Origin of the sequence: Sphingomonas jinjuensis (assembly GCF_014197105.1) — a bacterium.
Taxonomy (GTDB): Bacteria; Pseudomonadota; Alphaproteobacteria; order Sphingomonadales; family Sphingomonadaceae; genus Sphingomonas; species Sphingomonas jinjuensis.
Window position 1 is genome coordinate 111,892 of record NZ_JACIEV010000007.1, and the last position, 55,708, is coordinate 167,599.

The window sequence follows — 55,708 nt, forward strand, 5'->3', positions numbered from 1 at the left end:
ACGAGCCCGATCGGCATGCCCCACACGACGACGTCCCAACCTGCCGCCAGGCGACGCCCGCCGAGGCCACGCCGGCGGCGCTTACCCAGCCACAGCGTGGTCCCGGTCGCGGTGACGACGCACAGCGCGAGGCCGAGCAGCATATAGGCGATCTCGACCGGCAGTCCGGCGAAGTTGCCGAAGTGCAGGTTGTAGGTCGAGGCGGCGAGCTGCTTGCCCAGCGCGCCATCGGACAGGCCGACCGGGCCGAGCCAGCCGCCGTCGCCGCCGAAGACATAGGTCTCGCCATAGACGAGGCGGCGGGGATGCTCTGCGATGATCTGGATGTGCTGGCCGGCGGTGCCGGGATCATGGACGATGATATAGGTGGGCGTAGAATGCGGCACGCGCCGTGCCAGTGTCGTGAGTGCACGGGCGGCGTCGGCGAGCGGGGCGGGGGCCGGATCGGCGATGGGCTCGGCGCCGAAGATGGGGGCATAGGCCCGCTCCATGTCGCCGCCGGTATAGGCCTTTGCCAGCACCGAGAAGCCGACGCTGCCGAGACCGATGAAGCTGCCGGTCAGCGCGACCGCGACGACGAAGGGCAAGGTCCAGACGCCGAGCCGATTGTGCCAGTCGGCCTGCGCGATCTGGTCGTGGCTGCGCGCGCGCAGGGTGAAGGCGTCGCGCACGATGCGCGGATGCGCCAGCACGCCGGTGACGACGAGCGCGACCAGCACCACGCCCAGTGCGCCGACGACGATCATGCCGAAGGTTAGCGGCAGAGTGAGATATTCGTGCAGCGCGATGACGAATTCGGTCCAGGCATGCGCCTCGCGTCCGATCACGCGGCCGGCGGCATCGGTGTACCAGCCGCCGCGGTCGGTGGTGACGACCGGGCGCGGCAGGTCGGCGTTGGGCATGCGCAGGTAGAGGTGGGTGGTACGCGGCTTGCCGACGTCCTGCGTCATGCCGGCTGCGAGCGCGGCCTGCGCGGCGGCGGGACTGAGCGCCTGCGTCTCGGCGATGCCGGGCTGCTCCCAGCGCTGCCACCGGTCGTGGATGACGACCAGCGTGCCGGTGAGCGCGATCAGATAGAGGAGTGCGCTGGCGAGCAGGCCGAGCGCGGCATGGCCGCCGAGCGCGCGCTGGACGAGGCCGCGCTGGTCCGTGGCGGCATGGGGGCGGGCGCCGAGCGCGTTCATCCGAGGCTCCATAGGGCGGTGCCGAGAACCGCCGCGGCGAGCGGGGGCGCCACCATGCGGCGCGTGTCGGCGCGGGTCATCTGCCAGCCCATCAGCAGCGACCATAGCAGAGGCTGGAGGAAGAGCGTGAGCGCGGTGGTGTCGGCATCGCCCATGCCGTGGCGGCGGGCGAGCGCCTGCATGCCGAAGGTCAGCCATTGCGCGGCGGCGAAACCGACCGGGACGACGAGCAGGAAGACGGCAACGCGGCGAACGAGGTCGCCCCAGCGGCGGGGGACGGTGACCGCGGGCGGCTCGCGCGCGGGCTGGCGCTGGCGGGCGGGCGAGGTCCAGCCCGACCAGAGCACCGCGACGATCGCCGCCAGCATGGCGGTGACGGTGCCGATCGCGAGGCCCCAGGCCCCATCCTGGGCGGCCAGGATCGCGAGCGCGAGCGCCGCGACTGCCCAGCCCGCCCAGCCGAGCACGCGCCGCCCGCCCCAGCCTGCGCGGACCAGTCCGATCCCGGCGACGATGAGGAGGAGGGCGGGCGCGGTCACGGGCGTCAGTAGCGGAAGCTGATCGTGCCGAGCACGCTGCGCGGCTCGCCGTAGCGGCTCTGGTCGAAGGTCAGCGCGGTAAGATATTTGGCGTTGGTGACGTTGCGGACGTTGACGCTGACCGCGAGGGCGGGCGTCAGCTCGTAGCGGCCGAGCAGATCGACGAGCGCATAGTCGCCCTGATCGATGCGCACCGTATTGCTCGGCTCGAAATAGAAGCTGCTCTGATACTGGATCGAGGTGCCGAGCTTTACCTTCGGCATGGCCGGCGGCGAGTAGGTGATGTTGAGGCGTCCCAGGTTGCGGGGGACGAAGGTACGCTCCGGCTGGTCCTGCTGGTTGCGGATCTTCATCGTGGTGAAGCCGCCGGTCGCCTGAAGGCCGGGGAGCAGCTGGCCGCCGAATTCCAGCTCGATGCCCTGCGACTTGGCATCGACGGGCGTGTAGACGGTGCGACCGAGCGTCGCATCGAACTGGCCGAAGGCGGTGTTGTTCTGGCGCGCTTGGAAGATCGCGGCGCTGGCATAGAGCCGGCCGCCCAACCATTCGCCCTTCAGCCCCGCCTCCAGATTGTCGCCCTCGACCGGCGGCAGGATCTGGTTGGCGGCGTTGAGCTCGACCTGGGGGCGGAAGATCGTCGCGAAGCTGGCATAGGCGCTGATGCTAGGCGTCAGGTCGAAGGTCGCACCGACGAACGGCGAGAAGCGCGAGCGGCTGAAGTTCTGGGCGGCACCGTATGACGTGCCCTCGCTGGTGGCATGGGTGTAGTTGCCGCCGACCATCACCTTCAGCGGATCGGCGAGGTTGAGGCGGACGAGGCCGTATGCGGATTCGCGCACCGTGTGCGTATCGAGGCTGAGCGTATAGGGCGTCGGGAAGTTGGGCTTGGGGAATCGCCCGTCGAACAGCGTCGCGAGCGGCAACGAGACGTTGATCGTGGGATTGTCGTAGCTGGAATATTGCAGATAGCTCTCGGCGCCGCGCTGGACGCCGACCATTACGTCATGCTCGCGCCCGGCGACGGCGAGCTTGCCGCTGAGATAGGCGTCAAGCGACAGGTTGCGCGTCTCGCCCTTGAAGGCGCCGGGGTAGCTGAAGATGCCCAGCCCGGTGGCGCGATCGGGGTTGCCGTAGATGTAGAAGAGCGTGTCGTCCTCGCTGATCGCGCGGCGCAGCACACTGACCTTGCCGGTCCAGCCACCGCCGAAATCATGCGTGATGTCGCCGAAGATCTGGCGGTCGACGACGTTCCAGCTCGACCAGTCGGGGGCATAGTTGGCGCTGCGCTTGAATTCGATGCGGCTGCCGTCGGTGTAATAGAGCGGGATCGCCCCCCACATCGCGCCGGTGCTCTTGTGATCCTGATGGCCGTAGCCGGCGCTGACGACGGTGTTGGGGCCAAGGTCGGCCTCGACGATGCCGTACCCGGTCCAGCGCTTCAGCTGATAGCGGTCGAGATAGCTGTCGGTGTCGAGCGCCGCGCCGACCGCACGGGCTCGGATGCTGCCGCTCTTGGTCAGCGGCACGCTGACGTCGGCGTCGAGGCGGAGCGCTTCGAACGAGCCGTACTGGACGCTCGCCGAGGTACGGAAGTCCTTGAACGGGCGCTTGCGGACGAAGTTGATCAGCGCCGAGGGATTGCCGGTCGGCGAGAGCAGGCCGGGCGCACCGCGGACGACCTCGACCCGGTCGTAGATCGCGGTGTCGATCGAGCCGGTCTGGATGCCGAACGCGAAGGGCAGGCCGACGCCGTCGATCTGGAACGTCTGGATGTCGAAGCCGCGCGCCGAATAATAGACGCGGTCGGTTTCGCCGGCGAAGACGCTGACGCCGGGGACGGTGGCGAGCAGCTGGTTGACGTCGTTGAGCTGGAAATCCTGGATCTGCGCGCGGGTGACGACGCTGACCGACTGCGGCGTCTCGCGCTGGCTCAAGGGCAGGCGGGTCGCGGTGCGCTGGTCGCTGACGCCATAGTCGTCGGTCCCTTCGCTGCGCTGGCCGGTGACGATCACGTCGTCGCCGCGCTGGGGATCGTTGGCGGGGGTGGTGGCGGCGGTCGGGGTGGTCGAGGCGGCGGCTGCGGCGAGCAGCGCGAGGACGGCGGTCATGTAAGGCAACTCCCTTGTCGGGAGCGTCCTTAGCGGCCCAATCGCTTATTGCAAGTCATTAGCGTTTGCAGCGCCGTTCTCGGTCGAGCAACGCCGCCTTGCGGTCCAAGCCCCAGGCATAGCCGCCGGGGGAGCCGTCACTCCGCAGAGCGCGGTGGCAAGGCACGACGACGGCGACGGGATTGGCGCCGCAGGCCGATCCGACCGCGCGGACGGCGCCGGGATGGCCGGCACGGGCGGCAAGCTCGCCATAGCTGAGCGTGTCGCCGGGTGGGATCGTCGTCAGCGCCTGCCACACCGCTTCCTGAAAGGCGGTGCCGCGGACGTCGAGCGGCAGCGCGGCGTCGCGATCGGGCGATTCGACGGTGGCGACGACGGCCTCGGCCAGCCCAGCGAGCGACTCATCGCCCGGCTCGATCGTGGCGTGGGGAAAGCGGATCGCCAGCGCCGAGCCATCCTCGTCGAACGCGACGCGGCACAGGCCGCGCTGGGTCGCGGCGATCAGCAGCGGGCCGAGGCTGGTATCGGCGACCGTCCAGCGGATCGTCTCGCCGGTGCCGCCGCGCCTCCGGGTGCCGGGCGTCATGCCGAGGCGTGGCGCGGCATCGGCGTAGAAGCGGCTGGGGGCGGCATAGCCCGCCATATAGATCGCCTCGGTCACACTGGTGCCCACGGCGAGGGCGTCGGCGGCGCGCTCGGCGCGATGGGCGCGGGCATAGGCGGCGGGCGTCACCCCGGTCGCGCGCTTGAACAGCCGGTGGAAATGATGCGGGGCATAGCCGACCGCCGCAGCAAGCACATCGAGTGACGGTGCGTCCTCGGCGGCGAGGAGCCGGGTGGCGTGCGCCACCGCGGCGGTATCGCGCGCGACATCGTCGGGCAGGCAGCGGCGGCAAGCACGATAGCCCGCGGCGATCGCCTCGGCACCGTCCTTATAGAAGGTGACGTTCTCGCGTTTGGGGCGGCGGGCCGGGCAGCTGGGCTTGCAGTAGATGCCGGTGGTGTGGACCGCGACGACGAAGCGGCCGTCGGCGCTTCGGTCGCGGGTGGCGAAGGCGGTCCAGGCGTCGGTGGGGGTCATGGGTGTAACTCGCTCCACATTCCGTTCGCCCTGAGGAGAGGCTGAGCGCAAGCGAAGCCTCGTCTCGAAGGGCAAGCCAAGTCACCTGTGCTTCGAGACGGCGCTTCGACTTCGCTCAGCGCCTCCTCAGCACGAACGGATTGGGGGTAGGACGGTATGCCGATCACCGCATCCCGCGGCTTGCGGTCAAAGTCGCCGCCATGCGCCGCACGTCCTGTTCCCCTTCCGCGAGCGACACCGCGCGGGTCAGGCCCCTGGTCACGTCGCCGCCGAACTTCGCGCCGAACACGCGCGCGCGGGCATAGAGGTCGGCGGCTTCGCGATAGCGGCCGGCCTGTTCGGCGCAGAGCGCGCGGTTGAACAACGTCGGGCCGTGATCGGGGTCCGCCTCGCCGATGCTGTCGAAGGCGGCGCAGGCGGCGGGCTGGTCGTGCTTGGTGAGGCGCACCGCCGCACGGAAGCGGGCGGCGAGATCGGGCGAGAGGCCGTCGCGGTCCTCGCGGACGCGGATCGTGTAGTGCTCGCGATGCGGGGCGAGATCGAGCCGGACTTCCTGCGCGATCGATTCGGTCATCGAGTGGAGCATCGAGTCGACCGACTGAAGGATGCCGCCGTCCTCGCAGGCGCTGTCGTCGTCGCTCCGCGCCTTGGTCACGGCATAGACGATACGGCCGTCGTCGTGCCGTGCCATGCTGAGGTCGGCGCGCAAGCTGACCGAGCGGCGCAGGCAATCGACGCTGTAGGTCTGACGCTTCACGCATTTGCCGTCCTTGTCCTTCTCGACGCAGCGACTGCGGCCCTCGGTATAGGGCACGTCGCTGACGCCGACGTCGGTGCGACCGGTCAGCAGGCCATCGGGGCGAAGCGAAGGGGTGATGAGTTGGGCATGCGGCACGCCGTCGTCGCCGGCCTTTGCCAGCCGACGCTCGATCGCCATCGCCAGCTCGTCGCCCTGCGGCCCGCGGAAGGGATCGACGCCGATCGTCGGCAGCAGGCTGGCCTCGCGCGCACCCGCGGCAAAGACGCCCTCGAGCCGGAGCGTCTCGGCACGGGCAGGGGCTGCCGCCAGCATCATCGCCGCCACCATCGTCACCGCCAGCCGCCGCATGCCGTCCGCTCCCCTTGGCCTGTCTGCGCGATCGTTACGGCCGCGATGCTGAACCGATCATGATGGCTTTGTCATAATCAGGGCCCCCGTCGCTTGCATCGCCGCCGCCCCTTTGCTAACCGCGCGCCATCCCACCGGGCCACGCTTTGGCGTGCGCCCCGATCGTCTGTGGGGCCATCTAGTCGCTAACGGGGACGTCGATCGCGTGGATCTATCCGGCGGTATTCAAGCGAGCTTAGGCGGGCGCTATGCGCTCGCGCTGTTCGAATTGGCGAATGATGCCAAGACGATCGACCAGGTCGAGGCCAGCCTCGCCACGGTTCGTCAGGCGCTGTCCGATTCGGACGACTTCAAGGCGCTGACCGCGAGCCCGCTGGTGTCGCGCGGCGAAGCGGCGAAGGCCGTGCTGGCGACCGCCGATGTGCTGGGCGTCGATGCGACGACGAAGAATTTCCTCGGCGTGCTCGCCGAGAACCGCCGGCTGGGGCAGCTGCCCGCGATCATTCGCGCGTTCCGCCAGCTCGCCTCGCGCCATCGCGGCGAGACGACCGCCGAGGTGACGAGCGCGCATCCGCTGAGCGACGAGCAGGTTGACGCGCTGAAGCAGCAGCTGCGCACCCGCGTCGGTCGCGACGTTTCCGTCGACCTGTCGGTCGACCCGCAGATCCTGGGCGGCCTGGTCGTCCGTATCGGTTCCCAGATGATCGATTCGTCGATCCGCACCCGTTTGAATGCGCTCGCCAGCGCGATGAAGGGCTAATTCCATGGATATCCGCGCCGCAGAAATTTCGAAGGTCATCAAGGACCAGATCGCCAACTTCGGCACCGAGGCCCAGGTTTCGGAAACCGGTCAAGTGCTGTCGGTCGGCGACGGCATCGCGCGCATCTATGGCCTCGACAACGTCCAGGCGGGCGAGATGGTCGAGTTCGCTAACGGCGTGCAGGGCATGGCGCTGAACCTGGAGGCCGACAACGTCGGCGTCGTGATCTTCGGGTCGGACTCGGAGATCCGCGAGGGCGATACCGTCAAGCGCACCGGCACCATCGTCGACGTGCCGGTCGGCAAGGGCCTGCTCGGCCGCGTGGTCGACGGCCTCGGCAACCCGATCGACGGCAAGGGCCCGATCGCCAGCGACCAGCGCAGCCGCGTCGAGGTGAAGGCGCCCGGCATCATCCCGCGCCAGGGCGTGTCGGAGCCGATGCAGACTGGCCTGAAGGCGATCGACGCGCTGGTGCCGGTCGGCCGTGGCCAGCGCGAGCTGATCATCGGTGACCGCCAGACCGGCAAGTCGGCGGTCGCGATCGACACCTTCATCAACCAGAAGACGGTCAACGCCGGCAGCGACGAATCGAAGAAGCTGTACTGCGTCTACGTCGCGGTCGGCCAGAAGCGCTCGACGGTCGCACAGCTGGTCCGCACGCTCGAAGAGAATGGCGCGATGGACTATTCCATCGTCGTCGCCGCGACCGCGTCGGACCCCGCGCCGCTCCAGTTCCTGGCGCCCTACACCGGCACCGCGATGGGCGAGTATTTCCGCGACAACGGCATGCACGCGCTGATCGTGTTCGACGATCTGTCGAAGCAGGCGGTCGCCTATCGCCAGATGTCGCTGCTGCTGCGCCGCCCGCCGGGCCGCGAGGCGTATCCGGGCGACGTGTTCTATCTCCACTCGCGCCTGCTGGAGCGCGCCGCCAAGATGTCGGATGCGAACGGCGGCGGCTCGCTGACCGCGCTGCCGATCATCGAGACGCAGGCGGGCGACGTGTCGGCGTACATCCCGACCAACGTGATCTCGATCACCGACGGCCAGATCTTCCTCGAAACCGACCTGTTCTTCGCGGGCGTCCGTCCGGCGATCAACGTCGGCCTGTCGGTGAGCCGCGTCGGCTCGGCTGCGCAGACCAAGGCGATGAAGAAGGTGTCGGGCTCGATCAAGCTGGAGCTGGCGCAATATCGCGAGATGGCGGCGTTCGCGCAGTTCGGGTCTGACCTCGACGCGTCGACGCAGAAGCTGCTCAACCGCGGCGCTCGCCTGACCGAGCTGCTGAAGCAGGCGCAGTTCTCGCCGATGCCGTTCGAGGAGCAGACCGCGTCGATCTTCGCAGGCACCAACGGCTATCTCGACACCGTGCCGGTCGAGGCGGTGGTTCGCTACGAGGCGGCGATGCTCGCCGACCTGCGTGCCAATCACGCCGACGTGCTGACCAAGATCCGCGAGACGCGCGATCTGGGCGACGAGGCGAAGGCGGGGCTGAAGAGCGCGCTCGACCAGTTCGCGAAGACGTTTGCCTGATGCAATGAACGGGGCGGGGAAACCCTGTCCCGTTCGCGCCGAACGGAAGTTGGATTGAATGGCTAGCCTCAAGGCTCTCAAGGTTCGGATCAACTCGGTCAAATCGACCCAGAAGATCACCAAGGCGATGAAGATGGTCGCCGCGGCGAAGCTGCGGCGGGCGCAGGATGCCGCGCAAAACGGCCGCCCCTACGCCGATCGCTTGGAGAAGGTGGTCGCGAGCCTGGCGTCGAAGGTGACGGTGAGCGAAAGCTCGCCCAAGCTGCTCGGCGGGACCGGCAAGGACCAGGTCCACCTGCTGGTCGTCGCGACCAGCGAGCGTGGCCTCGCCGGCGCGTTCAACACCAACATCGTCCGCGCCGCCCGCCGCAAGGCCGAGGAGCTGGAGCGCGCCGGCAAGACCGTGCGCTTCTACATTGCGGGCAAGAAGGGCCGCGTGCTCAAGCGCTTCTACGGCAACGCCGTCGTCGCCGACCATGAGATGGGCGCGATCAAGTACGTATCGTTCGACGATGCCAAGGCGATCGCCGAGGACATCGTCGCGCGTTTCCACGCCGGCGAGTTCGACGTCGCCCACCTGTTCTACGCCAAGTTCGTCTCGGCGCTGGTCCAGGACCCCGTCGGTCAGCAGATTATCCCGGTCGCGGTGCCCGCCAATGCGGAAACCTTGCAGAAGACCGGCGCCGAAGCGGCGGTCGAATATGAGCCCGACGAGGAATCGATCCTCGCCGACCTGCTGCCGCGCAACGTCGCGGTGCAGATCTTCCGCGCGCTGCTCGAGAATGCGGCGTCGGAGCAGGGCAGCCGCATGAACGCGATGGACAATGCCACCCGCAACGCGGGCGACATGATCAACCGCCTGTCGATCCAGTACAACCGCACCCGCCAGGCCGCGATCACGACCGAGCTGGTCGAGATCATCTCGGGCGCCGAAGCGCTCTAAGTCATTCGAAGCAGGAAGAACCGTCATGGCAACCGCCGCTGAAGACATCCGCCCGACCCAGTCGACGGGCACCACCAACAATGTCGGCCGGATCTCGCAGGTCATCGGCGCGGTCGTCGACGTGCATTTCGACCAGCAGCTGCCCGCCATTCTGGCGGCGCTGGAAACCGACAACAACGGCACCCGTCTGGTGCTCGAGGTCGCGCAGCACCTGGGCGAGAGCACCGTCCGCACGATCGCGATGGATTCGACCGAGGGCCTGACCCGCGGCCAGACGGTTCGCGACACCGGCGCGCAGATCTCGGTCCCGGTCGGGCCGGCGACGCTCGGCCGCATCCTCAACGTCATCGGCGAGCCGATCGACGAGCGCGGCCCGGTCGCCACCGAGATGCGCGCGCCGATCCACGCGAAGGCGCCCGAGTTCGTCGATCAGTCGACCGAGAGTGCGATCCTGGTGACGGGCATCAAGGTCATCGACCTGCTCGCGCCCTACGCCAAGGGCGGCAAGATCGGCCTGTTCGGCGGCGCCGGCGTCGGCAAGACCGTGCTGATCCAGGAGCTGATCAACAACATCGCCAAGGGCCATGGCGGCACCTCGGTGTTCGCGGGCGTGGGCGAGCGTACCCGCGAGGGCAATGACCTCTATCACGAGTTCCTCGACGCGGGCGTCATCGCCAAGGACGCCGACGGCAACGCAATCAGCGAGGGTTCGAAGGTCGCGCTGGTCTATGGCCAGATGAACGAGCCGCCGGGGGCGCGTGCGCGCGTCGCGCTGTCGGGCCTGACGATCGCCGAATATTTCCGCGACCAGGAGGGCCAGGACGTGCTCTTCTTCGTCGACAACATTTTCCGCTTCACCCAGGCGGGCGCCGAGGTGTCGGCACTGCTCGGCCGCATTCCGTCGGCGGTGGGCTATCAGCCGACGCTGTCGACCGACATGGGCGCGCTGCAGGAGCGCATCACCTCGACCAACAAGGGCTCGATCACCTCGGTGCAGGCCGTGTACGTGCCTGCGGACGATCTGACCGACCCGGCACCGGCGACATCGTTCGCCCACTTGGACGCGACGACGGTGCTCAACCGCGCGATTTCGGAGCTGGGCATCTACCCGGCGGTCGATCCGCTCGACTCGACGAGCCGCGTGCTCGAGCCGCGCGTCGTCGGCCAGGAGCATTACGAGACCGCGCGTGCGGTCCAGTCGCTGCTCCAGCGCTACAAGTCGCTGCAGGACATCATCGCGATCCTGGGTATGGACGAGCTGTCCGAAGAGGATAAGCTGACCGTGCAGCGTGCGCGCAAGATCCAGCGCTTCCTGTCGCAGCCGTTCCACGTCGCCGAGGTCTTCACCGGCATTCCGGGCAAGTTCGTGGCGATCGAGGATACGGTGCGCTCGTTCAAGGCGGTGGTCGACGGCGAGTACGACCATCTGCCGGAAGCGGCCTTCTATATGGTCGGCGGCATCGACGAAGCGGTCGCCAAGGCCGAGAAGATGGCGCACGAGGCGTAAGCCACGACGAGCCCCTTCCCCTTCAGGGGAGGGGTAAGGGTGGGGGCGGCAGGCGGTGCTCTTGGTGAGACATCGCCCCACCCCCTACCCCTCCCCTGAAGGGGAGGGGCTTGAGGTATCATTATGCTGCACTTCGAACTCGTCACGCCCGAGAAGCTGGTCCGCTCCGAGGACGTGTTCATGGTCACCGTCCCCGGCACCGAGGGCGACTTCGGCGTGCTGGAGGGCCATGCGCCGATCATGTCGACCGTCCGCGACGGCGCGCTGGTGATCTATCGCACCCAAGGCGGCGCGCCCGAGACGCTGACCGTCCAGGGCGGCTTCGCCGAGGTCAACGAGCGCGGCCTGACCGTGCTTGCCGAGCACGCCGCCTGATCGATCAGGCGGGGGCGGGCTGCTGCACGCGCCGGCTCGCTTGCCTGTTCGCGGCGAGGAGTGGGCGTTCGACCCAGCGGTGGAATGCCAGCGCCAGTCCCACGGACGGCACGATGATGGCGGTCGCATAGGCGCCGGGCGCGAGCGTGAGCGTGCCGTGAAGTCGCTCGACCGCCAACACTACACAGGGGTGAATCAAGTATAGCGCATAGGAGGCATCGCCGAGCGCCGCGACGGCGTCGCTCGTTCGTCCGCTCGATCGCCGGCCGAGAAGCGCCGTTACGATCAATGCCCAGGGCAGGCCCCAGGACATCACGCGGCTCCAGCCGCTGATGCCGTTCACCGCATTTTCAAAGAACGCCAGACAATAGAGATCGGCACGCCCGGCCGCGAGCGCCAGGCCAGCGATGCCCGCCAAGACGAGCGGTAAGCCACAGGCCCGCAGCCAGCCCCGTTGCCAGACGTACCAGCCGATCACGCCCATCGCGAATTCCGCCTGTAGCGGGTTGAGCATCATGCGCAGCGGCGCCCATGCGGGATGGAGCAGGCTACCCGTCATCGCCGCGCCAAAAGCCAGCGCTGCGAGCCGGAGGGGCGATCGACCGGCGACGGCGATGACGAGCGCCACCAGGGCATAGAAGGAGAATTCGAATCCCAGCGTCCAGCCGACCGTGAGGACGGGGGCGTGATAGGCCTCGCCGTCGAGCACCGGCAGGATGGTGATTGTCGATACGAGCGCAGGCAGTACGGCAGGAGTTGGGCTGAGCGCCATGTAGACGGCGCTGACCATGACGAAGAGCGGGACGATTCGCCGCCAGCGGGCGACGAGGAAGGCGGTGGGCGTGATGTCGCGCGTGGCAAGCGTCTGCGCCATCACCATGCCGCTGATGACGAAGAACAGGTCGACGCCGCTGGCGCCCATCAGGGCGAGATGACGGACGTTCGGGTGAAGCGCTTCTGTGACCGGCGCGCCGCCGTCGCCGATTGACGCGGCGACGTGCTGGGCGAGGACGAGTAGAGCGGCGAGGGCCCGGAGCCATTGGATCGACACGATGCGCGTTGCCACGTCCCGATCCGTGGCACGACAGGCGTTAAGGCTGCGTTGGCGGGCCGAACCGGGGTTACAGGAAGCTGTAGGGGTCGACGTCGACGATGACGCGTACCTTTTGCGGCCACTCGAGCGCGCCCAGCCAGCCGCGGATCACGTCCTGCACGTCGAGTGCGCGGCGGGCATGAACGAGCAGGCGGAAGCGGTGACGGCCGCGGAGCATCGCGAGCGGCGCCGGCGCGGGGCCGTAAACCGACATGCCCTCCACCTCCGGCGCGGCGCGCCCGATCAGGCGGGCGACCTCGTGGGCGGCGGCCTGGTCCTCAGAACTGACGACGATCGCGGCATAGCGGCCGAAGGGCGGGGCGCCGGCGTCACGGCGTGCCTCGGTCTCCGCCTCGTAGAAGGCATCGGCGTCGCCGGTTATCAGCGCCTGCATCACCCGCGCCTTGGGGCTGTGCGTCTGAATGAAGACGTGGCCGGGCTTTTCGCCGCGACCCGCGCGACCCGATACTTGGCGGATCTGCTGGAAGGTGCGCTCGGCGGCGCGCAGGTCGCCGCCCTCGAGGCCCAGATCGGCATCGACCACGCCGACCAAGGTGAGATTGGGGAAGTGATAGCCCTTGGTCACCAGCTGGGTGCCGACGACGATGTCGATATCGCCCGCCTCCATCCGCGCGACGAACTCGGCGGCCTTGGCGGGGGACCAGATGGTGTCCGATGTCACCACCGCGGTCTTCGCATCGGGAAATAGCGCCGCGACCTCATCGGCGATGCGCTCGACGCCGGGGCCGCAGGCGACGAGGCTGTCCTCCTCCTTGCATTCCGGGCAGGCGCGCGGGATCGGCTCGATATGGCCGCAATGATGGCAGGCGAGGCGGCGGGTCAGGCGATGCTCGACCATCCACGCGGTGCAATTGGGGCATTGGAAGCGGTGGCCGCAGTGGCGGCACAGCGTCAGCGGCGCATAGCCGCGGCGGTTGAGGAACAGCAGCGACTGCTCGCCCTTCGCCAGCGTCTCCTCCAGCGCGGCGACCAGCTTGGGCGCGAGCCAGCGGCCGCGTTCGGGCGGTTCGGCGATGAGGTCGATGGGCTCGATCGTCGGCAGCTCGGCGGCACCGTAGCGGCCGGGCAGCTTGAGTTCGGCGTAGCGGCCGAGTTCGACCTGCTGGCGCGTCTCGATCGCGGGGGTCGCGGAGGCGAGGATGACCGGACACTGCTCGAACAGCCCGCGCATCACCGCGACGTCGCGGGCGTGATAGTGGACGCCCTCCTCTTGCTTGAAGCTGGTCTCGTGCGCCTCGTCGACGACGATCAGGCCGAGGTTTTTGTAGGGGAGGAACAGCGCGGAGCGAGCGCCGACAGTGACCATCGCGTCGCCGCAGGCGATCTGGCGCCAGGCGCGGCGGCGCTGCGACGAGCGCAGACCCGAGTGCCACGGCACCGGCTCGCAGCCGAAGCGGTCGTGGAAGCGCTTCAGGAACGGCTCGGTCAGCGCGATCTCGGGCAGCAGGACGACGCTCTGGCGACCGGCGCGGATCGCGGCGGCGATGGCCTCGAAATAGACCTCGGTCTTGCCCGAGCCGGTGACCCCGTCGAGCAATGTCGGCTGGAAGGCATGGGCGTCGACGCCGGCCACCAGCACATCGGCGGCCTCGCGCTGCTGCGCCGACAGGACGGGCGGTCCGAAGCCGGGATCGGGGACGGGGAAGGCGGTGTCGATATCGACCTCGACCGGCTCGATCGCGCCCGCCTTCACCAGCCCGCGAAGGACGGCATCGGAGACGTCGGCGATCGTCGCCAGCTCGCGGATCAGGCCCTGGCGGTCGGTGATGCGCTCGAGCGCCTGGGCGCGCTGCGGCGTCAGGCGAGGCGGCACCTCGCCGGTGGGGCGGTACTCGGTGATGGTGCGCGCGCCCTCCAGCGCCGAGGTGGAGGCGAGAGCCATGCGCACCACCGAAGCGGGCGGCGCGAGGTAATAGTCGGCGGTCCATTCGACCAGGCGGCGCAAGGGCGCACCCAAAGGCGGCACGTCGGCGACGGCGAGGATGTTGCGCAGCCGGTTGTCGCCGACCTCCGCGTCGGAGGGCAGGCGATCGGCCTCCCACGCGACGCCGATCAGCTGGCGCGGGCCGAGCGGCACGACGACGATAGAGCCGGGCTCGACGTGCATCCCGGCGGGGACGCGATAGTCGAGCGGGCCGAGCGCGGCATTGAGGACGAGGACGCGGACGCGTTGCATGCACGCGCCATATGGGGGTTTTGCGAGTCGGGGTGAAGCCGGTCACCCAATCTCACGTCGTCATTCCCGCGAAGGCGGGAATCCATACTGGCTGACCGCACCAGAATCACTGCCGTCCGCGACTATGGATCCCCGCCTTCGCGGGGATGACGAAGCTTCATGCCGCCCGACGCTGCCCGATCCGGCCGCGCTTGGCGTCGTAGAGACGCATGTCGGCGCGGCGAAGGAAGTCGCGGATCGCCTCGTCGCCGGCGAAATTGGCGACGCCGACGCTGCCGCCACATAGGACCGGCAGGCCTTCGACGATCAGCGTCACGCGCAGCCATGCCTGAAGCCGCTCGGCAAAGCCGCCGAGATCGGAGACCAGGCGCGGATCCTCGACGATCACCGCGAACTCGTCGCCGCCGAGGCGGCCAGCGGTACAGCCGTCGAGCCAATCGGCACTCAGTCGCTCGGCGATCGCGCGCAGGGCGTCGTCTCCGACATTATGGCCGAAGGTGTCGTTGATCTGCTTGAACCCGTCGAGATCGATGATCGCGAGCGCGAGTGGCGTACCCGTGTCGCGCGCGGTGATCATCGCGGTTTCGAGCGCGGCATCGAACGCGGCGCGGTTGTTGATGCCGGTGAGGAAGTCGGTGTCGGCGGAGCGGCGAAGCTGCTCCTTCAGCCGGTGGGCGGCGGTGATGTCCTGGAACACGCCGATCACCGCGTCCGGGCGGCCATCGGCATCGAACTCCACCTCGCCCTGCGATCGGACGCGGCGCAGCGAGCCGCGCGCGGTGATGAAGTCGGTTTCGAAGTCGAACGCCTCGCCGGTCGCGATGGTATGGGCGAGCTTGGCTGCCACCATCTCGCGCGCGGCGGGCGGATAGAAGTCGAGCGCGCCGTCGAGCGTCGGGAACTGGCCGATGGGCAGGCCGTGGATCTGGAACACCTGATCGGACCATGTGAGGTCGCTGTCGGCGAGGCGCAGGCGCCACGATCCGATCATCGCCAGCCGCTCGGCCTGTTCGAAGATCCGCGTCTGGCGTTCGAGCGCGATCGCCTGTCGCTCGCTTTCCGCCGCCATCTCGATGGCAGCGATGGCGGTGGCGCGGGCTGCCAGCAGCGCTTCGGCAAGGGTGCCGAGGTGATGAAGCGCGGCGCGGCCTTCGACCGACAGCGAGCGCGGCGCCGTATCGGTCACGCAGATCGCGCCGATGGCGTGGAGATCGCCATGCTCGTCACGGCTGCGGATCGGCGTGCCGGCGTAGAAGCGCAGGCCGCCGGCGACGAGGTGGCCATCGGCGAAGCGGGGGTCGGCGGCGGCATCCTCGATCACCATCGGGCCGGATTGGCGGATGGTATGATCGCAGAAGGCGCCGTCGCGCGGCAGCTGCGCGGGCAGATCGCCGGACGCCGCCTTGATCCACAGCCGTTCGCGATCGATCAGCGTGATGGCCGCCGGGCAATGCAGCATGTCCGCGGCGAGCGCCACCAGCGCGTCGAACTCGCGCTCGGGCGCGGTGTCGAGTAGGTCGAGGGCGTGCAGGGCGGCAAGGCGGCGCGCCTCGGCGGTAGCGGACAATGATTGTGGCTCCATATGAAACGGTTAGACCCATTTTGGTTAAGCCATGATTGACCAGCGCGATCGATTGCGACCAGCCGGTGCGGCACTGCCGCTGGCGGCGGAATGGGCCGCCCATCTGGCGCGCGACCGGCGCCGTTCGGAGCATACGGTGCGGGCCTATCGGGCCGGGGCGGAGCGGCTGATCGATTTTCTCGGACGTCACTGGGGCGGGGCGGTTGATCGGGCGGCGCTGCGGGCCATCGGCGTCGCGGATCTTCGCGCATTCCTGGCCGAGCGGCGGGGCGAGGGGTTGGGCAACGCGTCGGCCGCGCGCGAGCTGTCGGCGATCCGCGGATTTCTGGCATGGGCCAATCCCGGGCACGGCGGCCCCCGGATCGCCGGGCCGCGGGTGAAGAAGGGCGTGCCCCGGCCGGTATCGCCCGACGAGGCGGTGGCGCTGGCCGAGGAGGTCGTCGAGGACGCGCGTGAGGAATGGATCGGCAAGCGCGACTGGGCGGTGCTGATGCTGCTCTATGGCGCAGGACTGCGCGTCGGTGAGGCGCTGGCGTTGACGGGCGCGATCCTGCCGCTGGGCGAGACGCTGAGCGTGACGGGGAAGCGGGCGAAGACGCGAATCGTGCCGCTGCTGCCGCAGGTGCGCGACGCGATCGAGGATTATGCCGTCGCCGTGCCTTTCGGCGTGTCGCGCGATACGATCCTGTTTCGCGGTGCCAAGGGCGGGCCGTTGTCGCCGGCCGTGGTTCGGCGGTCGGTGCGGGGCGCGCGCGGCCGCCTGGGGCTGGGCGAGCGGACGACGCCGCATGCGCTTCGGCACAGCTTTGCGACGCACCTGCTGGGGCGGGGCGCCGACCTGCGTGCGCTGCAGGAGTTGCTCGGCCATGCCAGCCTGAGCTCGACGCAGGTCTATACCGCGGTGGATGCCGCCCATCTGATGGACGTGTACCGGCACGCGCATCCGCGGGCTTAGACGCTAGCGCTGGGCGCGGGGCTTCCAGGTGGCGACGCGGTAGAGGTAGAAGCCGACCCCGGCGGCCATCAGACCTAACGCGATCGGGCCGACATAGCGGTCGAGCTGTTCGAAGTTGCGATCGAGGACGACGCCGGCGCCGGCGAGGATGGTGTTCCAGATCGCGCTGCCCCCGGCGGTCGCGAGAATGAAGCGCCAGTGCGCCATTCGGCCCATGCCGGCGGGCAGCGACACCAGGGTGCGGAAGGTCGGCATGAAGCGGAAGACGAACACCACCCACCAGCCGCGATGATGGAAGAAGTGGGTGATCTTCTCGATATCTTCCCATTCGAGCGTCAGCCAGCGACCGTATCGATCCACGAACGGCTTCAGGCCGTGGTAGCCGAAGCGGCGGCCGAGCCAGTACCAGGGATAGTTGCCGACGACGGTCCCGATCGTGCCGGCGACGACCAGCCAGACGAAGCTCATCTGCCCCCGCCCGACGGCCATGCCGCCGAGGCCCATGATGACCTCCGACGGGATCGGCGGGAAGACGTTCTCGAGCGCCATCAGGAAGGCGATGCCGAGATAGCCGCCGCGGGTGATCAGATCGAGGATAAAGTCGGTCATGTGGGGGGAGAACACGGGGGAGTGGGGATGGTTCAGGCTGCCCTCACCCTTCTCTCTCCCAACGGGAGAGGGAAAATGTCGCCGGAGGCGACGAGGGGTGAGGACGGTCTGGCTAACCCCGTTCCGCCACGCGGCGTTCGATCGCGTCCCAGATCATGGCCGCGACGTCGGTGCCGTCGAAGCGCTCGATCGCGACGATGCCGGTCGGGCTGGTGACGTTGATTTCGGTCAGCCATTCGCCGCCGATGACGTCGATGCCGACGAACAGCAGGCCGCGGCGTTTCAGCTCAGGGCCGAGGACGGCGCAGATTTCCCGTTCGCGCGCCGTCAGCTGCGTCTTCTCCGCCGATCCGCCGACCGCGAGGTTGCTGCGGATTTCGCCCTCGCCGGGCAGGCGGTTGATCGCACCCGCGACCTCGCCATCGACCAGGACGATTCGTTTGTCGCCCTTCGCCACCGCGGGGAGGAACGCCTGGACCATGTGCGGCTCGCGCCACATCTGGTTGAAGACCTCGAACAGGGCCGACAGGTTCGCAGCATCCGATTCGACCTTAAAGATCGCCTTGCCGCCGTTGCCGTGGAGCGGCTTGACGACGATTGCGCCATGCTCGGCCAGGAAGCGGCGCGCCTCGTCGACGCTGCGGGTGACGAGCGTCGGCGGCATGAACTGCGGATAGTCGAGGACGAAGACCTTTTCCGGCGCGTTGCGGACGCTGGCGGGGTCGTTGACGACGAAGGTGCGGTCGGCGATCCGCTCGAGCACATGCGTCGCGGTGATGTAGCCGAGGTCGAAGGGCGGGTCCTGGCGCATCAGGACGACGTCGGCGTCGTCGCCGAGATCGAGGTCGACGGGATCGCCGAACGTGAAATGGTTGCCGACCTCGCGCCGCACGGTGACGGGATGCGCCTGCGCCCAGACGCGGCCCGCGGCATAGTTCAGCGCCTCCGGCCCGTAATGGTAGAGCCGGTGACCGCGTGTCTGCGCCGACAGCATCAGCGCGAAGCTGGAGTCGCCGGCGATGTTGATGGTCTCGATCGGGTCCATCTGGACGGCGACGGTGAGTGACATTGCGACCTACCTTCCGTTCGCCCTGAGACTGTCGACGGGCGTGTTCCGGGACGCGTGCTTCGACGAGCTCGGCACGAACGGGGGATTAGGGGCCGTGGATCGGAAAGTCACCCGGATCAGGGCATCCAGGCGTTTTCGATGTGGCGCGGGCGGGTGCCCGGCGCGAGCAGGATGACGTCGACGCGGATGTCGTCGCCGGGACCGGCATAGCGTTCCATCAGCACCTCCGCCGCGGCGGCGACGCGGGCGAGGCGGCGCTGGTCGATCGCGAAGTCGAGTTCGGCGGCGGTGGCGCGGGTCTTGACCTCGACGAAGGCGATGAGGTTGCCGCGCCGGGCGACGAGATCGACCTCTCCCGCAGGCGTGCGAACGCGGCGATCGAGGATGTGCCAGCCCTTGAGCCGAAGCCACCAGCCGGCGAGCCGCTCGCCGCGGCGACCGGCGGACTCCGCGGCGCGGCGGTCAATGGTGGTGGGACGGCGGGGAGAACGCATCAGTGCAGCTTGGGCGAGCACTGCCGGATCGGCAAGCTGGCGGCATCCGCTATTGTCGGTCCGACGATCGCTGATAGGCTGTTATCGGGGAGATGTTCACCATGGTAATCTGGCTGTCGCTTGCCGTCGTTGCCTTCTGCTGCGTAGCGGCGGTCAAGGCCGCGAAGAGAAGGCGCTAACGGTCACCCGTTGTCCTTCATTGCCAAGGCCCTGGCGTAGAGGGCCTTGCGGTCGAGGCCCAGTTTCTTGGCCACTTCGCCGGCGGCCTTGGCGGCGGGTAGGCGGGTGAGGGCTTCGGCGAGGGCGGCGTCGCCGTCTTCGAGGCTGGCAGGTGGCGCCTCGCCGGGCGGGGCGACGACGATGACGATCTCGCCCTTGGGCGGGGCGTCGGCATAGCGGGCGGCGAGGGCGGAGAGCGGCGCGGTGACCGCCTCTTCGAAGCGCTTGGTGATTTCGCGCGTCACCGCGGCATCGCGATCGCCGAGGCCCTGCGCCAGCGCCGTGAGGCAGGCGGCGAGGCGGGGGCCGCTCTCGTAGAGGACGAGCGTGGCGCGGATATTCGCGACCTCGGCGATGGCGTCGGCGCGCGCCTTTTCCTTGGACGGCAGGAAACCGCAGAACAGGAAGCGGTCGGTCGGCAGGCCCGCCAGCGTCAGCGCGGCGATCGCGGCGCAGGGGCCGGGAATCGTCACCACCAGATGGCCGGCGGCGCGCGCGTCGCGGACGAGCTTGTAGCCGGGGTCGGAAATCAGCGGCGTGCCCGCGTCGCTGACCAGCGCCACCGCCTCCGATCCCATGCGCGAGATCAAGGCAGGGCGCATGCCTTCGGCGTTATGGTCGTGATAGGGCAGCATCGGCCGCTTGGTGCCGATGTGACGCAGCAGGCCGGCGGTGACGCGGCTGTCCTCCACCGCGATCACGTCGGCACGCGACAGGATATCGGCGGCGCGGGGCGATAGGTCACGAAGATTGCCGATCGGCGTCGCGACGATGTAGAGGCCGGGTTCAAGAACAGTCACGGGGAACGTCATGGCAGAGGGTGTATGGAATTCGCAACGCCCACGGGCGCTTGGCCGTTGGGCGGCGCTGGTCGGCGCGGGGCTGTTGTCCGCCTGCTCGACCGTGGTGCCGCGCGGTAGCGAGCCGCCGCCGAGCGCGCCGCCGCCGCCCAAATCTCCGGTCGCGAACGACACGGTTCAGGCGGGGCTGCCCAACGACGTGCAGCGGCACCGCATCGCGCTGCTGGTGCCGCTGTCGGGTGCGAACGCCGGGGTCGGGCGGTCGATCGCCAATGCGACGCAGCTGGCGGTGCTCGATACCGGCACCGACAAGCTGCGCATCACCAACTACGACACCGCGACCGGCGCCGCGGCGGCGGCGAGCCGGGCGATCGCGGAGGGCGCCCAGCTGATCCTGGGACCGTTGCTGGCCGATGACGTGCGGGCGGTGACGCCGATCGCGCGGGCGGCGGGGGTGCCGGTGATCGGTTTCTCCAACGATGCTGGCGCTGCGGGGCAGGGCGCGTATCTGATGGGCTATGCGCCGGCGCAGTCGATCGAGCGCGTCGTCGCCTATGCCAAGAGCCGGGGCGTCAACAGCTTTGCCGGGCTGGTGCCCAATGGGCTGTACGGCGAGCGGTCGTCGACCGCCTTCCTGCGCGCGGTCGAGGGCGCGGGCGGACAGGTCGTCTCGCTGCAGACCTATCCGCGCCAGGCCGGCGGTATCGGCGCGGCGGTGACACGTTTGAATGCCAAGGCGCCGTTCGACGCGGTGCTGGTGGCCGATGGCGGCGCGGCGGCGGCGGCGGCGGCGCCGCTGGTCAAGCGCGCGAGCCCGCAGACGCATCTGCTGGGCACCGAGCTGTGGAATAGCGAGACGGGCATCGCCGCTCGGCCGCCGTTGCAGGGGGCCTGGTTCGCGAGCGTCGGCAACGGGCTGTATCGGCAATATGCCGCCAAATATCGCGCCCGCTTCGCCGCGGCGCCGTATCGCCTGTCGAGCATGGGCTATGACGCGGTGCTGCTGACGGTGCGGATCGCGCGCGACTGGCCGATGAACCAGCGCTTCCCCGAGAACCGGTTGCGCGATTCGGATGGCTTTGCGGGCATCGACGGGGCGTTCCGCTTCGGCCGCGACGGCGTCGCCGAGCGCGCGCTGGAAGTGCAGGAGATCCGCGGCGGCACGACGGTGACGGTGTCGCCGGCGCCGGCGAGCTTCGGGAAGTAGCTCAGGGGTCCCTGCCCTCACCCTTCCCACGCCGCTGCGCCGCGCGGGCCCCTTCCCTCGCCCGGCGGGAGAGGGAACAGCCGGCGGAGCCGGCAAGGGTGAGGGCAGCGTTAAGCGTCCGTCACGATGTCACGCAGGATGCCCTCCAACACCGGCGCGCCGGCTTCGGTGACGCGGAGCCGGTCGCCGTCGCGCACGATCAGGCCGTGGCGCGACAGGCGATCGACGGCGGCGTGATCAACCGGCGCCTCGCCACCCGCCAGCGCGGCGACACGGGGCAGGTCGATTCCCTCCGTCAGGCGAAGGCCCATCACCAGCGCTTCGGTCGCGCGTTCGTGGGGGGTGAGGGCGTCCTCGCTCTCGATGCCGTGGCCGCTGCGCGCCACCGCCGCTAGCCAATTCTCCGGTTTCTTGCGGCGGACGGTGGCGAGGCCGTCGCGGCGGCCGTGCGCGCCGGGGCCGATGCCGGCATAGTCGCCGTAGCGCCAATAGGTCAGGTTGTGGCGGCTCTCCGCGCCCGCCCTTGCGTGATTCGAGGTTTCGTAGGCCGGAAGGCCAGCCGCTGCGGTGATCGCCCGGGTCGTTTCGAACAGGTCGGCGGCGGTGTCGGCGTTGGGGATCGTCAGCCGGCCCTTCGCGGCTTCGGTGGCGAAGCGGGTGCCGGGCTCGATCGTGAGCTGATAGAGCGACAGATGCTCGGTGCCGAGCGCGATGGCGCGGGCGAGTTCGGATTCCCAATCGGACTGCGGCTGGCCCGGTCGGGCGTAGATCAGGTCGATGCTGGTGCGTTCGAACACGCTCTGCGCGACGCCAAGCGCGGCCAGCCCCTCGTCCACGTCATGCGCGCGGCCGAGGAAGCGGAGCGCGTCGTCGTCGAGCGCCTGAAGCCCGAGCGAGGCGCGGTTGACCCCGGCGGCGGCGAGATCGGCGAAGCGAGCCGCCTCGACCGACGAGGGGTTCGCCTCCAGCGTGATCTCGATATCGGGCGCGAACGACCAGTGGCAGGCGGCGGCGTCGAGGATCGCGGCGACGGTTGCCGGCGGCATCAGCGAGGGCGTGCCGCCGCCGAAGAAGATCGAGCCGAGCGTGCGGCCGGGCAGCATCGCCGCTTCGTGCGCCAGATCGGCGAGCAGCGCGTCGCGCCACGCGGCTTGGTCGACCTGCTCGCGGACGTGGCTGTTGAAATCGCAATAGGGGCATTTCGACACGCAAAACGGCCAGTGGACATAGAGCGCGAACGGCGTTTTTATAACATTCATCATCATTCCGTATCCGGACGATCGTGACGCATAGCCGATTCGCGCGCCGCTGGCTCGCCCTGCTCCTGTTGCCGCCGCTGCTGTCGTTTACCGACGCGCCCTTACGCGCCGGCGATTGGCGCTATGACACCGTCGCCGCACCGCGCAACGAACGCTTGTTCCGCCAGGTGATGCTGGGCGGCCAGAACGCGGCACGCGCGCTGGTCGGGCTGACGCCGTTGATCTGGGACGAGCGGCTGGCCGTGGCGGCGCGCAACTATGCAGCGGTGCTCGCGCGCAGCGGGCGTTTCCAGCACGCCCGCCAGCCGATGGACAACAGCCGGCAGGGCGAGAACCTGTGGATGGGAACGCGCGACGCGTATCGTTATGACGAGATGCTGGGGCATTGGCTCGAGGAGCGTCGTGTCTACGTCAACGGGGCGGTGCCGTCGGTCAGCCGCACGGGGCATTGGGAAGACGCCGGCCATTATTCGCAGATCGTGTGGCGGGGCACGCGCAGCGTCGGCTGCGCGATGGTGGCGGGGGCGAACGACGATTACTTGGTCTGCCGCTATTCGCCGGGCGGCAACGTCTATGGCCAGGTCGCTTACTGACGCGATGGCGCGGAGCGGCTAGGTTGGGGCGATGCGGATCGGAGCGCTGAAGGTAAAGCTGCAGTTCCTGTGCGGGGACACGCTGGCATTTGGCCCGGGCAAGGCGGACCTGCTCGACGCGATTGCGGCGCAGGGATCGATTTCGGCCGCCGGCCGAACGCTTGGCATCAGCTATCGGCGATGCTGGCTGCTGGTCGACGAAATGAACCGCTGCTTTGCCGAGCCCCTGGTCGAGACGGCACCGGGCGGCGGCAATCCGCGCGGCGCGTGGCTGACGGAGACGGGCAAGGAGGTGCTGGCGGCGTACCGGGCGCTGGAGGCGGCGAGCGCCGAATTGGGGGCGCATGAGGCGTATGGGGCGATCGCGGATGCGTTGCTGACGGCGCCGCGGCCGGGGAAAGAAACCCAGACGTAGCAGCCCGATCCTCCCCCCGGGGAGGAGGATCGCTTTGATGGTGGTACGCCAGCGAGCGGGAACTGCTTTTGCTGCCGGGTGCTATATACGGCCGGATATGGCGAGTCGGAATGCGGCTGTCGGAAAAAGGGGTTGTTGATGAAGTATCTGGCGATGGCCGCCGCCGCGGCATGCGGGCTGGCGACGCCGGTGGTGGCGCAGGACAGTGCGTCACCGCGGGCCGAGGCCGACGACCGGCTCCCCGACGTACTCGTCACCGCGCGGCGGCGGGCGGAGGATGTGCAGCGAGTGCCGGCGGCGATCGGCGTGGTCGGCGGCGTGTTGCTCGACCGCAGCTATACGGTGAACACGCAGGGGCTGACGGTGTTGATCCCGAGCCTCATTTATGCATCGGCCAACCCGCGCAACACCGCCCTCACGATCCGCGGTCTGGGATCGAGCGTGGTCGCGGTCAGCCAGGCGAACGACGGGCTGGAGCCGGGCGTCGGTTTCTACGTCGATCAGGTCTACCACGCGCGACCGGCGACCGCGGCGTTCGACTTTGCCGATGTCGAGCGGGTCGAAGAGCTGCGCGGGCCGCAGGGGACTTTGTTCGGCAAGAACACGACCGCGGGCGCGATCAACGTCACCAGCCGCCCGCCGAGCTTCACGCGCGAGGGCTTTGCCGAGCTGTCGTACGGCGACCTCGATTTCGTCCAGGCGAAGGGATGGGTGTCGGGGCCGCTTTCCGACGACATCGCCTATCGCGTGTCGGCGGTGTCGACGCGGCGCGACGGCGTGCTGGCCAATGTACGGACCGGGCGCGCGGCGAACACGCTGGGGACGCAGGCGGTCAAGGCGCAGCTGCTGGTCAAGCCCGACGACGCGATCGAGCTGAGGCTGATCGCGGATGTCACCAATTTCCAGGCCTATTGCTGCACGCAGGTGTATCTGCGCACCGGCACCAGCCTGCGCGCGGGCTCGCGGCAGTTCGGCGGGGCGCAGGGGCTGGCGGCTCAGTTCGGCTATGCGCCGCCGTCGACCGACCCCTATGCGCGAGTGACCGATATCGACGGGCCGTTGGGCGTCGATACCAACGAGGGCGGGGCCAACGCGATCGCCGACTGGAACCTCGGCTTCGCGACGCTGACGTCGGTGACGGCCTGGCGGTTCTGGAACTGGGATGCCGAGAACGACCGGGACTATACCGGGCTGCCGATCCAGCAATCGCAGCACATCCCGTCGCGACAGGACCAGTATAGCCAGGAGCTTCGGCTGGCGTCGAACGGCGACGGCGCACTGAGGTATGTCGTCGGGCTCTACGGTTTCCGCCAGAGGATCGTCGGGCGGCCGATCAGCATCTATGGCCCGGCGGCGGCGCGCTACCTGATCGGGACGGTGACGGGGACGACGCCGGTGCCGGCAAACCTGCTCGACGGCTATGGTCAGGACGGGCGCACCGACTTTCGCACGCGAAGCTATGCGGGGTTCGGCGAGGTCAACTGGCGGCTGCTGCCGCGGCTAACCGCGACCGGTGGCTTACGCTACACGCACGAAACCAAGCGTGGTGATTATGCGACCTACACGTTTGGTGGGCCGGCCCTGACCGGGTCGGCGGCACAGGTGACGGCGCTGCGCAACGCGCAACTGGGGGTGTTGCGCGGCCAGACGTACAGCGCGAGCGACCGCGACGGCAGCCTGTCGGGACGTGGCAATTTGGCGTGGCAGGTGAGCGATGCGGTGCTGGCCTATGCGAGCTTCGCGCGCGGGTTCAAATCGGGCGGGATCAACATGTCGGGCCTGCCGCTCGACGCCGCCAATCGTCCAGCGCTGGCGGCCGCGGTGGTGCGGCCCGAACGGAACACGACCTGGGAGACGGGGCTGAAGACCAGCCTGTTCGACCGCCGCCTAGTGGTCAACGTCGACGGCTATTGGACGAAGGTGCGCGATTTTCAGGCGACGGTCGTCGACACCGGGCCGACGCAGACGGCGGCGCTTCGCGGCTATCTGTCGAATATTCCGCGGGTCGAGGTGAGGGGCGTCGAGGCGGATGCGGCGGCGCTGGTGCTGCCGGGCCTGACGCTGCGCGCGGCGTTCGCCTATGCCGATGGGCGTTACGCCGATTATCCGGCGGGTCCATGCCCGATCGAGCTGCAGTCCGCGACGACGACGGCGTGCAACCTGAGCGGAAGGCGTCTGGCGTCGCTGCCGCGCCTGGCGGTGACGGCGGGGATCGATTACGCGCAGCCGATCGGAAGCGGGGCGGCGTTCGTCCATGTCGACACGGCATCGCGCAGCGGCGTCAACGGCGACCCCGGCCTGTCGCGCTTCACCTATATCCGCGGATATAATCTGACCAATGCCAACATCGGCTATCGCTTCGCCGATGGGATCGAAGTGGCGGTGTTCGCACGCAATCTGCTCGACGCGGACTATACCCAGAACGTCACGGTGCAGGCGGGCAATTCCGGGCTGGTGCTCGGCACGCCGAGCGATCCGCGAACTATTGGGATGACGTTGCGATTTGTGGGATGACGGAGGGGTAAGCTTGACCTGGGTCGCGCCACCAACGAGGAAGCGCCGTTCCTAGGAGAGAGGGCCCGATGACCGACGCGGTGTATCCAGCGCTTCCCGGCCCCGCCGGCAGTATCGACGCGGCGGAGTATGAACGGCAATATCGTGCGTCGATCGAGGACCCCGACGGGTATTGGCGCGGAGAGGCGAAGCGGCTCGACTGGATGACGCCGTTCGAGACGGTGAAGGACGTGTCGTTCGCCGCCGACGATTTCCGCATCCGCTGGTTCGACGGCGGCGCGATGAACGTGTCGGCCAACTGCCTCGACCGTCACCTGGCCGAGCGCGGCGACAGCATCGCGATCATCTGGGAAGGCGACGAGCCGGGCGACGGCGCGCGCATCACCTATCGCCAGCTTCACGAGCAGGTGTGCTGCCTGGCCAACGTGCTGAAGGCACGCGGGGTCGCGAAGGGCGACCGCGTCACGCTGTATCTGCCGATGGTGCCCGAGGCGGCGGCGGCGATGCTGGCGTGCACGCGGATCGGTGCGATCCATTCGATCGTGTTCGGCGGCTTCTCGCCCGACAGCCTGGCGGGACGGATCGAGGACTGCGGATCGAAGCTGGTCATCACCGCCGACGAGGGCTGTCGCGGTGGCAAGCGCGTGCCCCTGAAGGCCAATGTCGATGCGGCGCTGGAGAAATGCGGCGGGGTCGAGACGGTGCTGGTGCTGAAGCGTACCGGCGCCGACGTGCCGATGACCGAGGGCCGCGACCTGTGGCTGGATGCGGAGATGGCGAACGCCTCGCCCGAATGCGCGCCCGAGCCGATGGCGGCGGAGGATCCGCTGTTCATCCTCTACACCTCGGGCTCGACGGGGAAGCCCAAGGGCGTGCTGCACACCACGGCGGGCTATCTGCTGTGGGTGACCAAGACGTTCCGCGACGTGTTCGACTATCGCGAGGGCGAGATATTCTGGTGTACCGCCGATATCGGCTGGGTCACGGGGCACAGCTATGTCGTCTATGGCCCGCTGGCGAACGGCGCGACGACGGTGATGTTCGACGGCGTGCCCAACCATCCCGACCACGGGCGATTGTGGGAGACGGTCGATCGGCTGGGGGTGAACATCCTCTACACCGCGCCGACCGCGATCCGCTCGCTGATGCGCGAGGGCGATGCCCATGTCACCAAGTACAACCGCCGGTCGCTGCGGCTGCTGGGCACGGTGGGCGAGCCGATCAATCCCGAGGCGTGGGAATGGTATTACCGCGTCGTCGGCGATCGGCGCTGCCCGGTGGTCGACACCTGGTGGCAGACCGAGACGGGCGGTATCCTGATCGCGCCGCTGCCGCATGCGACCGACCTGAAGCCGGGATCGGCGACCAAGCCGCTGCCGGGCGTTTGCTGCGAGATCGTCGATGCGGAAGGCCAACCGCTCGACGGCGCGACCGAGGGCAATCTGTGCCTGACCGACAGCTGGCCCGGGCAGATGCGCACGGTGTGGGGCGATCACGAGCGCTTCATCCAGACCTATTTCACGACCTATCCGGGGAAGTATTTCACCGGCGATGGCTGCCGCCGCGATGGCGACGGCTATTACTGGATCACGGGCCGCGTCGACGACGTCATCAACGTGTCGGGGCACCGGATGGGCACCGCCGAGGTGGAAAGCGCGCTAGTCGCCCACGCCAAGGTCGCGGAAGCCGCGGTGGTCGGCATGCCGCACGAGGTGAAGGGGCAGGGCATCTACGCCTATGTCACGCTGAACGCGGGCGAGGAGCCGTCGGACGATCTGACCGCGGAGCTGCGGCAATGGGTACGGCGCGAGATCGGGCCGATCGCGTCGCCCGATGCTGTCCAGTTCGCGCCGGGACTGCCCAAGACGCGGTCGGGCAAGATCATGCGGCGGATTTTGCGCAAGATTGCCGAGGGCGACGTGTCGAACCTGGGGGATACGTCGACGCTGGCCGATCCGGGGGTGGTCGAGCAGCTGGTGGCGGGGCGGGTGGGGTAGAGGCTCGCTGTCCTCACCCTTCGCTGCCTTCGGCAGCATTTTCCCTCTCCCAACGGGAGAGGAAAGCGGCCCGCTCGGCACAGCCGAGTGGGAAGGGTGAGGTCAGGGTAGCCGGTCAGCGGTAGTTGAAACTCACGCTGATCCGCTCGCCCTTGGCGCCGTTGGGCACCACTTCGTGGCGCAGCCAGCTTTCCCACAGGAAGACGCTGCCCGGCTGCGGCTCGGCATAGACGAAGGTGCCGTCGCGGCGCGGGGCGGCCATCATCATCGGCAGGCGGGGGTCTTCCAGCTTGAGCGCGCCGGCGCCGGGCGGGATCGCGACATAGACGGTGCCCGACACTACCGAATGCGGGTGGATGTGACCGGAATGGGCACCGCCGGGCTTCAAGACGTTGACCCACAGGCTGTCGAGCTTGAGCTTCGCATCGAGCTCGAACCCCGCTTCCCTCGCAAACGCCGCGACGTGGCGATCGAGGCGGCGCTTCAGATCGGCGAAGACCGGATCGCGCTGCGGCAGGTCGTTGAGCGAGGCGTAGCTGGTGTAGCCGCGATAGCCGTGCGCCTTCGACCAGCGCTTGCCCGCCACGTCGTCCTCGGCCAGCGATAGAACGCTGTGCTCCAGCTCCCCGACGAAGCCTTCGTCGTCGAGCGTGCCCTCGTAGAACAGCGTCGGGAAGAGCTGGCGGACGGCCATCAGAGGACGGCGGCGACCAGCTGGCGGAAGGCGTCGGCGCGGTGGCTGATCGCGTGCTTGCGGGCCGGGTCCATCTCGCCGAACGTCTCGGTCTCGCCATCGGGCAGGAACATGGCGTCGTAGCCGAAGCCCTTGTCCCCGCGCGGCGGCCAGACAAGCGTGCCGTCGACCCGGCCCTCGAACCATTCGATATGGCCGTCGGGCCAGGCGAGCGCGAGCGCACATACGAAATGCGCAGTGCGGCCGGCGCCGGGCGTTTCCTGCAGCTTCGTTTCGACCAGCTGCATCGCGGCGGCGAAGTCCTTCGACGCGCCGGCCCAGCGCGCCGAGAAGATGCCGGGATCGCCGCCCAGCGCATCGACGCACATACCGCTGTCGTCGGCGAGCGAGGGTAGGCCCGACAGGTCGGCGGCCTGCATCGCCTTCAGCTCGGCATTGGCGACGAAGGTGGTGCCGGTCTCCTCGGGCTCGGGCAGGTCGAGCGCGCCCGCCGATACCGCCTCGATGCCATGGTCGCGCAGCAGTGCGTCGATCTCGCGCACCTTGCCCTGGTTGTGGCTGGCGATGACGAGCTTGCCGGGGGCGAGCTTGCGGATCGCCTGGGGCACGTCGCCCTCGCCGCTCATCGAAGCGCCTCGGCCTGGGCGCGGAAGATCTCGGTGCAGCCCATCCGCGCGAGACGGAGCAGGCGGAGCAGCGCCTCCTCGTCGTAGCAGGCACCCTCGGCGGTCGCCTGGACCTCGGCGAAGCGGCCGTCCTCGAGGATCACGAAGTTGCCGTCGGCATGGGCGGCCGAGTCTTCGGGATAGTCGAGGTCGAGCACCGGCGTGCCTTCATAGATGCCGCACGAGACGGCGGCGATCTTCTGCTGGATCGGATCGACGGTCAGCTTGCCGCTTTGCATCAGCCCGTCGACCGCCATGCGCAGCGCGACCCAGGCGCCCGAGATGGCGGCGGTGCGGGTGCCCCCGTCGGCCTGGAGCACGTCGCAGTCGAGCGTGATCTGTCGCTCGCCGAGCAGCTTCAGGTCGGTGACGGCGCGCAGGCTGCGGCCGATCAGGCGCTGGATTTCCTGGGTACGGCCCGACTGCTTGCCCTTGGCGGCCTCTCGGTTGCCACGCGTGTGGGTGGCGCGGGGAAGCATGCCATATTCGGCGGTGACCCAGCCTTCGCCCTTGCCGCGGAGGAACGGCGGCACGCGCTCCTCGACGCTGGCGGTGACGAGGACGCGGGTGTCGCCGAATGCGATCAGCACCGATCCTTCCGCATGGCGCGTGAAGTTGGGCGTGATCGAGATGGGGCGCATCTGGTCGGGGGCGCGGCCGCTGGGGCGCATTCAACTCTCCTCAAGGTGGGATGAGTCAAGTCACTAGCGGCGCGGGCAGAGTCGCGCCAGCCATGGAAGGAACGTGCGATGCAGCGATGGCATTGGGCAGCATTGGTGTCGATCGCGAGCGGGCTGCTGGTCGCCGAGGGCGAGGCACGGCCGACGCCGGAGACGATCAGCTATCGGACCGGCCCCTGCTACGGGACGTGCCCGGCGTATCGCGTCACCGTGTCGGCGGACGGCAAGGGCGTGTTCGAGGGCGAGCGCTTCACCAAGGTGACGGGCAGCCATACGTTCCGGGTGTCGAAGGCGGAGTGGCTGGAGTTCCGGCGACGGCTGCAGCCGTTGCGGGGGCAGGGGACGGTGCGGCTGGAGGATGGCGAGGGGTGCCGGATCATGGCGACCGACATGCCGACGGTGGAGGTGCGCTGGTCGAACGGGGCGCGGGCGTCGAACCTGCGGATCAATTATGGATGCGATCCGGCGCGATATGGCTGGATGTTCACGCATCTGCGCGAAGCGCCCAAGGCGTTGCCGATCGCGGCGTTGGTGGGGCGGTAGACGCTTAATCCTCCCCCGCCAGGGGGAGGTGGCACGCGCAGCGTGACGGAGGGGGCGGTAGGCGACACGCGACGTTTGGGCGTCCTCCCCCTCCGACCGCCTACGGCGGCCACCTCCCCCTGGCGGGGAAGGATCAGATGACGGAGGTGGGGTAGGGCTCGCCGTGCGACCCTTCACCCCAAGCCTCATCCATCCTACATCGCTGGCATGAGCGCACTCCCCGTCGTCGAATTGACCGATCGTGCGCGCGAGGTGTTTCGTGCGGTGGTCGACGGCTTTCTGGCGAACGGTGCGCCGGTGGGGTCGAAGACGATCGCGCTGGCTACGGGCATGAACCTGTCACCCGCCTCGATCCGCAGCGTGATGCAGGATCTGGAGGAGCAGGGGCTGCTCGCGAGCCCACACACCAGTGCCGGTCGGGTGCCGACCGATCGTGGGCTTCGCCTGTTCGTGGACGGCATGATGCAGGCGTTGGAGCCCAGCGCCGACGAGCGGGCGGCGATCGAGGCGCGGGCCGGCACGGGCGGGCCGGTCGAGGAAGCGCTGGCGGCGACGACGGCGGCCTTGTCCGGCCTGTCGGCGTGTGCGGGGCTGGTGATGGTGCCCAAGCGCGAGGTGGTGCTGCGCTCGATCGGGTTCGTGCCGCTGTCGGCGACGCAGGCGATGGCGGTGCTGGTCGGCGACGACGGATCGGTCGAGAACCGGGTGATCGAGCTGCCCGGCGGGATGCCCGCGTCGGCGCTGATCGAGGCGGGCAACTTCCTGACCGCGAATGCCGCCGGGCTGACGCTGGGCGAGGCGCGCGAGCGGATGATGCGCGAGCTGGCCGAGCAGCGGGCGGCGCTCGACGCGGCGGCGCGGGCGCTGGTCGAGCGGGGGCTGGCGGTATGGAGCGAGGACGGCGACCGGCGCCCGGTGCTGATCGTGCGCGGCCAGGGGCGATTGCTCGATGCGGCGGCGCTCGCCGACCTCGATCGGGTGCGGCATCTGTTCGACGACCTAGACGGCAAGCAGGAGATCGCGAGCCTGCTCGACAGCGCGCGCGCCGGCGATTCGACCCGGATATTCATCGGCGCGGAGAACAAGCTGTTCGCGCTGTCGGGATCTTCGGTCATCGCCCGGCCGTTTCGCGGGGCCGGCGGACGCGTGGTCGGCGTGGTCGGCGTGATCGGGCCGACGCGGTTGAACTATGCGCGCGTCGTGCCCATGGTGGATTTCACTGCGGCAACGCTCGCCCGCCTGATGGGCTGACAGTGACAGTACGGGATACATGATGATCGACAACGACACCGAGAACACGACCGAAGATCTGCGCCAGGAAACCGCCGCCGCGGCGCCCGAAGTCGCCGAGCACGATCGCGTCGCCGAGCTGGAGGCGAAGCTTGCCGAGGCGAAGCAGGCGACGATGTATGCGCAGGCCGAGATCCAGAACGTCCGCCGTCGTGCGGAGAAGGAAACCGCCGACGCCCGCACCTATGCGACGACGAACTTCGCGCGCGACATCCTGTCGGTGGCGGACAACCTGTCGCGCGGCCTGGCGGCGATCCCCGCCGAAGCGCGCGAGGATGCCAAGTTCAAGGGTTTGGTCGCCGGGCTGGAGGCCACCGGCCGCGAGCTGGACAATGTCTTCGCCCGCCACGGCATCACCAAGATCGAGGCGATGGGCGCGACGCTCGATCCCAACAAGCACCAGGCGATGGTCGAAATCCCCTCGGCCGACGCCGCGCCGGGGACGGTGGTGCAGGAAATGCAGGCCGGCTACATGATCAAGGACCGTCTGCTGCGGCCGGCGCTGGTGGGCGTGGCCAAGGCGGGGTAAGCGCCACGCGGTTCCAGTGTTGCAAGGGGGGCGGCGGTGGCCAGACTGACGATCGTTCAATATGCCGGTGATTATCGGGAGACGTTCGAACGGTTCGCCGCCGGGGGGCAATCGACCTATCAGGCGCAGCGCTATTCGGTGAATTTCGTCGGGGGGCTGGCGGTGAAGCATGAGCAGGTCGCCGTCATCTGCTCGCAGACCGCCGAGCCCTATGACGTCGTCCTCGGCAACGGGGTCCGCGCGATCGGCATGGGATTCCAGGGGCCGGTCGAGGAAAAGCGCTACGTCGGTTGCATCGCGTCGACCGCGCCGACCCATCTGGTCGCGACGACGCCCTATCGGCCGATGCTGGCCTGGGCGATCGCCAACGAGGTGCCGACGATCGCGGTACTGGCCGACTCCTTCGACGGGCGGCGGCTGCGCGATCGTTACCGCAACTGGCGGCTGATGCGGCAGCTGAACGATTCGCAGATCGAGTGGGTCGGCAATCATGGCCTCAACGCCTGCCTGTCGCTGCTGGACATCGGCGTGTCGCCAGACAAGGTCGTGCCGTGGGACTGGCCGCCGTCGTTCCGGCCCGAGGAGCGCGAGCCGCGGAAGCGTGAGGCGGGCCCGCTGCGCCTGACCTATGTCGGCGGCGTGATGGCGTCGAAGGGGGTCAGCGACCTGCTGGACGCGATCGCGCTGCTGCGCAGCCGCGGCATCGGCGTGACCGCCGTCATCAACGGCCCCGATACGGGCGGGGCGATGGCGGCGCATGCCGCCACGCTGTCGCTGGGCGATGCGGTGACCTTTGCCGGGCCGATCCCCAACGAAGCCGTGCCGGCGGCGATGCGGGATGCCGACGCGGTGGTTGTGCCGTCGCGGCACGAATATCCCGAAGGACTGCCGCTCACCATCTACGAAGCGCTGTCGGCCCGGACGCCGATCCTGGCGAGCGATCACCCGATGTTCAAAGGCGCGCTGGTCCATCGCGAGAGCGCGATCGTCTTTCGCGCGTCGGACCCTGCATCGATGGCGGCGGCGATCGAGGAACTGGGCAACGACAGCGCACGCTATGCGGCCCTGTCCGAGGCGACGGCGGCCGCATGGGAGCGGCTGCAGCTTCCCGTTGTCTGGGGTGAGCTGGTCGGGCGCTGGCTGGACGGCGGCGAGGCGGGGCGGCGCTGGATCGGCGAGCATGCCATCGCCTCCGGACGATACGACGAACGGCTGGCGGAACGCCGCCTCGCGCGAAAGGTATGAAGTGAGCTTTGTTACCCATCTCGAATGCTCCGCCACCGGCGAGCATTATGCCGCCGATACGCTCCACAACCTGTCGCGGGCGGGCAAGCCGCTGCTGGTGCGCTACGACCTGGAGGCTGCACGGGCGGCGGTGACGCGCGACGCTATGGACGCACGGCCGACGGGCCTGTGGCGGTGGCGCGAGCTGTTGCCGGTGCGGCGCGACGAGAATGTCGTCAGCCTGGGCGAGGTGGAAACGCCGCTGATCACGATCCCCAGGAGCAGCGGCGGCAACGTGCTGGTCAAGGACGAGGGGCGGTTGCCGACCGGCAGCTTCAAGGCGCGCGGGTTGGTGATGGCGGTGGCGATGGCCAAGGAACTTGGCGTGCGCACGATCGCGATGCCGACCAACGGCAATGCGGGCGCGGCGCTGGCGGCCTATGCTGCTCGCGTCGGCATCGAGACGATCGTCTTCTGTCCCGAGGATACGCCCGAGGTGAACGTGCGCGAGATCGCGGCGCAGGGCGCGCGGGTATGGCGGGTCAACGGCCTGATCGACCAGTGCGGCGCGATCGTCGCCGAGGGCGCGGCGGCGGGGCGCTGGTTCGATTTCTCGACGCTGAAGGAGCCCTATCGGATCGAGGGCAAGAAGACGATGGGACTCGAACTGGCGGCGCAGCTCGGCTGGCGGCTGCCCAAGGCGATCTTCTATCCGACCGGCGGCGGCACCGGGCTGATCGGAATGTGGAAGGGCTTTGCCGAGCTGGAGGCGCTGGGCTGGATCGGGCCGGAGCGGCCGCGGATGTATGCGGTGCAGGCGAGCGGCTGCGCGCCGATCGTGCGCGCGTTCGAGGAGGGCGTCGAGCACGCCGAGCGCTGGGAGGACGCGCATACCGTCGCGGCCGGCATCCGCGTTCCCAAGGCGGTCGGCGACTTCCTGATCCTGCGCGCGGTGCGCGAGAGCGGCGGCAAGGCGCTGGGCGTCGGCGATCCGGCGATCCTGAAGGCGGTCGACGATTGCGCGAAGAAGGACGGGCTGCTGCTGTGCCCCGAGGGCGGCGCGACGCTGGCGGCGTATCGCGAGGCGCTGCGCACCGGCGAGGTCGACGAGGACGAGGAGGTCGTGCTGTTCAATTGCGCGACCGGGCTGAAATATCCGATGCCGGAGGCGCCCTGGACGCTGGACCGGACGCAGCCGATCGATTGGGATCGGTTGTAGGGGCTACGAAAACTCCGTTCGTGCTGAGGAGGCGCTGAGCGGAGCGAAGCGCCGTCTCGAAGCACAGGCGGCTTGGCATGCCCTGCGAGACGAGGCTTCGCCTTCGCTCAGCCTCTCCTCAGGGCGAACGGGAAGGGGTGATGGATGTTGCGGACGCCCAAACTCTTCATCCCGTTCGTGGTGAGGAGGCGCTGAGCGAAGTCGAAGCGCCGTCTCGAACCACAGTTGGGTTAGCCCGCCCTTTATTGCGAGGGCGGGCGGATGGGATCGATCGTGAGGCCGATCCGCCTTCAGGCGACGGGGTGAATGCCCAGCGTCAGCGCGCGGCTGAGGGCGCGGGGGAGAGGCTTCGCGAAGCGGCAGCCGATCATGCCGTCCTCGGCCCAGATCGTGGTCGCGTCGAGCGGTGCGGCGGCGCCGATGGTGATCGTCAGTCGCTCGCCGATCTCGATCGTATCGGCCAGCGCAAGGCGACAGCCGTAGGTCGACACGTCGTGCATAGTGGCAAGAGCCAGCGACGCCTCGGGATGGTCGTGCCGCGACACGCCGACGCCGTAGCGAATCGCGCCGCGATGCTCGATGAGCGCAGGCGCTGCCTTGTTCCACTGCGACAACCGGGTCGCCATAGGACTCGTCCCCCGACGGTTACCCGGTCGTTGTAACGCATATTTGATGGGAAAAGGGTTAATGTCGCGAGGTCCACCGTACCGCGGGCTCTATTCATCGCAGCGATTGGCGGAAAAGTGCGCGATCAGCGGGTGTTGCCCGTGAAAGGCAGGATCGAATCATAGGTCGCGGCATCGGGCACGCCCGCGAGTCGCACGCCGCGACGGACGAGAAAGGCGTGGCGGACGATCTCCGCCTGCTGCTCCAGCCCGTAGCGTTTGAGCGGCCGGCCGGGATGGATGACATAGTCGTAGGTGCAGAAGGGATGGCGCTTCAGCGGCAGGAAGATGCCCTGCTGATGCTGCCAGATGTGGCACATCTCGTGGATGAAGAGGCCCTGGCGGTCGATTGGCGCGGCGGCGAAATCGTCGTGGTAGAGGTGGCCGCGGGGATGGAAGTGGATGTGGCCGCACGGCGCCATCACCGTGTCGCGCGGCTGGAAGAACGCCCATTTGCCGCGCACGACCGTCACCGGGGCATAGTCGATCGCGTCGCCGTACACGGAGCAGGCGAGCGCGATCTCGCCCGTGGTGAGCGGGCGTCGCTGCGCCATCAACCGGCCGGCGCGTCCGCCGCCGCGACCGAGGGCGCGTTGTGGGTGATGCGGCTGCCGTCGGCGAAGGTGAAGGTGAGGAGGAAGGTGACGTCCTTCTTCGCGCGCGGGTTGATGCCGAAGAGCATGACGTGGAGGCCGCCGGGGGCGAACTTCACCTCGCCCGCCGCGGGAATCTCGACCTTGGGCACCGGTCGCATCCCGGCCATACCGTTGCCGCTCATGCTTTCATGCATTTCGGACCGGATCGACAGGTCGGAGGTGACGCCGATCAGCGTCACGGGACGGGGGCCGCCGTGGATGGTGAAATAGGCGGCGCCCGGGCGACCCGGCACCGCGGGCATTCGCACCCAGGCGTCGTCGATCGTCACCTGCGTCGGTGCAGTGCAGCCGCCGATCGCGGTGGCGGCGGCCAGGGCGAGGCCGAGTGCGGCGGGTTTCGCCAGTCTGTTCCAGTGCGGGATCATCGTGAGGGAACCTCTACGAAAGTGCACTTCTTGCGGCAAGCCGACGGCCACCTATATCGCCGACAGCATGAAGAGGTTGCGCCGCCGTAACGGGACGCAACCTCGCTAGGTTTATCGTTTGTGAGGGGCTCGAGAAGCACACATGGCTAAAGTTATCGGTATCGACCTTGGCACCACCAACAGCTGCGTCGCAGTGATGGAGGGCGGCAAGCCCAAGGTGATCGAGAATGCGGAAGGCGCGCGCACCACGCCGTCGATCGTCGCGTTCGCCAAGGACGGCGAGCGACTGATCGGTCAGCCGGCGAAGCGCCAGGCGGTGACGAACGGCGACAACACCATCTTTGCGGTGAAGCGCCTGATCGGCCGCCGGTTCGACGATCCCGTGACCAAGAAGGACACCGAGCTGGTCCCCTATCACATCGTGAAGGGTCAGAACGGCGACGCCTGGGTCCAGGCGGGCGGCAAGGATTACTCGCCGTCGCAGATCAGCGCGTTCGTGCTGCAGAAGATGAAGGAAACCGCCGAGAGCTATCTCGGCGAGACGGTGACCCAGGCGGTCATCACCGTGCCGGCATACTTCAACGACGCGCAGCGCCAGGCGACCAAGGACGCGGGGCAAATCGCGGGCCTGGAAGTGCTGCGCATCATCAACGAGCCGACCGCGGCGGCGCTCGCCTATGGCCTGGAGAAGCAGGACGGCAAGACGATCGCGGTCTATGACCTTGGCGGCGGCACGTTCGACGTCTCGATCCTGGAGATCGGCGACGGCGTGTTCGAGGTGAAGGCGACCAACGGCGACACCTTCCTGGGCGGCGAGGACTTCGACAACAAGCTGGTCGAGTATCTGGCCGAGGGCTTCAAGAAGGACGAAGGCATCGACTTGTCGAAGGACAAGCTGGCGCTGCAGCGTTTGAAGGAAGCGGCAGAGAAGGCGAAGATCGAGCTGTCGTCGGCGGCATCGACCGAGGTCAACCTGCCCTTCATCACCGCCGACCAGAACGGCCCGAAGCACCTCGTCAAGACGATCAGCCGCGCCGACCTGGAGCGGCTGGTCGAGCCGCTGATCCAGCGCACGATCGATCCGATGAAGAAGGCGCTGGCCGATGCCGGGCTGAAGAGCGGCGACATCAGCGAGGTCGTCCTGGTCGGCGGCATGACGCGCATGCCCAAGGTCCGCGAGGCGGTGAAGAACTTCTTCGGCAAGGACCCGCATACCGGCGTGAACCCCGACGAGGTCGTGGCGATGGGCGCCGCGATCCAGGCGGGCGTGCTGCAGGGCGACGTCAAGGACGTGCTGCTGCTCGACGTGACGCCGCTGAGCCTCGGCATCGAGACGCTGGGCGGCGTGTTCACCCGGATGATCGACCGTAACACGACGATCCCGACCAAGAAGTCGCAGACCTATTCGACCGCCGACGACAACCAGGGCGCGGTGACGATCCGTGTGTTCCAGGGCGAGCGCGAGATGGCGGCGGACAACAAGATGCTCGGCCAGTTCGACCTGGTCGGCATCCCGCCGGCGCCGCGCGGCGTGCCGCAGATCGAGGTCACGTTCGACATCGACGCCAACGGCATCGTCAACGTCAGCGCCAAGGACAAGGGCACCGGCAAGGAGCAGCAGATCCGCATCCAGGCGTCGGGTGGTCTGTCGGACAACGACATCGACCAGATGGTCCGCGATGCCGAGAAGTTCGCCGAGGAGGACAAGAAGCGCAAGGCGGCGGCCGAGGCGAAGAACAACGCCGAAAGCCTGATTCACACCACCGAGCGCCAGCTTGCCGACAATGGCGACAAGGTCGACGAGAGCCTGAAGTCGGAAATCCAGTCGGCGATCGACGCCGCGAAGCAGGCGGTGGAGTCGGGCGATGCCGACCAGATGAACGAAAAGAGTCAGGCGCTTGCGCAGGTCGCGATGAAGCTGGGCCAAGCGATCTACGAGAGGCAGCAGCAGGCCGAGACGGCACCGGGGGGTGCGGGCGCAGCGGCCGGCAACGAGGCCGGCGGCGAGGACGTGGTCGATGCCGAGTTCTCGGAAGTCGACGACAAGTAAGGCGTAGGCGATGCGCACGGTCCTTCGAGACGGGCCTTCGCCTTCGCTCAGTCCCTCCTCAGGACGAACGGATGGTTTTGCCTTCGCCGTTCGCCCTGAGGAGCCGCTGAGCGCAGTCGAAGCGGCGTCTCGAAGGGCACGCGCATGGGGGCGGGCATGACCACGACCATCGATTATTACGAACTGCTCGAATGCGAGCGCACCGCCGATGCGGCCACGATCAAGTCGTCGTATCGCAAGCTTGCGATGAAGTATCACCCGGACAAGAACGGGGGGTGCAAGGATTACGAGGCCAAGTTCAAGGCGGTGAGCGAGGCGTACGACGTCCTCAAAGATCCGCAGAAGCGCGCCGCCTATGATCGGTTCGGCCATGCCGCCTTCCAGGGCGGCGGTGGTGGCGGCGGTGCGGGGCCGCAGGACTTCAGCGGCTTCAGCGACATCTTCGAAAGCGTCTTCGGCGAGTTCATGGGCGGCGCCGGGCGCGGCGGCGGGCGCCAGGCGCAGCGCCGCGGCGCCGACCTGCGCTATGACATGGAAATCTCGCTCGAGGAGGCGTTCCACGGCCGCTCGACCGAGGTAACGGTCGACGTGTCGGCGGCGTGCGACACCTGTCATGGATCGGGTGCACGGCCCGGCACCCAGGCCAAAACCTGCGCGCAGTGCGGCGGCCACGGCAAGGTGCGCGCGCAACAGGGCTTCTTCGTCGTCGAGCGGGCCTGCCCGGTATGCCACGGATCGGGCGAGGTGATCGCCGATCCATGCCCGGATTGCCGTGGCGAAGGCCGGGTCGAGAAGACCAAGACGTTGGCGGTCGAAATTCCGCCTGGTGTCGACGAGGGCACGCGCATCCGGCTGGCCGGCGAGGGCGAGGCGGGGGCGCGCGGCGCACCGCCGGGCGATCTGTACATCTTTCTCCACATCAAGCGGCATGCGATCTTCGAGCGCGAGGGCACGACGCTGTTCGCGCGCGCGCCGATCAGCTTCACAACCGCGGCACTGGGCGGCACGCTGTCGATCCCCGGCCTAGACGGGCGGACGCACGAGATGAAGATTCCGGCCGGCATCCAGTCCGGCAAGCAGTTGCGCCAGCGCGGCGCCGGCATGCCGGTGCTGCAGGGCCGCGGCGCGGGCGACCTGGTCGTTCAGATCGACGTCGAGACGCCGACCAAACTCTCGACGCGCCAGCGCGAATTGCTCGAGCTGTTCCGCGAAACCGAGACCGGCGACGAATGCCCGGCGAGCCAGGGCTTCTTCGCCAAGCTGAAGAGCGCGATCGCGGGATAGGTTTTCGCGGCGGCCGCCACCTCATGCGTCGTTCCGGTTCAAGACCGGGATGACGGGCGGTCGAGGCAGTTGCCCAGCCATGCTTCGCAACGTGCGGATTCTGCGCGGCGTACGGGACGGAAGGCGAGGCCATCTTGGCTTGCCTGCCCCCCGCTGCTAGTCGGCGACCGGTCTTTCCGGAGTTGTCATGCTGTCGACGATCAAGAAGTTCGTGCCGAAGTCGATCAAGCACGAAATCCGCAGCGCGTTGCTGCGGCGCAAGTCGACGCGTGATTACGAGACGCTATACGAGAACCACGCTCGCGAACTGGCGCCGGGCAGCTCAATCGGCGACGGCGATTTCGACCTGATCGGGCGGCTGGAACTTGCGCTGTTGAAGGAAGCGGGCATGACGGCGACGAGCACGCTCGTCGACTTTGGCTGCGGCACCGGGCGGCTGGCGGTTCATGCGGTGCCGGCGTTGAATCAGGGCAAGTATGTTGGTATCGACATCTCTCCGACGATGCTCGCGTATTGCCGCACCGCGATCGGCGCTGCCGAAGCGGAAGTCGTGCTGTGGCATCAGACCGACGAGAATTTTGCGCTCGCCGACGCTAGCGTCGATTATATCTGCGCCTTCTCGGTCTTCACGCATATGGAGCATGAGGACACGTTCCGGTATCTGCGCTCGGCGCGGCGGATTGTGCGCGAGGGCGGCGCCTTTGTGGCATCCTGCCTGCCGATGACGCTGTCCGAAGCGCGACGCATCTTTCTCGACGAGGCGAACCTCGATTCCGTCGCGCGCTGGGGCCACGTCCGCAACATTACCACCACCAGGGAGATGATGGAGGTAGTCGCGACGATGGCCGGGTGGCGTGTCGAGCGTTGGTATGACGGCGATCAGGACAACATCACCGATCCCATGACGGGTAAGCGCCACGGACTGGGCCAGTCGACGCTGGTGCTCCGCCCCGCCTGATCCTTGTGGATCAGCGCCGGCCCTTGAAGGTGATGGGGATCATCACGGGCAGATCGGCGGCGTCACGGCCATTGATGCGGTTGGGGCGGATGCGGAAGGTGCGCGAGAGGCGGAGTGCGGCGTCGGCGAAGCCGATGCCCTTGGGTGTCTCGACCACGGCGATGCAGCGATCGGGGTGGCCCGGGCGACGAACCGCGCAGGCGAGCAATACCTCGCCGCCGATGCCGAGCCTGACGGCCTCGCGCGGCCAATAGCGATTGATGACCGCATCGCTGGGATAGGCGATCCAGTCGGCGCGCTGGAAGCGCTGTGGGGCGCCACCGTCGGCCCTCTCGCCATTGCCTGCGCCGCTGCCGGTGCCCATGCCCTGGCCGCCGTCGCCGCTTGGCGATCCGACGCCGGTGGCTACCGGAGCGGCGGAGAGCGGCGGGACGGGTGGCGCGTCGATCGTCGCGGTGGCCCTGACGGCGGCGGGCGCGGGGGCATCGATCGCCACGCGGGTCGGTGCTGCCGGTGCGAGATGGCCGCCCGCGGCCCGTGGCGTCGCCACCTCGGCGGGCTGGGCGGGCCGCTCGTGTGGTGGCGGGCTGATCTCGGGCGGTAGCGGCGGCGGGGCGAGGTCGGGGGTTACGTCGAAGACGGTCAGCGCCGGCGCCTCGTTCGGGCGAAGCGGCGCGATGCCGGTGGAGAGCGCCAGGACGATCAGGCCGGCGTGGACCGCCAGCGTCGCAGCGCTCGCGCGCAGCCGTTGGCTCGTCGTCAACTCGCCGTAGCGCATGGTTGTTCGCTCTCCGCGAGGGGATGCTAATCCACGTTCGATTGGCCGACAAGCGATGCCGCTGCGCGTTGAGGCTTGCCCTCGGCTGCGCTATCGGCATCATACAGTCAGGGAGTGACAAAGGACCGAAATGCGGGGGCAAATTCTAGGCGTGGATACGCGGACCGGCGATGGCGTGGTCGCTGGGGACGATGGCCAGCGCTATCGGTTCAAACCGGCGGACTGGGCAGATCGCGGCGAGCCGGCGATCGGACTGAAGGTCGATTTCGACGTCGAGGAAGGCCGGGCGACGAGCATCTTCCCGTTGCCGAGCGATCGGGCGCCGGTACCGGCGGGGGTGACCGCAGTCGCCGCGCCGCCGGTCTATAACGACCGCAACAAGATCGTAGCGGCGGTGCTCGCCTTCTTCCTGGGCACGCTGGGCGTTCACCGTTTCTATCTGGGGCGGAACGGGTCGGCGGTGCTGATGCTGGTATTGTCGATCACGGTGCTGGGCCTGCTCATCACCGGGCCGTGGGCGCTGATCGACATGATCCGCTATCTGCTGATGTCGGATCGGGAATTTGCGGAGCGCTACCCACGGCGCTGACCGCCCCACGGGCTTGGCCGCCCCCTCTTGCGAGAGGGCGGTCGCGCCGGGGCGTCAGAGGGTGGTGATCACCATGCCGACCACCAGCGCCTGGGCCGCGATCGCCAGCAGCGAGCTGGCCGCGGTCTCAAACATGCGCATGTGAATGGTCTCCTGCCGGAGAAATATCCGGCATAGGCCATGTGGTGGATGTTACCCGAACACGCAATATTGTTGCTTGCGCGTGCAATTGCGTTATTTGCACTTAAGGTTTTTGTGCGGGATGGTCAGCGGGTTAGGGTGCGTTCTTTTCCCGAATTCCGCCATCCCCGCGAGGGCGGGGGTCCATAGTCGCTGAACATCGTGGGATCCACGCGCACCTGCGACTATGGATTCCCGCCTTCGCGGGAATGACGGGGTGAGGCGTCAGGCCTGGCCGAACACGCGGTCGAAGATCGTGTCGACGTGCTTGTAGTGATAGCCGAGGTCGAAGCGTGCCTCGATCTCCTCGGGAGACAGCGCGGCGGCGACTTCGGGGTCGGCCTTCAGCAGTTCCATCAGCGACAGCTGGCCGTCCGATTCCCACACCTTCATCGCGTTGCGCTGGACGAGGCGATAGGCGTCCTCGCGGCTGACACCGGCCTGGGTGAGCGCGAGCAGCACGCGTTGCGAATGGACGAGGCCGCCCATCCGGTCGAGGTTGCGCTGCATCCGCTCAGGATACACGACCAGCTTGTCCATGACGCCGGTCAGGCGGGCGAGCGCGAAGTCGAGCGTGATCGTCGCATCGGGGCCGATGTAGCGCTCGACCGACGAATGGCTGATGTCGCGCTCATGCCACAGCGCGACATTCTCCAGCGCCGGCGTGACATAGCCGCGGACCATGCGGGCGAGGCCGGTGAGGTTCTCGGTCAGCACGGGGTTGCGCTTGTGCGGCATCGCCGACGAACCCTTCTGACCGGGCGAGAAATATTCCTCGGCCTCGAGCACCTCGGTGCGCTGGAGGTGGCGGACCTCGGTCGCGAGGCGTTCGATCGACGAGGCGATGACGCCGAGGGTGGCGAAATACATCGCGTGGCGATCGCGCGGAATGACCTGAGTCGAGACGGGCTCGACGGTGAGGCCCATCTTCTCGGCGACGTAGCGTTCGACGGATGGATCGATGTTGGCGAAGGTGCCGACCGCGCCCGAGATGGCGCAGGTGGCGATATCGGCGCGGGCGGCGATCAGGCGCGTCTTGGCGCGATCGAACTCGGCATAAGCCTCCGCCATCTTCAGGCCGAAGGTGACGGGCTCCGCGTGAATGCCGTGGCTGCGGCCGATCGTTGGCGTCAGCTTATGCTCCATCGCGCGGCGCTTGAGCACGACCAGCAGCGCGTCGAGGTCGGCGAGCAGGATGTCGCTCGCGCGCGCCAGCTGAACCGCGAGGCAGGTGTCGAGCACGTCGGACGACGTCATGCCCTGATGGAGAAAGCGCGCCTCCGGCCCGGTGCGTTCGGAGACGTGGGTTAGGAAGGCGATGACGTCGTGCTTCGTCTCCGCCTCGATCGCGTCGATGCGGTCGATATCGAACGGGCCGGCGTCGGCGTCGGCGTCCCAGATGCGCTTGGCCGCGTCCTTCGGCACGACGCCGAGTTCGGCGAGCGCGTCGGTGGCGTGCGCCTCGATCTCGAACCAGATGCGGAAGCGGCTTTCCGGCGTCCAGATCGCGGTCATGGGGGCTCGCGAATAGCGCGGGATCATCGGGCAGGCTCCGTGGCAGGGATAGAGAGTCGGGCGCGCGTTAGCAGCGGGAGGGCTGCCCCTACAAATCGTAACCGTTCGTGGTCATAATGAGGGGGTGTTCGAACGGAGAAAGATCATGCGTCGCGTAGCCCTGTCGGCCGGTGCCCTGTTGTTCGCGAGCCCGGTGGCGGCGCAGCAACTTCCGATCTCACCGCTGGCCGGTGGGCGCGTCATGCCGACGCAGCCGCTGGCCACGACGACGGGGGCGACCGCGTCGAGCCGGATGAAGCCGGGCGCGGCGCTGGAGACGGGGCCGATGCGGCCGGCGATGGCCGGCGGCTTGCTGGCCGATGGCGCGGTGCTGAAGGACGCGGATGCCAGGGACGCCAAGGATGCTAAGGGTGCCAAGACCGCCGGGCTGGTGAAGAAGAAGCCTGCGGCGGCGCTGGGTGCGACGCTGGTTACCGACGATCCTGCTACCGCGAGCGCGAGCGCGGCGGCGGACAAGATCCCGGATATCGATCCCGGCGCGTCACCGGGCGATCGACGGCCGACCGCCGTGGTGGTGCGGCGGCCCGCCCCGGTGGCGGGGCCGAAGCGGCAGAAGTGAGGCGTTAGACCCGGGCCACCCTCACCCTTCCCTCTCCCGGCGGGACAGGGAGGGAAGCGCGAAGCGCCGGAAGGGTGAGGATGTGGCGGTTACGCCGCGATGTCGTAGGGTTTGATGTCGCCGTTGAGGTAAAGGTTGCGGGCCTTGGCGCGGCTGAGCTTGCCCGAGCTGGTGCGCGGCAGCGTGCGGGGCGGGATCAGCTCGATCACGCAATTCATGCCGGTCACCGCGCGAACGCGCTCGCGGATTTCGTCTCGCAGGCGGGTGCGCTCGCCATCGTCGAGGCTGCGGCACTGGACGAGGACGGCGGGCGTCTCTTCGCCCGACGGCGTGGTGATCGCGAAGGCGGCGATGTCGCCGGCCTTGAACCCGGGCAGCTGCTCGACCGCCCATTCGATGTCCTGCGGCCAATGATTGCGGCCGTTGACGATGATCATGTCCTTGGCGCGGCCGACGATGTAGATGTAGCCGTCGGACATATAGCCCATGTCGCCGGTGTCGAGCCAGCCGTCGACCAGGCAGGCATCGGTCGCCGCCTGATCCCGGAAATAGCCGACCATGACGCTGGGGCCGCGGCACCAGACCTTGCCGATCGCGCCCGAGGGAAGCGGCGTGCCGTCTTCCTCGCGGACCTCGATCTCCATGTCGCGCACGGGCTTGCCGCAGTTGACGATCGCGCGGAAGCGCTGCGGCCGGGGCCCATCGTTGCCGCCCAGGTCGCCGCCGCCCGACAGCTGGGTCTCTTCGACCAGCTCGACGCGGATGCCCTCGCCCGGCGGCATCAGCGAGACGGCGAGCGTCGCTTCGGCGAGGCCGTAGCTCGGCAGGAAGGCGGATGCGTTGAAGCCGGCGTCGGCGAAGGCGTCGACGAACGCCTGCATCACGTCGGGACGGATCATGTCGGCGCCGTTGCCGGCGACGCGCCAGCGCGACAGGTCGAAGCGGTCGGCGGCCTTGGTCTGCGACGACATGCGGCGCGCGCAGATGTCGTAGCCGAAGGTCGGTGAATAAGAGAGCGACGTCCCCGGATGGCGGCTGATGAGGTCGAGCCATGCCAGCGGTCGGCGCGCGAAATCCTCGGTCTTCAGATAGTCGACCGACACCTGGTTGGCGATCGGTGACAGGAAGCAGCCGACCAGACCCATGTCGTGATACCAGGGCAGCCAGCTGATGCAGCGATCCTCGCCGTCGATCGCCATGCCGTGGGCGTGCGCGGCAAGATTGTTGAGCAGCGCGTGGTGGGTGATCGCGACGCCGTGTGGAAAGCGCGTCGAGCCGCTGGAATATTGAAGATAGGCGATCGCCTGACCGTCCGCCTGCGGCAGCTCCGCCGCTGGGGCATCGCGCGTGGCGAATTCGGACCAATCGACCCCGGTCGTACCGACGAGCCGCGCCGCCTCGGCCGCCATCGGCGCGAGTTCGGGCGGGTAGATCAGCATCACCGGCTCGCAGCTGGCGAGCTGGACGCGCAGCTGCTCGATATAGCTGTCGCGGCCGCCGAACGAGGTCGGCAGCGGCAGCGGCACCGGCCACGCGCCGGCATAAACCGCGCCGAAGAAGAGCGCGGCGAATTCGGCGCCCGTCTCGGCGACGAGGGCGACGCGATCCTCGGGCTTCACCCCGGCGGCGATCAGGCGGCGCGCGGCGGCGAGCGCATCGTCGCGCAGCTCGGCAAAGGGGTAGGGACGGCTGAGCGTGCCACGCGCGTCGTGGAAGTTGAGCCCGCGCGTGCCGCCGGCAGCATAGTCCAGTGCTTCGCCAAGGGTGGCGAAATCGGCATAGCGACGCGGCAGTGCGTCGAGCGTCGGGGTAGCCTTGAGCGGCTCGTTCATCAATTCGTCCCTTGTCCGGCCGCTTGACGCGGCTTCGTCAACCTCGCCTTGTCGCTGCTCCGCACGTTCAAATCGCGGTACGACTGTGGCAACAAGATGGCGTGACCACTCGCCGAGACCGCCCGATCCCCCCGCTGGATGCGCCCGCCCTGGAGCGGATGGCGCTGCGCTATGTCGAACGCTTTGCGACGACGCGGGGAAAACTAGCCGATTATCTAAGGCGTAAGGTGCGTGAGCGGGGCTGGGCGGGCGAGCAGCCGGCCGATCCGGTGGCGCTGGCGGAGCGGATGGCGGCGCTCGGCTATGTCGACGATCGTGCCTATGCCGAGATGAAGGCGGCGGCGCTGACCCGCCGCGGACTGGGAACGCGGCGCGTGGCGGTGGCGCTGAAGGTCGCGCGGATCGACGCGGACGCGGCGGCGGAAGCGACCGATGCGGTCGCCGGCGAGGCGCGGCGCGCGGCGATCGTCTTTGCCCGGCGGCGGCGGCTGGGGCCGTTCGGCGCGCCGCCGGCGGATCGGGCGGCGCGCGAACGCCAGGTGGCGGCAATGTTGCGTGCCGGCCACTCGATGACGCTGGCGCGAATGATCGTCGACGCCAAGGCGCCACTCGACCCCGACGATCCCGATGAAGAGGCACTGCAAAACCGTTGCGATGACGACGAAGCGTGCTAGCAAGGCATGACAGGGGTGAGTGACATGCGTAGCGAGCCGCAAGAGGGAGCGGACGAGCGTGACGGTGAGGTAATGCCCGCCGACGCGATCGTCGTGAGTGGCACGATCAAATGGTTCGATGTGACACGTGGCTTCGGCTTCGCGGTCGCCGACGACCCGTCGGTCGGCGACGTGCTGATTCATTTCTCCGTCCTGCAACCGCACGGCCGCCGCAGCCTGCCCGAAGGCGCGCGTGTCGAAACGGTGGCGGTGCAGCGCGGCCGCGGCTTTCAGGCGCGCGCGGTCACCGCGATCGACCTGTCGCAGGCCGCCGACGAGGCGCCGCGCACGTCGCGCCGCCCCGACCGGATCGATCCGGTGACGCTGATCGACGCCGCGGGCCCGTTCGAAGCGACGCGGGTGAAGTGGTTCAACCGCTTACGCGGTTATGGCTTCCTGGTACGCGAGAGCGACGGCAGCGACGTCTTCGTGCATATGGAAACGCTGCGGCGCGCGGGCTTCGCCGGGGTCGAGCCGGAACAGCCGCTGTCGGCGCGGATCGTCGACGGACGCAAGGGGCCGCTGGCGGTGGTGGTCGAGGGGCCGGCGGCGTGAAGCGGGTCGCGACGCTGGCCGGGCTCGCGCTGCTGCTGGCGGGATGCCAGGGGGCAAGCGACGCGAACATGAGTGTTGCGGCCGAGGCGGACGGCGGCGACGCCGCTGCGACGGCGCGCCTCGCGGTCACCATCGAGGGCAGCGGCGGCCGCCATGTCTTCTCCGTCGAACGCGCACGCACGCCTGAGGAGCAGGCGCGCGGGCTGATGTACCGCACCGACCTGACCCCGAACGGCGGGATGCTGTTCTATCCCTATCCGGCCGCGGGCGGCGGGCCGCAGGTCGCGAATTTCTGGATGAAGAACACGCCGACGCCGCTCGACATCATCTTCATCCGCGCCGACGGCACGATCGCGCGGATCGCCGAGAACACGGTGCCGTTTTCGGAAGATCCGGTGACGTCGAACGAACCGGTGGCCGCCGTGCTGGAGATCGTCGGTGGCCGCGCGGCGGAACTGGGTATTGGCGAGGGCGACAAGGTGAGCTGGCCGGGGCGGCGGTAAACCCCAGCGCCCCGTCACCCCGCGTCAAGTCTTGGAGTGACGGACGGAGGCGCCTTGGTTATTGCCCGTCCCGCCGTCGCGCGGTAAGCGCGCTGGCATGGGCATCAACCTCAATCCCTTTACGTGGTGGAACGGCGCCAGCTGGGGCACCGTCCTCTACGGGCTTCGCGGCAAGACGCAGGTGGGCGAGGACTCGCTCGGCAATGTCTATTGGGAGGGCGGCAAGGACACCGCCGGCCGGCCGCGGCGCTGGGTGATCTATGTCGGCTCGAACGACGCCAGCCGGGTGCCGCCCGAATGGTTCAGCTGGCTGCACCACCAGATCGACGACGTGCCGTCGAAGGCGCTGCCGCCCGAGCGCAAGTGGGAAAAGCCCGCGATCCCGAACATGACCGGCACCGCGCTCGCCTATCGGCCGCCCGGCGCGCTGGAGAAGGGCGGTCATCGCGCCGCGGCGACCGGCGACTACGAAGCCTGGACGCCCGAGGGATGACCCGGCGCTGGCTCGCGGCGCTCGTGCTGATCGTGGCACTGGGCGCGGCGGGCGTGCTGGGGTGGCGAATGCAGCGCGATGACCGGGCGAAGGCGCCGGTCGCGACCAGCCAGACGCTACCCGACACCGGCCGCGACGAGGCCGCCGCGCGTGGGATCGAAACGGTGGCGACGCAGGGCGATGCGCTGCCGACGGGCGGCACCCCGATGGCGGAGCGCGTCGCGACGATCGGTATCCTCAACAAGCGCAACGGCGAGAGCCGCGAGCTGACGATGCGGCCGGGCCAGGCGCAGCGCGTTGGCGACCTAATCGTGCGCCTGCGCGCCTGCGAGAAGACCGCGCCGTGGGAGGACGATCCGCTCACCGGCGCCTTCGTCCAGGTCGATGTGCGTGAGGCGGACAACCGCTGGCATCGGCGCTTCGCGGGCTGGCTGTTCAAGGAACGGCCGGGCCTCAACGTCGTCCAGCACCCGGTCTACGACGTCTGGACCAAGAGCTGCACGATGTCCTGGCCGGCGACCGGGCCCGATACCGAGGTGTTGTCGGCGGGCGCGGCCAAAGCCTCGAGCGCGAAGAAGTCGCCCACCGCCGACGATGTCGGCGCGCGCGAGCCTGAGGATGCCCCGACGACGCCCTCGACCGCGGCGGTCAGCAACGCGACATAGGCGCTGCGCGTGATCTCCACCGCGCCGAGCGAGGCGAGGTGGTCGGTCATGAACTGGCAGTCGAGCAGCGTGAAGCCGCCCGCGCGCAGCCGCGCGACGAGCCAGGCGAGCGCGACCTTCGACGCGTCGGTCCGGCGGCTGACCATCGATTCGCCGAAGAACGCCTTGCCGAGGGTGAGGCCGTAAAGCCCGCCGACGAGTTCGTCGCCGTCCCAGCATTCGATCGAATGCGCGAAGCCCATCAGGTGGAGGCCGACGAACACCTCTTCGATCGCGCCGTTGATCCACGTCTCCGGCCGGTCGCTCGCGCTTTCGGCGCACAGCTGGATGATGCCGCGAAAGTCGCGATCGGCGGTAACGCGGAAACGGTCGGCGGCGATCGTGCGGCGCAGCGACCGCGACAGGCGAAAGCCATCGAGCGGCAGGATCGCCCGCTCACGCGGTTCGACCCAATAGACGCTGTCGGCATCGCGGCTGTCCGCCATCGGAAATACCCCGACCGCATAGGCGCCGAGCACGAGCTGGGGGTCGAGGCGTTCCATCCGCCCCCAAGGTGGCGTGGCTGGGGGCAGGGGGCAAGCGTTAGACGTGCCGCGAGTCTCGCATCCTGCCGCCGCGACGCCGCTGGGCATCAACGGTGCCGCCCACGAGAAAGGCCGGCGGATCGCTCCGCCGGCCGATGGTGGTAACCGGTGTCAGGCGGAGACGATCAGCCCTTGCAGGTGAACTCGCCCTTGCCCGGCTGAGTGATCTTGGCGCTGGTCGGCGAACCGGTCAGCTTCCAGCCGCCCTCGGCGGTCAGCGGGTCGCCGGCCTTCGCGGCGGTCAGGCGGGTCTGTGGGCCGTTCTGTTCGGTGCGGACCATCGCGAGCTTGTCGCCCTCGAAGAAGGTCACGTAGAGCAGGACGTTGCCGGGCTGGCAGCGCATCGACTTGTCCGCCTTGATCGCGGGCGGCAGCTCGACCGGGGCGCGATTGGCGAGTTCGTTCGCCATCGGATCCGGGTTGATGTCCACGACCTCGGGGGTCTTGGGCTTGTTGTCACAGGCCGCGAGAGCGAACAACGCAGCGGCGGTGGCGGTGAGAAGGAGGGGGCTCTTCATAGCGGAACGCCGCTTCGCCGATGCAGCATGGGCCGTCAAGCGGCTACTCGTGGAACTCATCCAGCTCGGGAATGCGGCCGAACGCGATCTTGGTGCCGACGCGATCGATCCGGCCGCCGCCGAGCGGACCGACCGAGACGGCATGCCGCCCGAAACGCTCGTTAATCCGGTCCATCGCGCGGCTGAGCGCGAGGCCGCGGGTCTCGCGCGCCAGCGGATCGTCGGGGTCGAGGCTGGCGAAGAGCGACCCCTGCTCGCCGACGACGGGCTCGATCTCCATCAGCGTCACCCCGACCATCCGAATCCGAAAGCCGCCCGGCCGGGTCCCACCGGCGGCATGGAGGCGCGGGAAGAGGCGGTCGAGATGCTGGAGCACGACGAAGCTGTCCTGCGTCGCCGGCAGCTTGATCGACGTGCGCCAGGTCGACTTGTCGTCCTCGAATTTCGCATGAAGGACGAGCAGGCGGGCGCGATAGCCCTTGCGGCGCAGGCGGCTGGCCGCCTTCAGCGCGAGGCGGCGGGCGGTGAGCCGCACCGGCTCGGGCCCGCGCTTGCCAGGCGACAGGACGTGGCTGTGGCCGATGGTGCGCGACTGGGTCGGCTTTTCGGGAAGGTCGACGCCGTGGAGCAGATACCAGAGCCGATCGCCGTTGGTGCCGCCCCAGGCGTGCCCCGCGTCGCGCGGTCGCCGTTCGCACAGCTGGCGGATGTCGTTGATGCCGTCACGCTGGAGCCGCCGTTCCATCTTCGCGCCGATGCCGGCGATTTCGCGCAAGCCCAGCGGGTAAAGCGCCGCCGGCAGCTCGGCCGCCTCGAACACCACCAGCCCGTCGGGCTTCTGCAGGTCGGAGGCGAGCTTCGCGAGCAGGCGATTGGGGGCGATGCCGATCGAGCAGGTCAGCCGCTCGCCGACGCGTTCGCAGATGCCCGCCTTGATCCGCCGTGCCAGCGCCATCGCGCTGTCGCGGTCGTTCTCGTTGTCGAGCAGCCGGCACGCGACCTCGTCGATCGAGCAGACGCGGGTCACGGGAATGTGGCGCTCGATCTCGGCGACGATGCGGTCGTGATAGTCGACATAGGCGCGGTGGCGGGCGGGCGTGACGACGAGGTCGCGGCAGAGCTGCTTGGCTTCCCACACCGGCGTGCCGGTCGAAATGCCGTAGCGCTTCGCCTCGATCGACGCGGCGATCGCGACCGTCGTGTCGCTGCCGACCGGGGCCACGATCACCGGGCGGCCGCGCAGCGACGGCTGCAGCTGCTGCTCGACGCTGGCGAAATAGGAATTGAGATCGAGGAACAGCCACCGGAGCGGCCGAGGCGGCAAGGTCGGGGGCTGAGTCGCGGCCGTCATAGCGGGAACAATACAGGAACACGGGAACAATGTCAGGCCATGGTATTTACCTGCGGCAATCCCCGGTCCAAGCGCGTCGCTCATGCCGCTTCGCTTAACTCTCGACTTCTATCGATCGCTGTTCGACGCGATGGACGAGGGGTTTTGCGTCATCGAATTCCTCGATGGCCCCCACGGGCCCTTGAGCGATTACGTCCATGTCGAGGCGAATGCGGCCTATCAGCGCAACGCCGGCATTCCGAACGTCGTCGGCCAGCGGCTGCGCGACATGGTGCCCGACGAGGCGGATGCCTGGATCGCGCGATACGGCCATGTGCTGAGGACCGGGGAGCCGGTCCGCTTCGAACAGGAGCTACTCGCGACGGGGCGTCACCTGTCGCTGTCCGCCTTTCGCATCGGCGAATTCGAAGAGCGGCGGGTCGCCGTCCTGTTCAACGACGTCACCGAGCGCCGCCGGGCCGAGCGGGCGTTGGCGCTGGCGAACGATGCGCTCGAAACGCGATTTGCCGAAGTGCTGGCCGAGCGAAAGATCCTGGCCGATGTGGTCGAGGGTTCCGACGCCCTGGTCCAGGTGATCGATCGCGACTTTCGCTGGATCGCGATCAATCGTGCCGCCGCGAGCGAATATGAGCGCGGTGTCGGAATCCGTCCCGCGGTCGGCGACCGGCTGGACGACGTTCTGACGGTGCTGCCCGACCAATTGGGCAAGGCGCGCGAGGCGTGGGCACGGGCGCTCGGCGGCGAGGATTTCGTCGAGGTGGTGACGCTGGGCGACGAGCGGCGCGGGCAGCGGCAGTTCGAGATGCACTTCAGCGCGCTCCGCGATGTCGACGGGCTGCCCTATGCCGCGTTCCAGCTCGCTTATGACGTGACCGACCGGCTGCGGGCCGAGCAGCGGCTGACCGAGGCGGAAGAGGCACTGCGCCAGGCGCAGAAGATGGAAGCGGTGGGTCAGCTGACCGGCGGGCTGGCGCACGACTTCAACAATTTGCTCGCCGGGATCGGCGGCGCGTTCGAGATGATCCGGGTGCGATTGGCCCAGGGACGCGGCGCGGACGTCGAACGCTACCTGGCCGCCGGGCAGGGCGCGATGCGGCGTGCGGCGGCGCTGACGCATCGGCTGCTCGCCTTCTCGCGCCGGCAGACGCTGTCGCCCAGGGCGATCGACGTCAACCGGCTGATGGGCGAACTGGTGGAGCTGGTCCGACGCACCGTGGGCCCCGGAATCGAGGTCGAGGTGGCGGCCGCCACCGGGCTGTGGCCGACGATGGTCGACGCCAACCAGCTCGAGAATGCGATCCTGAACCTGTGCATCAACGCGCGCGACGCGATGCCCGACGGCGGCAGGATCACGATCGAGAGCGCCAACTGCTGGATCGATCGCCGTGCCGCGGACGAGCGCGGGATGGAACCGGGCCAATATGTCGCCGTCAGCGTGACCGACACCGGGACCGGCATCGACAAGGATACGCTGGCGCGGGTCTTCGACCCCTTCTTCACCACCAAGCCGCTGGGCGAGGGAACGGGGCTGGGACTGTCGATGGTCTATGGCTTCGCCCGGCAAAGCCACGGCCATGTCCGCATTCATTCCGCGGTCGGCGAGGGGACGATGGTGTCCATCTATCTGCCGCGCCATTTGGGCGAGGCCGAGACCGATGATGTCGGCGTCGTCGGTCGGGCGACGGCGTCGACCGGCGGCCACACGGTGCTGGTGGTCGACGACGAGCCGACGGTGCGGATGCTGGTGAGCGACGCCCTGGGCGATCTCGGCTATCGCTGCGTCGAGGCGGCGGACGGGCCGGCGGCGCTGAAGCTGCTCGATACGGTCGGACCGATCGCCCTGCTGATCACTGACGTCGGCCTGCCTGGCGGGCTCAACGGCCGGCAGGTCGCCGATGCGGTGCGCGCGGGGCGGCCGGCGGTGAAGGTGCTCTTCATCACCGGCTATGCCGAGAATGCCGCGCTGAACCACGGGCATATCGAGCGCGGCATGGAAGTGCTGACCAAGCCCTTCGCGGTCGACGAGCTGGCGGTTCGGGTCGAGCGGCTGCTGCGGGCGTAGGAACCGCGCGTTTCGACCGACACGGGTTGACGGCGCCGCGGCGAGCGTCAAGCGCTGGCGCCATGAGCACGACACGGGGGATGGCGCTGGTGGCGCTGATCGGCGCACTCGCTGGCTGCGGGCACAAGCGCGAGGCGCCGCCGATCGCGCCGCCGCCCGCGCCGGCGCCCGCCGTGATGCCGTTGCCCCCTGCGGGATCGGCGCCGGGGCAGTCGCTACCCGATGCCGAGGCGGCGACGATCAATAGCGGGATCGGGGCGGAGGAGGCGCTGTGGCACTTGCGCGCCGGGCTCAACGTCGCGGCGCTGGCGTGCGGCGATGCGGCGGTGGTGACGCAGTACAACGGCTGGCTGGTCGAGAACCGCGTAGCGTTGAAGCAGGCCTATGCCGCGGAGAATGCGGCGCATCCGGGTAAGGGCGAGCTCGATCGCCACATGACGCAGCTCTATAATTTCTTCGCGCAGCCGCCGGCGCAGCGCCGTTTCTGCGCCGCCGCGAGCGGGGTTGCGGGGCGCGTGTCGGCGCCGGGGGTCGTGCCGGCGGGCGAGGCGCCCGGGGCCGTCGTCGAGCTGGAGACGCCGATCCGCGACTATTACCGGGCCTATGGCGACTATCGCCGTGCGCTGGCTGCCTGGCAGGCGCAGGGTGCAGCCCGCCTTGCCGCAGCGGAGGCGACGCCCACGCCGGCGCTGCTGGCGGCGGCGGCGACGCCTGCGCCGGCGGCGCCGTGGCGGATCCAGATCGGCGCCTTCACCGGCCGCGCCGCCGCCGAGGCGGCCTGGGCGCGAGCGCGCGACAAGGTGCCGTCGCTGGCGAAATACGATCCCTATTACGAGCCGGTGCCGGGCAGGCCGCTGGTCCGCGTGCAGGTGGGAGCGGCGAACGACCGTGCCAGCGCGCTGGGCTTGTGCGCGTCGGCGGCGGCGGGCGGGTTCGATTGTATCCCGGTGGTCGGCGCGAAGGCGCCGTAGCCGCCTCGCCCGCCAAAACGCCATGCTGAACTCGGTTCAGCATCTCGGGCCGTGTCGCGCCGTCGCCGGAGATGCTGAAACAAGTTCAGCATGACGGTGGTAGGCGGGGTGGCGGGGTAGGCAGGCTTCATACGGCAGAAGCAAAAGGCTCGGCTCCACGTGACACTGGTCGCTTGTCGTCGCGGGCGGGCGCGGCCATCTAGGCGCGATGCATATCACCCAAGATACCCTCGCGCTCATCGGCAACACGCCGCTTGTCCGCCTCGCCGGCCCCAGTGCGGCAAGCGGCGCCGAGATCTTCGCCAAGTGTGAATTCGCCAATCCCGGCGCGAGCGTGAAGGATCGCGCAGCGCTGTTCATCGTCGAGGATGCGGAGGCGCGCGGCCAGTTGCAGCCGGGCGGCACGATCGTCGAGGGGACGGCTGGCAACACCGGGATCGGGCTGGCGCTGGTCGCCAACGCCAAGGGCTATCGCACGATCATCGTGATGCCGGAGACGCAGAGCCGCGAGAAGATGGACACGCTGCGCGCGCTGGGCGCCGAGCTGGTGCTGGTGCCGGCGGCGCCCTATTCGAATCCCGGCCATTTCGTTCACACCAGCCGCCGCATCGCCGAAGAGACGCCGAACGCGATCTGGGCCAACCAGTTCGACAACATCGCCAATCGTCGCGCGCATATCGTCGGCACCGCGGAGGAGATCTGGCAGCAGATGGACGGCCGCGTCGACGGCTTCACCTGCGCGGCGGGCACCGGGGGCACGATCGCCGGCGTCGGACTTGGCCTGAAGGCGAAGGACGAGGGCGTGCGAATCGCCTT

General features: G+C 68.7%; 53 protein-coding genes and 1 pseudogene (2 of these 54 running past the window's edge). 29 read left to right on the forward strand and 25 right to left on the reverse strand.

The features are described from left to right. The 5 genes from GGQ80_RS12630 to GGQ80_RS12650 form a co-directional block, all read right to left on the reverse strand. A protein-coding gene (locus GGQ80_RS12630; protein WP_183985353.1) for a PepSY-associated TM helix domain-containing protein crosses the window boundary here: on the reverse strand, nt 1–1,184 show its 5' portion. 289 nt of this gene lie to the left of the window's left edge; 1,184 of the gene's 1,473 nt are visible here — the first part of the coding sequence; it begins with the start codon at nt 1,182–1,184; its stop codon lies beyond the left edge, outside the window. Continuing rightward, nucleotides 1,181–1,723, reverse strand: coding sequence for a hypothetical protein (locus GGQ80_RS12635; protein ID WP_183985355.1), 543 nt, complete (start codon nt 1,721–1,723; stop codon nt 1,181–1,183). Before GGQ80_RS12635 ends, GGQ80_RS12630 begins: the two co-directional genes overlap by 4 nt. Before the next feature lie 5 nt (nt 1,724–1,728). After that, nucleotides 1,729–3,831 carry a TonB-dependent siderophore receptor gene (locus GGQ80_RS12640; RefSeq protein WP_183985357.1) on the reverse strand — a complete coding sequence of 701 codons (2,103 nt, stop codon included), beginning with the start codon at nt 3,829–3,831 and terminating at the stop codon, nt 1,729–1,731. A 58-nt stretch (nt 3,832–3,889) separates the two neighbouring features. After that, a complete protein-coding gene (gene ada, locus GGQ80_RS12645; RefSeq protein WP_183985359.1) occupies nt 3,890–4,912 on the reverse strand; it encodes a bifunctional DNA-binding transcriptional regulator/O6-methylguanine-DNA methyltransferase Ada in 1,023 nt (340 codons plus the stop codon). 163 nt (nt 4,913–5,075) lie between these two features. Next, nucleotides 5,076–6,020, reverse strand: a complete 945-nt coding sequence (locus tag GGQ80_RS12650) for a tetratricopeptide repeat protein (RefSeq protein WP_183985361.1) — start codon at nt 6,018–6,020, stop codon at nt 5,076–5,078. A gap of 205 nt (nt 6,021–6,225) precedes the next feature. Between GGQ80_RS12650 and GGQ80_RS12655 the strand changes: the two genes are divergently transcribed. From GGQ80_RS12655 to GGQ80_RS12675, 5 genes are all read left to right on the forward strand, one after another. Further along, complete coding sequence (locus GGQ80_RS12655; RefSeq protein WP_183985363.1) at nt 6,226–6,780, forward strand: F0F1 ATP synthase subunit delta; 555 nt, start codon at nt 6,226–6,228, stop codon at nt 6,778–6,780. A gap of 4 nt (nt 6,781–6,784) precedes the next feature. After that, complete coding sequence (gene atpA, locus GGQ80_RS12660; protein WP_183985365.1) at nt 6,785–8,314, forward strand: F0F1 ATP synthase subunit alpha; 1,530 nt, start codon at nt 6,785–6,787, stop codon at nt 8,312–8,314. 58 nt (nt 8,315–8,372) lie between these two features. Then, the gene (locus tag GGQ80_RS12665; protein WP_183985367.1) at nt 8,373–9,257 is read left to right on the forward strand and encodes a F0F1 ATP synthase subunit gamma; all 885 of its coding nucleotides are present in this window, start codon (nt 8,373–8,375) and stop codon (nt 9,255–9,257) included. Between the two features lie 25 nt (nt 9,258–9,282). Continuing rightward, on the forward strand, nt 9,283–10,764 hold the full coding sequence (atpD, locus tag GGQ80_RS12670) for a F0F1 ATP synthase subunit beta (protein ID WP_183985369.1): 1,482 nt from the start codon (nt 9,283–9,285) through the stop codon (nt 10,762–10,764). A 123-nt stretch (nt 10,765–10,887) separates the two neighbouring features. Continuing rightward, a complete protein-coding gene (locus GGQ80_RS12675) occupies nt 10,888–11,139 on the forward strand; it encodes an ATP synthase F1 subunit epsilon (protein WP_183985371.1) in 252 nt (83 codons plus the stop codon). A 4-nt stretch (nt 11,140–11,143) separates the two neighbouring features. On the opposite strand, the gene GGQ80_RS12680 is transcribed toward GGQ80_RS12675, so the two are convergent. The 3 genes from GGQ80_RS12680 to GGQ80_RS12690 all read right to left on the reverse strand — a co-directional run bounded on the left by GGQ80_RS12680 (nt 11,144) and on the right by GGQ80_RS12690 (nt 15,996). Beyond that, a complete protein-coding gene (locus tag GGQ80_RS12680; RefSeq protein ID WP_183985373.1) occupies nt 11,144–12,205 on the reverse strand; it encodes an acyltransferase family protein in 1,062 nt (353 codons plus the stop codon). A 55-nt stretch (nt 12,206–12,260) separates the two neighbouring features. Further along, a complete protein-coding gene (locus tag GGQ80_RS12685) occupies nt 12,261–14,429 on the reverse strand; it encodes a primosomal protein N' (RefSeq protein ID WP_183985375.1) in 2,169 nt (722 codons plus the stop codon). Nucleotides 14,430–14,586: 157 nt separating this feature from the next. Next, a complete protein-coding gene (locus GGQ80_RS12690) occupies nt 14,587–15,996 on the reverse strand; it encodes a diguanylate cyclase domain-containing protein (protein WP_246347053.1) in 1,410 nt (469 codons plus the stop codon). 46 nt (nt 15,997–16,042) lie between these two features. Here GGQ80_RS12690 and GGQ80_RS12695 point away from each other — a divergent pair, with 46 nt between their 5' ends. Next, entirely contained in the window at nt 16,043–16,966 is a 924-nt protein-coding gene (locus GGQ80_RS12695) for a tyrosine recombinase XerC (protein ID WP_183985379.1), read from the forward strand. Nucleotides 16,967–16,969: 3 nt separating this feature from the next. On the opposite strand, the gene GGQ80_RS12700 is transcribed toward GGQ80_RS12695, so the two are convergent. From GGQ80_RS12700 to rsmI, 4 genes are all read right to left on the reverse strand, one after another. Further along, a complete protein-coding gene (locus tag GGQ80_RS12700; RefSeq protein WP_183985381.1) occupies nt 16,970–17,575 on the reverse strand; it encodes a DedA family protein in 606 nt (201 codons plus the stop codon). A gap of 112 nt (nt 17,576–17,687) precedes the next feature. Beyond that, nucleotides 17,688–18,644 (reverse strand): glutathione synthase, encoded by a 957-nt coding sequence (gene gshB / locus GGQ80_RS12705; protein WP_183985383.1) that lies wholly within the window; start codon nt 18,642–18,644, stop codon nt 17,688–17,690. 116 nt (nt 18,645–18,760) lie between these two features. After that, entirely contained in the window at nt 18,761–19,138 is a 378-nt protein-coding gene (locus GGQ80_RS12710) for a YraN family protein (protein ID WP_183985385.1), read from the reverse strand. Nucleotides 19,139–19,320: 182 nt separating this feature from the next. Further along, nucleotides 19,321–20,169, reverse strand: a complete 849-nt coding sequence (gene rsmI, locus GGQ80_RS12715; RefSeq protein WP_183985388.1) for a 16S rRNA (cytidine(1402)-2'-O)-methyltransferase — start codon at nt 20,167–20,169, stop codon at nt 19,321–19,323. Between rsmI and GGQ80_RS12720 the strand changes: the two genes are divergently transcribed. Further along, nucleotides 20,168–21,364 (forward strand): penicillin-binding protein activator, encoded by a 1,197-nt coding sequence (locus GGQ80_RS12720; protein ID WP_183985390.1) that lies wholly within the window; start codon nt 20,168–20,170, stop codon nt 21,362–21,364. The genes rsmI and GGQ80_RS12720 overlap by 2 nt on opposite strands. Before the next feature lie 110 nt (nt 21,365–21,474). Here the strand turns inward: GGQ80_RS12720 and hemW are convergent, their stop codons facing one another. Next, entirely contained in the window at nt 21,475–22,623 is a 1,149-nt protein-coding gene (gene hemW / locus GGQ80_RS12725) for a radical SAM family heme chaperone HemW (protein WP_183985392.1), read from the reverse strand. A 23-nt stretch (nt 22,624–22,646) separates the two neighbouring features. On the opposite strand from hemW, the gene GGQ80_RS12730 reads away from it, so the two are divergent. The 4 genes from GGQ80_RS12730 to acs all read left to right on the forward strand — a co-directional run bounded on the left by GGQ80_RS12730 (nt 22,647) and on the right by acs (nt 28,142). After that, on the forward strand, nt 22,647–23,216 hold the full coding sequence (locus GGQ80_RS12730) for a CAP domain-containing protein (protein ID WP_343051045.1): 570 nt from the start codon (nt 22,647–22,649) through the stop codon (nt 23,214–23,216). Nucleotides 23,217–23,247: 31 nt separating this feature from the next. Continuing rightward, the gene (locus tag GGQ80_RS12735; RefSeq protein ID WP_183985394.1) at nt 23,248–23,631 is read left to right on the forward strand and encodes a winged helix-turn-helix domain-containing protein; all 384 of its coding nucleotides are present in this window, start codon (nt 23,248–23,250) and stop codon (nt 23,629–23,631) included. Between the two features lie 138 nt (nt 23,632–23,769). Continuing rightward, nucleotides 23,770–26,145: a TonB-dependent receptor gene (locus tag GGQ80_RS12740; protein WP_183985396.1), complete on the forward strand. Its 2,376-nt coding sequence runs from the start codon at nt 23,770–23,772 to the stop codon at nt 26,143–26,145. Nucleotides 26,146–26,213: 68 nt separating this feature from the next. Continuing rightward, on the forward strand, nt 26,214–28,142 hold the full coding sequence (gene acs, locus GGQ80_RS12745) for an acetate--CoA ligase (RefSeq protein ID WP_183985398.1): 1,929 nt from the start codon (nt 26,214–26,216) through the stop codon (nt 28,140–28,142). Between the two features lie 115 nt (nt 28,143–28,257). On the opposite strand, the gene GGQ80_RS12750 is transcribed toward acs, so the two are convergent. From GGQ80_RS12750 to rph, 3 genes are read right to left on the reverse strand one after another with little or no spacing between them, the layout of a single operon-like run. Beyond that, the gene (locus tag GGQ80_RS12750; RefSeq protein WP_183985400.1) at nt 28,258–28,836 is read right to left on the reverse strand and encodes a TIGR02466 family protein; all 579 of its coding nucleotides are present in this window, start codon (nt 28,834–28,836) and stop codon (nt 28,258–28,260) included. Then, a complete protein-coding gene (rdgB, locus tag GGQ80_RS12755) occupies nt 28,836–29,462 on the reverse strand; it encodes an RdgB/HAM1 family non-canonical purine NTP pyrophosphatase (RefSeq protein ID WP_183985402.1) in 627 nt (208 codons plus the stop codon). Before rdgB ends, GGQ80_RS12750 begins: the two co-directional genes overlap by 1 nt. Continuing rightward, entirely contained in the window at nt 29,459–30,172 is a 714-nt protein-coding gene (gene rph, locus GGQ80_RS12760) for a ribonuclease PH (RefSeq protein WP_183985405.1), read from the reverse strand. Before rph ends, rdgB begins: the two co-directional genes overlap by 4 nt. Before the next feature lie 78 nt (nt 30,173–30,250). Here rph and GGQ80_RS12765 point away from each other — a divergent pair, with 78 nt between their 5' ends. The 5 genes from GGQ80_RS12765 (at nt 30,251) to GGQ80_RS12785 (ending at nt 34,986) form a co-directional block, all read left to right on the forward strand. Next, a complete protein-coding gene (locus GGQ80_RS12765) occupies nt 30,251–30,724 on the forward strand; it encodes a DUF6438 domain-containing protein (protein ID WP_183985407.1) in 474 nt (157 codons plus the stop codon). 207 nt (nt 30,725–30,931) lie between these two features. Then, nucleotides 30,932–31,975: a heat-inducible transcriptional repressor HrcA gene (hrcA, locus tag GGQ80_RS12770; RefSeq protein ID WP_183985409.1), complete on the forward strand. Its 1,044-nt coding sequence runs from the start codon at nt 30,932–30,934 to the stop codon at nt 31,973–31,975. A 22-nt stretch (nt 31,976–31,997) separates the two neighbouring features. Beyond that, nucleotides 31,998–32,543: a nucleotide exchange factor GrpE gene (grpE, locus tag GGQ80_RS12775; RefSeq protein ID WP_183985411.1), complete on the forward strand. Its 546-nt coding sequence runs from the start codon at nt 31,998–32,000 to the stop codon at nt 32,541–32,543. Nucleotides 32,544–32,579: 36 nt separating this feature from the next. Next, a complete protein-coding gene (locus GGQ80_RS12780) occupies nt 32,580–33,788 on the forward strand; it encodes a glycosyltransferase (RefSeq protein WP_183985413.1) in 1,209 nt (402 codons plus the stop codon). Nucleotide 33,789: 1 nt separating this feature from the next. Next, on the forward strand, nt 33,790–34,986 hold the full coding sequence (locus GGQ80_RS12785) for a threonine synthase (RefSeq protein WP_343051046.1): 1,197 nt from the start codon (nt 33,790–33,792) through the stop codon (nt 34,984–34,986). A gap of 290 nt (nt 34,987–35,276) precedes the next feature. On the opposite strand, the gene GGQ80_RS12790 is transcribed toward GGQ80_RS12785, so the two are convergent. The 3 genes from GGQ80_RS12790 to GGQ80_RS12800 all read right to left on the reverse strand — a co-directional run bounded on the left by GGQ80_RS12790 (nt 35,277) and on the right by GGQ80_RS12800 (nt 36,672). Continuing rightward, nucleotides 35,277–35,612 (reverse strand): PilZ domain-containing protein, encoded by a 336-nt coding sequence (locus GGQ80_RS12790; protein ID WP_183985417.1) that lies wholly within the window; start codon nt 35,610–35,612, stop codon nt 35,277–35,279. Between the two features lie 125 nt (nt 35,613–35,737). Continuing rightward, on the reverse strand, nt 35,738–36,205 hold the full coding sequence (locus tag GGQ80_RS12795; RefSeq protein ID WP_183985419.1) for a vgr related protein: 468 nt from the start codon (nt 36,203–36,205) through the stop codon (nt 35,738–35,740). Further along, complete coding sequence (locus GGQ80_RS12800; protein ID WP_183985421.1) at nt 36,205–36,672, reverse strand: copper chaperone PCu(A)C; 468 nt, start codon at nt 36,670–36,672, stop codon at nt 36,205–36,207. Before GGQ80_RS12800 ends, GGQ80_RS12795 begins: the two co-directional genes overlap by 1 nt. A gap of 142 nt (nt 36,673–36,814) precedes the next feature. On the opposite strand from GGQ80_RS12800, the gene dnaK reads away from it, so the two are divergent. From dnaK to GGQ80_RS12815, 3 genes are all read left to right on the forward strand, one after another. Next, complete coding sequence (dnaK, locus tag GGQ80_RS12805; RefSeq protein ID WP_183985423.1) at nt 36,815–38,722, forward strand: molecular chaperone DnaK; 1,908 nt, start codon at nt 36,815–36,817, stop codon at nt 38,720–38,722. Between the two features lie 156 nt (nt 38,723–38,878). Beyond that, nucleotides 38,879–40,006, forward strand: a complete 1,128-nt coding sequence (dnaJ, locus tag GGQ80_RS12810; RefSeq protein ID WP_183985425.1) for a molecular chaperone DnaJ — start codon at nt 38,879–38,881, stop codon at nt 40,004–40,006. A gap of 187 nt (nt 40,007–40,193) precedes the next feature. Continuing rightward, entirely contained in the window at nt 40,194–40,964 is a 771-nt protein-coding gene (locus GGQ80_RS12815) for a class I SAM-dependent methyltransferase (protein ID WP_183985427.1), read from the forward strand. 10 nt (nt 40,965–40,974) lie between these two features. On the opposite strand, the gene GGQ80_RS12820 is transcribed toward GGQ80_RS12815, so the two are convergent. Then, nucleotides 40,975–41,742 carry an energy transducer TonB gene (locus tag GGQ80_RS12820; RefSeq protein ID WP_183985430.1) on the reverse strand — a complete coding sequence of 256 codons (768 nt, stop codon included), beginning with the start codon at nt 41,740–41,742 and terminating at the stop codon, nt 40,975–40,977. 151 nt (nt 41,743–41,893) lie between these two features. On the opposite strand from GGQ80_RS12820, the gene GGQ80_RS12825 reads away from it, so the two are divergent. Further along, nucleotides 41,894–42,331 carry a TM2 domain-containing protein gene (locus GGQ80_RS12825; RefSeq protein WP_343051047.1) on the forward strand — a complete coding sequence of 146 codons (438 nt, stop codon included), beginning with the start codon at nt 41,894–41,896 and terminating at the stop codon, nt 42,329–42,331. 405 nt (nt 42,332–42,736) lie between these two features. Here GGQ80_RS12825 and purB read toward each other — a convergent pair whose 3' ends face one another. Beyond that, entirely contained in the window at nt 42,737–44,053 is a 1,317-nt protein-coding gene (gene purB / locus GGQ80_RS12830; protein WP_183985434.1) for an adenylosuccinate lyase, read from the reverse strand. A 118-nt stretch (nt 44,054–44,171) separates the two neighbouring features. Between purB and GGQ80_RS12835 the strand changes: the two genes are divergently transcribed. Beyond that, nucleotides 44,172–44,645, forward strand: coding sequence for a hypothetical protein (locus GGQ80_RS12835; RefSeq protein WP_183985436.1), 474 nt, complete (start codon nt 44,172–44,174; stop codon nt 44,643–44,645). Between the two features lie 89 nt (nt 44,646–44,734). Here the strand turns inward: GGQ80_RS12835 and GGQ80_RS12840 are convergent, their stop codons facing one another. Beyond that, nucleotides 44,735–46,477 (reverse strand): fatty acyl-AMP ligase, encoded by a 1,743-nt coding sequence (locus GGQ80_RS12840; RefSeq protein ID WP_183985438.1) that lies wholly within the window; start codon nt 46,475–46,477, stop codon nt 44,735–44,737. A gap of 158 nt (nt 46,478–46,635) precedes the next feature. Between GGQ80_RS12840 and GGQ80_RS12845 the strand changes: the two genes are divergently transcribed. The 5 genes and pseudogenes from GGQ80_RS12845 to GGQ80_RS18830 form a co-directional block, all read left to right on the forward strand. Then, the gene (locus GGQ80_RS12845) at nt 46,636–47,151 is read left to right on the forward strand and encodes a RecX family transcriptional regulator (protein ID WP_183985594.1); all 516 of its coding nucleotides are present in this window, start codon (nt 46,636–46,638) and stop codon (nt 47,149–47,151) included. Between the two features lie 24 nt (nt 47,152–47,175). After that, on the forward strand, nt 47,176–47,745 hold the full coding sequence (locus tag GGQ80_RS12850) for a cold-shock protein (protein ID WP_183985598.1): 570 nt from the start codon (nt 47,176–47,178) through the stop codon (nt 47,743–47,745). Then, the gene (locus GGQ80_RS12855; RefSeq protein WP_425506052.1) at nt 47,742–48,248 is read left to right on the forward strand and encodes a DUF192 domain-containing protein; all 507 of its coding nucleotides are present in this window, start codon (nt 47,742–47,744) and stop codon (nt 48,246–48,248) included. Before GGQ80_RS12850 ends, GGQ80_RS12855 begins: the two co-directional genes overlap by 4 nt. 97 nt (nt 48,249–48,345) lie before the next feature. Next, complete coding sequence (locus GGQ80_RS12860) at nt 48,346–48,741, forward strand: NADH:ubiquinone oxidoreductase subunit NDUFA12 (protein ID WP_183985440.1); 396 nt, start codon at nt 48,346–48,348, stop codon at nt 48,739–48,741. A 272-nt stretch (nt 48,742–49,013) separates the two neighbouring features. Next, nucleotides 49,014–49,181 (forward strand): annotated as a pseudogene (locus GGQ80_RS18830) (DUF2155 domain-containing protein); the annotation flags it as partial. 35 nt (nt 49,182–49,216) lie between these two features. Here the strand turns inward: GGQ80_RS18830 and aat are convergent. The 3 genes from aat to GGQ80_RS12880 all read right to left on the reverse strand — a co-directional run bounded on the left by aat (nt 49,217) and on the right by GGQ80_RS12880 (nt 51,859). After that, nucleotides 49,217–49,948 carry a leucyl/phenylalanyl-tRNA--protein transferase gene (gene aat, locus GGQ80_RS12870; RefSeq protein WP_183985442.1) on the reverse strand — a complete coding sequence of 244 codons (732 nt, stop codon included), beginning with the start codon at nt 49,946–49,948 and terminating at the stop codon, nt 49,217–49,219. 167 nt (nt 49,949–50,115) lie between these two features. Beyond that, nucleotides 50,116–50,508 carry a hypothetical protein gene (locus GGQ80_RS12875; protein WP_183985444.1) on the reverse strand — a complete coding sequence of 131 codons (393 nt, stop codon included), beginning with the start codon at nt 50,506–50,508 and terminating at the stop codon, nt 50,116–50,118. Nucleotides 50,509–50,551: 43 nt separating this feature from the next. Beyond that, the gene (locus tag GGQ80_RS12880) at nt 50,552–51,859 is read right to left on the reverse strand and encodes a Y-family DNA polymerase (protein WP_183985446.1); all 1,308 of its coding nucleotides are present in this window, start codon (nt 51,857–51,859) and stop codon (nt 50,552–50,554) included. 82 nt (nt 51,860–51,941) lie between these two features. Here GGQ80_RS12880 and GGQ80_RS12885 point away from each other — a divergent pair, with 82 nt between their 5' ends. The 3 genes from GGQ80_RS12885 to GGQ80_RS12895 all read left to right on the forward strand — a co-directional run. After that, a complete protein-coding gene (locus GGQ80_RS12885; protein WP_183985448.1) occupies nt 51,942–53,921 on the forward strand; it encodes an ATP-binding protein in 1,980 nt (659 codons plus the stop codon). A gap of 62 nt (nt 53,922–53,983) precedes the next feature. After that, nucleotides 53,984–54,892, forward strand: coding sequence for an SPOR domain-containing protein (locus GGQ80_RS12890; protein WP_183985451.1), 909 nt, complete (start codon nt 53,984–53,986; stop codon nt 54,890–54,892). Nucleotides 54,893–55,100: 208 nt separating this feature from the next. Next, a protein-coding gene (locus GGQ80_RS12895) for a cysteine synthase A (protein ID WP_183985453.1) crosses the window boundary here: on the forward strand, nt 55,101–55,708 show its 5' portion. 361 nt of this gene lie beyond the right edge of the window; 608 of the gene's 969 nt are visible here — the first part of the coding sequence; its start codon is at nt 55,101–55,103; its stop codon lies beyond the right edge, outside the window.

What these genes read in the sequence shown, in the direction of transcription:
- GGQ80_RS12640 (WP_183985357.1), bottom strand. Translation starts at nt 3,831, where the DNA reads ATGACCGCCGTCCTCGCGCTGCTCGCCGCAGCCGCCGCCTCGACCACC.
- ada (WP_183985359.1), bottom strand. Translation starts at nt 4,912, where the DNA reads ATGACCCCCACCGACGCCTGGACCGCCTTCGCCACCCGCGACCGAAGC.
- GGQ80_RS12650 (WP_183985361.1), bottom strand. Translation starts at nt 6,020, where the DNA reads ATGCGGCGGCTGGCGGTGACGATGGTGGCGGCGATGATGCTGGCGGCA.
- atpA (WP_183985365.1), top strand. Translation starts at nt 6,785, where the DNA reads ATGGATATCCGCGCCGCAGAAATTTCGAAGGTCATCAAGGACCAGATC.
- GGQ80_RS12665 (WP_183985367.1), top strand. Translation starts at nt 8,373, where the DNA reads ATGGCTAGCCTCAAGGCTCTCAAGGTTCGGATCAACTCGGTCAAATCG.
- atpD (WP_183985369.1), top strand. Translation starts at nt 9,283, where the DNA reads ATGGCAACCGCCGCTGAAGACATCCGCCCGACCCAGTCGACGGGCACC.
- GGQ80_RS12675 (WP_183985371.1), top strand. Translation starts at nt 10,888, where the DNA reads ATGCTGCACTTCGAACTCGTCACGCCCGAGAAGCTGGTCCGCTCCGAG.
- GGQ80_RS12685 (WP_183985375.1), bottom strand. Translation starts at nt 14,429, where the DNA reads ATGCAACGCGTCCGCGTCCTCGTCCTCAATGCCGCGCTCGGCCCGCTC.
- GGQ80_RS12695 (WP_183985379.1), top strand. Translation starts at nt 16,043, where the DNA reads ATGATTGACCAGCGCGATCGATTGCGACCAGCCGGTGCGGCACTGCCG.
- GGQ80_RS12700 (WP_183985381.1), bottom strand. Translation starts at nt 17,575, where the DNA reads ATGACCGACTTTATCCTCGATCTGATCACCCGCGGCGGCTATCTCGGC.
- gshB (WP_183985383.1), bottom strand. Translation starts at nt 18,644, where the DNA reads ATGTCACTCACCGTCGCCGTCCAGATGGACCCGATCGAGACCATCAAC.
- GGQ80_RS12710 (WP_183985385.1), bottom strand. Translation starts at nt 19,138, where the DNA reads ATGCGTTCTCCCCGCCGTCCCACCACCATTGACCGCCGCGCCGCGGAG.
- GGQ80_RS12720 (WP_183985390.1), top strand. Translation starts at nt 20,168, where the DNA reads ATGGCAGAGGGTGTATGGAATTCGCAACGCCCACGGGCGCTTGGCCGT.
- rsmI (WP_183985388.1), bottom strand. Translation starts at nt 20,169, where the DNA reads ATGACGTTCCCCGTGACTGTTCTTGAACCCGGCCTCTACATCGTCGCG.
- hemW (WP_183985392.1), bottom strand. Translation starts at nt 22,623, where the DNA reads ATGAATGTTATAAAAACGCCGTTCGCGCTCTATGTCCACTGGCCGTTT.
- GGQ80_RS12735 (WP_183985394.1), top strand. Translation starts at nt 23,248, where the DNA reads ATGCGGATCGGAGCGCTGAAGGTAAAGCTGCAGTTCCTGTGCGGGGAC.
- GGQ80_RS12740 (WP_183985396.1), top strand. Translation starts at nt 23,770, where the DNA reads ATGAAGTATCTGGCGATGGCCGCCGCCGCGGCATGCGGGCTGGCGACG.
- acs (WP_183985398.1), top strand. Translation starts at nt 26,214, where the DNA reads ATGACCGACGCGGTGTATCCAGCGCTTCCCGGCCCCGCCGGCAGTATC.
- GGQ80_RS12750 (WP_183985400.1), bottom strand. Translation starts at nt 28,836, where the DNA reads ATGGCCGTCCGCCAGCTCTTCCCGACGCTGTTCTACGAGGGCACGCTC.
- rdgB (WP_183985402.1), bottom strand. Translation starts at nt 29,462, where the DNA reads ATGAGCGGCGAGGGCGACGTGCCCCAGGCGATCCGCAAGCTCGCCCCC.
- rph (WP_183985405.1), bottom strand. Translation starts at nt 30,172, where the DNA reads ATGCGCCCCAGCGGCCGCGCCCCCGACCAGATGCGCCCCATCTCGATC.
- GGQ80_RS12765 (WP_183985407.1), top strand. Translation starts at nt 30,251, where the DNA reads ATGCAGCGATGGCATTGGGCAGCATTGGTGTCGATCGCGAGCGGGCTG.
- hrcA (WP_183985409.1), top strand. Translation starts at nt 30,932, where the DNA reads ATGAGCGCACTCCCCGTCGTCGAATTGACCGATCGTGCGCGCGAGGTG.
- grpE (WP_183985411.1), top strand. Translation starts at nt 31,998, where the DNA reads ATGATCGACAACGACACCGAGAACACGACCGAAGATCTGCGCCAGGAA.
- GGQ80_RS12790 (WP_183985417.1), bottom strand. Translation starts at nt 35,612, where the DNA reads ATGGCGACCCGGTTGTCGCAGTGGAACAAGGCAGCGCCTGCGCTCATC.
- GGQ80_RS12795 (WP_183985419.1), bottom strand. Translation starts at nt 36,205, where the DNA reads ATGGCGCAGCGACGCCCGCTCACCACGGGCGAGATCGCGCTCGCCTGC.
- GGQ80_RS12800 (WP_183985421.1), bottom strand. Translation starts at nt 36,672, where the DNA reads ATGATCCCGCACTGGAACAGACTGGCGAAACCCGCCGCACTCGGCCTC.
- dnaK (WP_183985423.1), top strand. Translation starts at nt 36,815, where the DNA reads ATGGCTAAAGTTATCGGTATCGACCTTGGCACCACCAACAGCTGCGTC.
- dnaJ (WP_183985425.1), top strand. Translation starts at nt 38,879, where the DNA reads ATGACCACGACCATCGATTATTACGAACTGCTCGAATGCGAGCGCACC.
- GGQ80_RS12815 (WP_183985427.1), top strand. Translation starts at nt 40,194, where the DNA reads ATGCTGTCGACGATCAAGAAGTTCGTGCCGAAGTCGATCAAGCACGAA.
- GGQ80_RS12820 (WP_183985430.1), bottom strand. Translation starts at nt 41,742, where the DNA reads ATGCGCTACGGCGAGTTGACGACGAGCCAACGGCTGCGCGCGAGCGCT.
- purB (WP_183985434.1), bottom strand. Translation starts at nt 44,053, where the DNA reads ATGATCCCGCGCTATTCGCGAGCCCCCATGACCGCGATCTGGACGCCG.
- GGQ80_RS12835 (WP_183985436.1), top strand. Translation starts at nt 44,172, where the DNA reads ATGCGTCGCGTAGCCCTGTCGGCCGGTGCCCTGTTGTTCGCGAGCCCG.
- GGQ80_RS12840 (WP_183985438.1), bottom strand. Translation starts at nt 46,477, where the DNA reads ATGAACGAGCCGCTCAAGGCTACCCCGACGCTCGACGCACTGCCGCGT.
- GGQ80_RS12845 (WP_183985594.1), top strand. Translation starts at nt 46,636, where the DNA reads ATGGCGCTGCGCTATGTCGAACGCTTTGCGACGACGCGGGGAAAACTA.
- GGQ80_RS12850 (WP_183985598.1), top strand. Translation starts at nt 47,176, where the DNA reads ATGCGTAGCGAGCCGCAAGAGGGAGCGGACGAGCGTGACGGTGAGGTA.
- GGQ80_RS12860 (WP_183985440.1), top strand. Translation starts at nt 48,346, where the DNA reads ATGGGCATCAACCTCAATCCCTTTACGTGGTGGAACGGCGCCAGCTGG.
- aat (WP_183985442.1), bottom strand. Translation starts at nt 49,948, where the DNA reads ATGGAACGCCTCGACCCCCAGCTCGTGCTCGGCGCCTATGCGGTCGGG.
- GGQ80_RS12875 (WP_183985444.1), bottom strand. Translation starts at nt 50,508, where the DNA reads ATGAAGAGCCCCCTCCTTCTCACCGCCACCGCCGCTGCGTTGTTCGCT.
- GGQ80_RS12880 (WP_183985446.1), bottom strand. Translation starts at nt 51,859, where the DNA reads ATGACGGCCGCGACTCAGCCCCCGACCTTGCCGCCTCGGCCGCTCCGG.
- GGQ80_RS12885 (WP_183985448.1), top strand. Translation starts at nt 51,942, where the DNA reads ATGCCGCTTCGCTTAACTCTCGACTTCTATCGATCGCTGTTCGACGCG.
- GGQ80_RS12890 (WP_183985451.1), top strand. Translation starts at nt 53,984, where the DNA reads ATGAGCACGACACGGGGGATGGCGCTGGTGGCGCTGATCGGCGCACTC.